This window comes from Streptomyces griseus subsp. griseus, from assembly GCF_000720255.1.
Taxonomy (GTDB): Bacteria; Actinomycetota; Actinomycetes; order Streptomycetales; family Streptomycetaceae; genus Streptomyces; species Streptomyces griseus_I.
Window position 1 is genome coordinate 1 of sequence record NZ_JOJE01000031.1, and the last position, 57,671, is coordinate 57,671.

41 protein-coding genes and 1 pseudogene (1 of these 42 running past the window's edge) are annotated in these 57,671 nt (G+C 72.3%); 18 read left to right on the plus strand and 24 right to left on the minus strand.

The window, feature by feature from the left end:
• The 12 genes and pseudogenes from aspA to IG99_RS31735 form a co-directional block, all read right to left on the minus strand.
• A pseudogene (gene aspA / locus IG99_RS48030) lies at window positions 1–165 on the minus strand (aspartate ammonia-lyase); the annotation flags it as partial.
• Window positions 166–211: 46 nt separating this feature from the next.
• Window positions 212–1,228, minus strand: coding sequence for an asparaginase (locus tag IG99_RS31685; RefSeq protein WP_037680047.1), 1,017 nt, complete (start codon window positions 1,226–1,228; stop codon window positions 212–214).
• A gap of 43 nt (window positions 1,229–1,271) precedes the next feature.
• Complete coding sequence (locus IG99_RS31690; protein WP_037680049.1) at window positions 1,272–2,711, minus strand: amino acid permease; 1,440 nt, start codon at window positions 2,709–2,711, stop codon at window positions 1,272–1,274.
• Complete coding sequence (locus tag IG99_RS31695) at window positions 2,708–3,439, minus strand: FadR/GntR family transcriptional regulator (RefSeq protein WP_078948023.1); 732 nt, start codon at window positions 3,437–3,439, stop codon at window positions 2,708–2,710. The genes IG99_RS31690 and IG99_RS31695 overlap by 4 nt, the downstream gene beginning before the upstream one ends.
• 109 nt (window positions 3,440–3,548) lie before the next feature.
• On the minus strand, window positions 3,549–4,385 hold the full coding sequence (locus IG99_RS31700) for an undecaprenyl-diphosphate phosphatase (RefSeq protein WP_037680051.1): 837 nt from the start codon (window positions 4,383–4,385) through the stop codon (window positions 3,549–3,551).
• A gap of 72 nt (window positions 4,386–4,457) precedes the next feature.
• Window positions 4,458–4,832, minus strand: a complete 375-nt coding sequence (gene crcB, locus IG99_RS31705; protein ID WP_037680054.1) for a fluoride efflux transporter CrcB — start codon at window positions 4,830–4,832, stop codon at window positions 4,458–4,460.
• On the minus strand, window positions 4,829–5,209 hold the full coding sequence (locus IG99_RS31710; RefSeq protein WP_037680056.1) for a DUF190 domain-containing protein: 381 nt from the start codon (window positions 5,207–5,209) through the stop codon (window positions 4,829–4,831). The genes crcB (IG99_RS31705) and IG99_RS31710 overlap by 4 nt, the downstream gene beginning before the upstream one ends.
• Complete coding sequence (gene crcB, locus IG99_RS31715) at window positions 5,206–5,664, minus strand: fluoride efflux transporter CrcB (RefSeq protein WP_037680058.1); 459 nt, start codon at window positions 5,662–5,664, stop codon at window positions 5,206–5,208. Before crcB (IG99_RS31715) ends, IG99_RS31710 begins: the two co-directional genes overlap by 4 nt.
• A 76-nt stretch (window positions 5,665–5,740) precedes the next feature.
• Complete coding sequence (locus IG99_RS31720) at window positions 5,741–6,712, minus strand: SMP-30/gluconolactonase/LRE family protein (RefSeq protein ID WP_037680059.1); 972 nt, start codon at window positions 6,710–6,712, stop codon at window positions 5,741–5,743.
• 9 nt (window positions 6,713–6,721) lie between these two features.
• Window positions 6,722–7,009, minus strand: a complete 288-nt coding sequence (locus IG99_RS31725) for a hypothetical protein (protein ID WP_037680061.1) — start codon at window positions 7,007–7,009, stop codon at window positions 6,722–6,724.
• Between the two features lie 212 nt (window positions 7,010–7,221).
• On the minus strand, window positions 7,222–8,781 hold the full coding sequence (locus IG99_RS31730; RefSeq protein ID WP_037680063.1) for a glycosyl hydrolase 53 family protein: 1,560 nt from the start codon (window positions 8,779–8,781) through the stop codon (window positions 7,222–7,224).
• Between the two features lie 105 nt (window positions 8,782–8,886).
• Window positions 8,887–10,908: a beta-galactosidase gene (locus tag IG99_RS31735; RefSeq protein WP_037680065.1), complete on the minus strand. Its 2,022-nt coding sequence runs from the start codon at window positions 10,906–10,908 to the stop codon at window positions 8,887–8,889.
• A 185-nt stretch (window positions 10,909–11,093) separates the two neighbouring features.
• On the opposite strand from IG99_RS31735, the gene IG99_RS31740 reads away from it, so the two are divergent.
• From IG99_RS31740 to IG99_RS31770, 7 genes are all read left to right on the plus strand, one after another.
• Complete coding sequence (locus tag IG99_RS31740; RefSeq protein ID WP_037680068.1) at window positions 11,094–12,422, plus strand: ABC transporter substrate-binding protein; 1,329 nt, start codon at window positions 11,094–11,096, stop codon at window positions 12,420–12,422.
• A complete protein-coding gene (locus IG99_RS31745) occupies window positions 12,419–13,342 on the plus strand; it encodes a carbohydrate ABC transporter permease (RefSeq protein ID WP_037680071.1) in 924 nt (307 codons plus the stop codon). The genes IG99_RS31740 and IG99_RS31745 overlap by 4 nt, the downstream gene beginning before the upstream one ends.
• A complete protein-coding gene (locus IG99_RS31750) occupies window positions 13,339–14,244 on the plus strand; it encodes a carbohydrate ABC transporter permease (RefSeq protein WP_037680073.1) in 906 nt (301 codons plus the stop codon). Before IG99_RS31745 ends, IG99_RS31750 begins: the two co-directional genes overlap by 4 nt.
• A complete protein-coding gene (locus IG99_RS31755) occupies window positions 14,241–15,272 on the plus strand; it encodes a LacI family DNA-binding transcriptional regulator (protein WP_037680076.1) in 1,032 nt (343 codons plus the stop codon). Before IG99_RS31750 ends, IG99_RS31755 begins: the two co-directional genes overlap by 4 nt.
• A gap of 277 nt (window positions 15,273–15,549) precedes the next feature.
• The gene (locus tag IG99_RS31760; protein ID WP_037680079.1) at window positions 15,550–15,900 is read left to right on the plus strand and encodes a VOC family protein; all 351 of its coding nucleotides are present in this window, start codon (window positions 15,550–15,552) and stop codon (window positions 15,898–15,900) included.
• A 62-nt stretch (window positions 15,901–15,962) separates the two neighbouring features.
• A complete protein-coding gene (locus tag IG99_RS31765; RefSeq protein WP_037680080.1) occupies window positions 15,963–16,355 on the plus strand; it encodes a MarR family winged helix-turn-helix transcriptional regulator in 393 nt (130 codons plus the stop codon).
• A 128-nt stretch (window positions 16,356–16,483) separates the two neighbouring features.
• Window positions 16,484–20,779 carry an nSTAND1 domain-containing NTPase gene (locus IG99_RS31770; RefSeq protein WP_037680082.1) on the plus strand — a complete coding sequence of 1,432 codons (4,296 nt, stop codon included), beginning with the start codon at window positions 16,484–16,486 and terminating at the stop codon, window positions 20,777–20,779.
• Window positions 20,780–20,844: 65 nt separating this feature from the next.
• Here IG99_RS31770 and IG99_RS31775 read toward each other — a convergent pair whose 3' ends face one another.
• Together IG99_RS31775 and IG99_RS31780 are read right to left on the minus strand one after the other, a co-directional pair.
• Window positions 20,845–21,246, minus strand: a complete 402-nt coding sequence (locus tag IG99_RS31775; protein ID WP_037680084.1) for an SseB family protein — start codon at window positions 21,244–21,246, stop codon at window positions 20,845–20,847.
• A 118-nt stretch (window positions 21,247–21,364) separates the two neighbouring features.
• A complete protein-coding gene (locus IG99_RS31780; RefSeq protein ID WP_037680085.1) occupies window positions 21,365–22,351 on the minus strand; it encodes an AsnC family transcriptional regulator in 987 nt (328 codons plus the stop codon).
• A gap of 98 nt (window positions 22,352–22,449) precedes the next feature.
• On the opposite strand from IG99_RS31780, the gene IG99_RS31785 reads away from it, so the two are divergent.
• Both IG99_RS31785 and IG99_RS31790 read left to right on the plus strand, forming a co-directional pair.
• Window positions 22,450–23,244, plus strand: a complete 795-nt coding sequence (locus IG99_RS31785; protein ID WP_037680086.1) for an inositol monophosphatase family protein — start codon at window positions 22,450–22,452, stop codon at window positions 23,242–23,244.
• 65 nt (window positions 23,245–23,309) lie between these two features.
• Entirely contained in the window at window positions 23,310–25,118 is a 1,809-nt protein-coding gene (locus tag IG99_RS31790; RefSeq protein ID WP_078948024.1) for an acyltransferase, read from the plus strand.
• Here IG99_RS31790 and IG99_RS31795 read toward each other — a convergent pair.
• Window positions 25,037–26,266: an MFS transporter gene (locus tag IG99_RS31795; RefSeq protein WP_037680087.1), complete on the minus strand. Its 1,230-nt coding sequence runs from the start codon at window positions 26,264–26,266 to the stop codon at window positions 25,037–25,039. The two genes, IG99_RS31790 and IG99_RS31795, sit on opposite strands and share 82 nt — an antisense overlap.
• A gap of 53 nt (window positions 26,267–26,319) precedes the next feature.
• On the opposite strand from IG99_RS31795, the gene IG99_RS31800 reads away from it, so the two are divergent.
• Window positions 26,320–27,069: an AraC family transcriptional regulator gene (locus IG99_RS31800; RefSeq protein ID WP_037680088.1), complete on the plus strand. Its 750-nt coding sequence runs from the start codon at window positions 26,320–26,322 to the stop codon at window positions 27,067–27,069.
• 108 nt (window positions 27,070–27,177) lie between these two features.
• Complete coding sequence (locus tag IG99_RS31805) at window positions 27,178–28,341, plus strand: FAD-dependent monooxygenase (protein WP_037680089.1); 1,164 nt, start codon at window positions 27,178–27,180, stop codon at window positions 28,339–28,341.
• A 34-nt stretch (window positions 28,342–28,375) separates the two neighbouring features.
• On the opposite strand, the gene IG99_RS31810 is transcribed toward IG99_RS31805, so the two are convergent.
• Window positions 28,376–34,285, minus strand: a complete 5,910-nt coding sequence (locus IG99_RS31810; protein ID WP_051866134.1) for a WD40 domain-containing protein — start codon at window positions 34,283–34,285, stop codon at window positions 28,376–28,378.
• 102 nt (window positions 34,286–34,387) lie between these two features.
• Here IG99_RS31810 and IG99_RS31815 point away from each other — a divergent pair, with 102 nt between their 5' ends.
• The gene (locus tag IG99_RS31815; RefSeq protein WP_063768359.1) at window positions 34,388–35,710 is read left to right on the plus strand and encodes an ArsB/NhaD family transporter; all 1,323 of its coding nucleotides are present in this window, start codon (window positions 34,388–34,390) and stop codon (window positions 35,708–35,710) included.
• A gap of 81 nt (window positions 35,711–35,791) precedes the next feature.
• Here the strand turns inward: IG99_RS31815 and IG99_RS31820 are convergent, their stop codons facing one another.
• The 3 genes from IG99_RS31820 to IG99_RS31830 are packed head-to-tail and all read right to left on the minus strand — an operon-like array spanning window position 35,792 to window position 38,292.
• A complete protein-coding gene (locus IG99_RS31820; protein WP_051866136.1) occupies window positions 35,792–36,664 on the minus strand; it encodes an inositol monophosphatase family protein in 873 nt (290 codons plus the stop codon).
• Window positions 36,630–37,298, minus strand: a complete 669-nt coding sequence (locus tag IG99_RS31825) for a hypothetical protein (protein WP_037680090.1) — start codon at window positions 37,296–37,298, stop codon at window positions 36,630–36,632. Before IG99_RS31825 ends, IG99_RS31820 begins: the two co-directional genes overlap by 35 nt.
• Before the next feature lie 28 nt (window positions 37,299–37,326).
• Window positions 37,327–38,292: a hypothetical protein gene (locus IG99_RS31830; protein WP_324606150.1), complete on the minus strand. Its 966-nt coding sequence runs from the start codon at window positions 38,290–38,292 to the stop codon at window positions 37,327–37,329.
• A 229-nt stretch (window positions 38,293–38,521) separates the two neighbouring features.
• Here IG99_RS31830 and IG99_RS31835 point away from each other — a divergent pair, with 229 nt between their 5' ends.
• Window positions 38,522–39,967 carry a glyceraldehyde-3-phosphate dehydrogenase gene (locus IG99_RS31835; RefSeq protein WP_037680092.1) on the plus strand — a complete coding sequence of 482 codons (1,446 nt, stop codon included), beginning with the start codon at window positions 38,522–38,524 and terminating at the stop codon, window positions 39,965–39,967.
• 25 nt (window positions 39,968–39,992) lie between these two features.
• On the opposite strand, the gene IG99_RS31840 is transcribed toward IG99_RS31835, so the two are convergent.
• From IG99_RS31840 to IG99_RS31850, 4 genes are all read right to left on the minus strand, one after another.
• Window positions 39,993–41,225: a trypsin-like peptidase domain-containing protein gene (locus IG99_RS31840; protein ID WP_037680094.1), complete on the minus strand. Its 1,233-nt coding sequence runs from the start codon at window positions 41,223–41,225 to the stop codon at window positions 39,993–39,995.
• The gene (locus tag IG99_RS49105) at window positions 41,222–41,377 is read right to left on the minus strand and encodes a hypothetical protein (protein WP_158973279.1); all 156 of its coding nucleotides are present in this window, start codon (window positions 41,375–41,377) and stop codon (window positions 41,222–41,224) included. The genes IG99_RS31840 and IG99_RS49105 overlap by 4 nt, the downstream gene beginning before the upstream one ends.
• Window positions 41,378–41,502: 125 nt before the next feature.
• Entirely contained in the window at window positions 41,503–44,913 is a 3,411-nt protein-coding gene (locus tag IG99_RS31845; protein WP_037680099.1) for a trypsin-like peptidase domain-containing protein, read from the minus strand.
• Window positions 44,910–45,236, minus strand: coding sequence for a trypco2 family protein (locus tag IG99_RS31850; RefSeq protein ID WP_037680102.1), 327 nt, complete (start codon window positions 45,234–45,236; stop codon window positions 44,910–44,912). The genes IG99_RS31845 and IG99_RS31850 overlap by 4 nt, the downstream gene beginning before the upstream one ends.
• A gap of 120 nt (window positions 45,237–45,356) precedes the next feature.
• On the opposite strand from IG99_RS31850, the gene IG99_RS31855 reads away from it, so the two are divergent.
• On the plus strand, window positions 45,357–50,045 hold the full coding sequence (locus tag IG99_RS31855; protein ID WP_037680104.1) for a BTAD domain-containing putative transcriptional regulator: 4,689 nt from the start codon (window positions 45,357–45,359) through the stop codon (window positions 50,043–50,045).
• 37 nt (window positions 50,046–50,082) lie between these two features.
• On the opposite strand, the gene IG99_RS31860 is transcribed toward IG99_RS31855, so the two are convergent.
• Complete coding sequence (locus IG99_RS31860; protein ID WP_037680235.1) at window positions 50,083–52,470, minus strand: phosphoketolase family protein; 2,388 nt, start codon at window positions 52,468–52,470, stop codon at window positions 50,083–50,085.
• Window positions 52,471–52,653: 183 nt separating this feature from the next.
• Between IG99_RS31860 and IG99_RS31865 the strand changes: the two genes are divergently transcribed.
• The 4 genes from IG99_RS31865 to IG99_RS31880 form a co-directional block, all read left to right on the plus strand.
• Window positions 52,654–53,118 (plus strand): Crp/Fnr family transcriptional regulator, encoded by a 465-nt coding sequence (locus IG99_RS31865; RefSeq protein ID WP_037680105.1) that lies wholly within the window; start codon window positions 52,654–52,656, stop codon window positions 53,116–53,118.
• A gap of 141 nt (window positions 53,119–53,259) precedes the next feature.
• Window positions 53,260–55,398 carry a SpoIIE family protein phosphatase gene (locus tag IG99_RS31870; protein ID WP_037680106.1) on the plus strand — a complete coding sequence of 713 codons (2,139 nt, stop codon included), beginning with the start codon at window positions 53,260–53,262 and terminating at the stop codon, window positions 55,396–55,398.
• Window positions 55,399–55,514: 116 nt separating this feature from the next.
• Complete coding sequence (locus tag IG99_RS31875; protein ID WP_234312029.1) at window positions 55,515–56,219, plus strand: hypothetical protein; 705 nt, start codon at window positions 55,515–55,517, stop codon at window positions 56,217–56,219.
• A 134-nt stretch (window positions 56,220–56,353) separates the two neighbouring features.
• Window positions 56,354–57,671, plus strand: the 5' portion of a protein-coding gene (locus tag IG99_RS31880; protein ID WP_051866140.1) for a diacylglycerol/lipid kinase family protein. The gene runs 74 nt beyond the window's last position; only the first 1,318 of its 1,392 coding nucleotides appear in the window; it begins with the start codon at window positions 56,354–56,356; its stop codon lies off the right edge, out of view.

Sequence of the window (57,671 nt, forward strand, 5' to 3'; positions counted from 1 at the left end):
GACCGCGGCAAGGGCGTTTATCAGATGCGGGTACGCGGAGATCGGCGTCCCGGTGATGGGGAAGTTCTCCGTGGCGCGCAGGGTGTGGACACCCCAGTACGCCTCGGCGGGCACATCCCGGTCGCCGAGCAGATCGTGTTCGCTACGGGTGGCGGCGGCGGTCATGGGTGAGCGGGTCCTCTTCTTTGAGGTGGTTGACCTGAGGTGGGGATCAAGCGTGGGCGGCGGCAGCGACGGGGTCGAGCGCGCGCACCGGCCGGACGCTGCCGACCGGTTCGCCGCCGCCGAGCAGCGGCTCGCCCGCGAACTCGCCGAGCAGGTCCGGGTCGACCCCGGCGCGGGCGAGGGCGGCGGCGGTGACCGGTATGCGGGCCCGGTTCGCGCCGTCGGCGATCTTCACGGCGACGGCGCGGCCGTCGGGCAGCGCGGCGACCTCGACGCCCTCGAAGCCGTCCTTGGCGAGGAGTCCGGGCACGGCCCGCATCAGCGCGGCGACGTCCCGGCCGGCGCCGGACGCCATTTCGGCGTGCTCGCGCATCGCGTCCGCGACCCGGGCCTCGGGGGTGCCGGCCGGGGCGGTGGTGATGCGGGCGGCGGCCCGGGCGAGGCCGTGCAGGGAGACGGAGAACAGGGGCGCGCCGCAGCCGTCGACGGTGACGCGGGCGATGCGCTGCCCGGTGAGGTCCTCGACGATCTCCGCGATGGCCCGCTGGAGCGGGTGGGCGGGGTCGAGGTAGTCCTCCAGGGACCAGTCGTTGAGCTTGCAGGTGTACAGCATCGCCGCGTGCTTGCCGGAGCAGTTCTGGGCGAGCCGCGAGGGCAGGCGGCCCTCGCGGACCCAGGCGTCCCGGACGACCGGGTCGAACGGCAGGTCGGTGACGTTGCGCAGGTCGTCCTCGCTGACGTCGGCGAGTTCGAGGATGCGCCGGGCGCCGGCGAGGTGGCGTTCCTCGCCGGAGTGGCTGGCGGCGGCGAGTGACAGCAGTTCCCCGTCGAGCGGGAGCCCGGCGCGCACCATGGCGACGGCCTGGAGTGGCTTGAGGGCGGAGCGTGGGTAACACGCGACCTCGACGTCGCCCAGCTGGAGCCGGACCTCGCCGTCGGCGTCGAGGACGACGACGGAACCGTAGTGGATGCCCTCGATCACCCCTCCGCGTACGAGATGGGCGACGGGAGCGTGCAGGGGTTCACGGACGGCGGGCGCGTCGGCGAGGGAACTGCTGTACATCACTGCCTGTTCACTGGTGGTGGGCGGCGACCGGCGCCTTGGGTCAGGCGTCGGCCTCGGTCGAGAGGCGCGCGACGCGGGCACGGATGGCGTACCAGCCCGCGACGAGCGCGGCGACGATCAGCGGCAGGCACAGCACGGTGGTGCGTCCGGCGCCGCCGTCGGCGTACATGAGGACCAGGACGGAGGCGAGGAACGCCAGCGTCACGATCTCGGTCCAGGGGGAGCCCGGCAGTCGGTAGCCGGGGCGGGTCAGTTCGCCCTGCTGGGTCTTCCGCCAGAAGAGCAGGTGACAGACCATGATCATGCCCCAGGTGGAAAGGATACCGATCGCCGCGAAGTTGAGCACGATCTCGAAGGCGTCGGCGGGCACGACGAAGTTGAGGCCGACGCCGAGCACGCAGATGCCGCTGGTCAGCAGGATGCCGCCGTACGGGACCTGACTGCGGCTCATGACCGCGGTGAACTTGGGGGCGGAGCCGGACATCGCCATGGAGCGCAGGATCCGGCCGGTGGAGTACAGGCCGGAGTTGAGCGAGGACATGGCCGCGGTGAGCACGACCAGGTTCATCACGCCGCCCGCGGCGGGGATGCCGATGTTGGACAGCACGGTGACGAAGGGGCTCTCGCCGGAGGTGTACTTGTTCCAGGGCAGCAGCATCGACAGCAGGACGACCGAGCCGACGTAGAACAGGCCCACGCGCCACATGATGGAGTTGATCGCCTTCGGCATGATCTTCTCGGGGTTCTCGGTCTCACCGGCGGCGACTCCGACGAGTTCGACGGAGGCGTAGGCGAAGACGACGCCCTGGATGATCAGCAGCATGGGCAGCAGGCCGCTGGGGAAGACGCCGCCGTTGTCGGTGATCAACGAGGGGCCGGGGGCGGCGCCATCGACGGGGTGCTGGGTGACCAGCAGGAAGATGCCGATGCACATGAAGACGACGAGTGCGCCGACCTTGACGATGGCAAACCAGAACTCCAGTTCGCCGAATATCTTCACCGAGATCAGATTCACGATGAGGACGACGGCGAGCGCGATCAGCGCGATCACCCATTGCGGGACGTCGGAGAACATGCCCCAGTAGTGGGTGTAGGTGGCGACGGCGGTGATGTCGGCGATGCCGGTGGTGGCCCAGTTGAGGAAGTACATCCAGCCGGCCGTGTAGGCGCCCTTCTCGCCGAGGAACTCACGGGCGTACGACACGAAGGCGCCGGAGGAGGGCCGGTACAGGACGAGTTCGCCGAGGGCGCGCACGACGAGGAAGGCGAAGACGCCGCAGACCGCGTAGGCGATGAACAGGGAGGGCCCGGCGTCGGCGAGCCGGCCGCCCGCGCCGAGGAAGAGGCCGGTGCCGATGGCTCCGCCGATGGCGATCATGTTGACGTGCCGGGACTTCAGGGACTTGCTGTAGCCCGCGTCGCCGGCGTCGACGTGAGGGGAGGATGGGCGCGTCTCGTCTTTGAGGAACTGCTCGCTCACGCCTCGGTTCCGCCTTCCGTGGGGATGTCCGTGCGCGGGGAGCGCACGATGTCGGTGAGGGTGGTCTCGACGCGGTCGAGGTGGTGGGACATGGCCTCCACCGCGTCGTGTGCGGAACCGTCCATCAGGGCCTCGACGATGGCCCGGTGCTCGCGGTTGGACTGCTCGCGCCGTCCGCCCAGCTCGTTGAGGAAGGCCGACTGACGCGCCAGTGCGTCGCGGATCTCCTCGATGACCCGGCGGAAGACCGGGTTCTGGGCGGCCTCGGCCACGGCGAGGTGGAAGAGGGTGTCCATCGCGACCCACGCGGTGGTGTCCGTCTCCCGCTCCATGCGGTCGAGGAGATGAGCCAGGTGGTCCAGGTTCTCCGGGGTACGGCGCCTGGCCGCGTACCCGGCGACCGGGATCTCGACGTGGCGGCGCACCTCCAGCAGGTCGCTGGCCGCGTAGTCGCCGAAGGTGGGGTCCTCGACGGCACGCGCGACGACGAAGGTGCCCTTGCCGGTCCTGGAGACCGTCAGGCCCATGGTCTGCAGGGCGCGCAGGGCCTCCCGCAGCACGGGCCGGGACACCTCGAGGGTGCGGCAGAGCTCCGCCTCGGAGGGGAGCTTGTCGCCGATCGCGTAGTCACCGCGCTCGATGGCGGCGCGCAGGTGCGTCAGCACCGCTTCCATGGCGCTGACGCGCCGCGGCACCGAACCAGCTGTCTGGCTGTCTGACAGGTTCACGGAAGTGATACTCCGGGTGACGTGAGGGCGGTGTCAAGGGCGTCGAATGGAGAAATTCAGCGGGCGGGACGCCTGAAACCAGACTTCCCGCCGCTGCCGGTCGGCCGTGTCAGCTGCTCAGCGCACCCGTGGCCAGGAGTCCGAAGAGCAGCACACCGACGACGATCCGGTAGACCACGAACGCGTTGAAGGAGTGCTTGGCGACGAACTTCAGCAGCCAGGCGATGGAGGCGTAGGCCACGACGAACGACACCACCGTGCCGACGGCCAGCGGCGCCGCGCCCACGCCCGTACCCAGGGCGTCCTTGAGCTCGTAGAGGCCGGCGCCGGTGAGGGCGGGGATGCCGAGGAAGAAGGACAGCCGGGTGGCGGCGATCCGGTCGAGGTCGAGGATAAGGGCCGTGGACATGGTGGCGCCGGAGCGGGAGAAGCCGGGGAAGAGCAGGGCGAGGATCTGCGAGCTGCCGACGAGCATGGCGTCCTTGAACGAGGTGTCGTCCTCACCCCGCTTGTGGCGGCCCATCTGGTCGGCCGCCCACATCACCGCGCTGCCGACGATCAGCGAGCCCGCGACCACCCAGAGCGAGGCGAGCGGCCCCTCGATGAGCGGCTTGGCGGCCAGGCCGACGGCGACGATGGGGATCGTCGCGTAGATGACCCACCAGGCGAACTTGTAGTCGTGGTGGTACCGCTCGTCCCGGTTGGCGAGGCCGCGGCCCCAGGCGGACACGATCCGCACGATGTCCTTGAAGAAGTACACGAGCACCGCGGCGATCGCGCCGACCTGGATGACGGCCGAGAACCCCACGACGGCGGGGTCGTCGACCTGGATTCCCATCAGCCCCTCGGTGATCTTCAGATGGCCGGTGGAGGACACGGGCAGGAACTCGGTCACCCCCTCGACGGCTCCGAGGACGACAGCCTGACCGACGGAGATGGCGCTCATGGGATCCAGTTCTGGGGACGGGTCGACACAGTGCTCGGCCAGTCCTACCAGGTACGGGTGTGCCGCGGCTGCCTACGACCACAGCGCCTGCGCGAGCCACACCCCGGCGAACGCCGCCGCGAGGCCCGCCGCGATGCTCGCCACGACGTTGGCGGCGGCGTACAGACCCGCGCCGGTCTCGGTCAGCCGCAGCGTCTCGTACGAGAACGTGGAGTACGTCGTCAGCGCCCCGCACAGGCCGGTGCCGAGGAGAAGCTGCAGGTGGGAACCGGCGACCCCGGCCGAGACGGCACCGGTCAGCAGTCCGAGGACCAGGGAGCCGGTGACGTTGACCACGAAGGTGCCCCAGGGGAAGACCGAGTCGTGCCGGGACTGCACCGCGCGGTCGGTGAGGTAGCGCAAGGGGGCGCCGACCATCCCGCCGGCGACGACCAGCAGCCAGTTCACAACGACTTCTTACCCTTCGTGTCCGGTTCGCCTTCTTTGCCCTCCCGGCCCGCGTACCGGATCACCTCGCAGTCGTCGAGGATCACCAGCCCCTCGGTGACCAGTTCGTCGAGCTGTGGCAGGAAGGCGCGCACGCGCTCCTCCGAGTCGACGATCACGATCGCCACCGGCAGGTCCTCGCTCAGGGACAGCAGCCGGGAGGTGTGGATGAGGGAGGACGCGCCGTAGCCCTCGATGCCCCGGAAGACACTGGCCCCGGCGAGGCCGGCGGCGTGCGCCCGGTGCACGATCTCGCTGTAGAGGGGCTTGTGGTGCCAGGTGTCGTTCTCGCCGACGAACACCGTCACGCGCAGGGCACTGCCGGTCAGCCTGGTCATCGCTGCCTCCGGATCAGGACACGACGTGTCGCCGTCGCCGCCAGCCACACCGCCGTAAGGGCCGCGAACAGGGTCACGGCGAGATAGGCGAGAGCCGTGCCCGCACGGCCCGCGTCCAGCAGTTTCTGGATGTCGACGGCGTACGTCGAGAAGGTGGTGAAGCCGCCCAGCACGCCCGTGCCGAAGAACGGGCGCAGCAGCCGGTGGGGGGCGGCCATCGCCTCGGTGACGACGACCAGGAACACACCGATCACGGCACAGCCGACGACGTTGACCCAGAAGATCGTCCAGGGGAAGCCGCCGGCCCCGGTGGGCCACCGGAGCGAGGCCGCGTACCGGGCCGACGCGCCGAGCGCGCCGCCGGCCGCGACCACCGCGACGACGGACCACCGGCTGTGCCGGGCGGACCGCCTGGCGGCGGGGGTGCGGACGCTCTCGGCCTCCGGGACTGTCATGTCGTACGTCTCCTGCCTCGGCCCCGTCACCGCGCTCGCGGGGTGATCACGGCCGGTCAACAGGGTAACGCCGCTCTCAGCGCGCGGCCGGGGCCTCGCACACCGCGACGCCCCGCTCCCACAGGCTGCCGAGGACCAGGTGACCGCCGGTCTCGCAGACGCTGGTGACCATGCGGAAGCCGGAACGGCGGCGGGTCAGGTGGTGGACGATCCGGCCGTCGTCGTCGATCGCCAGGACCCCGACGGTTCCGGTGGGGTGGAAGGGAGCGCGCACGGCGGCGCGGGCGGCGGCGCGGCGTACGACGGCCGGGGCGCGGTGGAGCAGGTCGAGCGGGGGGACGCGGGGTCCGGCCAGGGCGACCCAGATCGGTCCGTCCCGTCCGTCGCGCCACACGTTGTCCGGCATCCCCGGCAGGTCCTCCACGAAGGGCTCGCTGTGTCCGGCCCGGGGGCCGGTGAGCCAGTGGCGGGTGAGCCGGTACGCGGACGTCTCGGCGACGACCAGGAAGGAGCCGTCGGCGCTGGGGACGAGTCCGTTGGCGAAGTGCAGGTCCTCCTGGAGGACCTCGGGGGTGGTGCTGCCGGGAACGAGGCGCAGCAGACGGCCCGTGCCGGTGTCCTCGGCCAGGTCGCCGATCCACTGGTCGAGGGGGTAGCGGCGGCTGGAGACGGTGAAACAGACGCTGTCGTCGGGCAGGGCGATCACATTGCTGCAGAACCGCAGCCGCTCCCCCGCCGCGGTGTCCGTGAGGACGTGGACGGTGCCGTCGTCCAGGCCGATCCGCAGCAGTCCGCGCTCGGCGTCGCAGACCAGCAGGGTCTCGTCGTCGAGGAGTTCCAGGCCGAGCGGCCGGCCGCCGGTCTCGGCGAGCGTCTCTACGCGGGCCCCGGTGGGATCGCTGAGTCCGTCCAGGCGCAGGACGCGTCCGTCCTCCACGCCGGTCAGCACACGGCCGTGGGAGTCGGCGACGACGTCCTCCGGGCCCCGGGCGCCGATGTCGACGTACCTGCGGGGGACGAGGGTCTCGGGGCGGTGCGCTGTCCGCATCAAAGTCTCCTACCAGCCTTTCTCGAACATCCGGGCGATCTCAGCGATGCGTACCTCGTCCCGCCGGTAGTAGGCGCGGCGGCGGATGCGCCGGACGCGCAGGAGGCCGAGGTCCGCGAGCAGGGTGAGGTGGGTCCGGGCGACGTGGCGGCGTACGCCGAGCTTGGTGGCGATGGCGTCCTCGCCGACTCCGTCCTCGACGAGGTCGGCGTGTCGCTGGGGCGGGAAGTGCGTGACCGGGTCCTTGAGCCATTCCAGGATGTCCAGGCGTCGCTCACCGACAGGAGTCCTCAGCATGTCGTTCCCCTCTGTCCGAGCCTCCTCGTACCGGTCTTCCCAATGTTTCGCAGCGGACGCCACCGTGTCCGCAACTCCGCGCGCCTTGTCCGGGATCGAACGCCCTTACGGCACAAGGGCGTTCGGCCCACATCGTGCCGGTCGGTCCTCATTCCCGGAAACACGGGCGGGGCCCGGCCGCTGCCGCGCGGCCGGGCCCCTTCGTCGTGGGTTCAACGGTGGCTGAACCACGACATGGATCCGAGTGCCTTGTCGTCGTAGCCGAACAGGGCCTGGTTCTCCCAGCCGTTGCCGGAGGAGGCGTCGGTCGGGTCCCAGCCGTTGCCGTTGACCGCGGTCCAGGTCGCCTCCCAGTAGAAGACGCCGAGGCCCCGGCCGTTCGGGACGGCCTCCACGATGTTCGCCACCGTGTTCATCCACGCGGTCTGACCGGCCACGCTCGCGGGGTAGCCGGTGACGAGTTCACCGGTGGTGTCGATCTGGTTGGTGAGCGAGTCGTCGCTGTCCAGCCGGAACGGGTAGGCCGTCTCGGCGACGAAGACGGGCTTGCCGTAGCGGGCGGCCGCGTCGTCGAGCGTGCTCTGGAAGTCGGAGAGCGGACCGTGCCAGTAGCCGTAGTAGGACAGGCCGATCGCGTCGAACTTCACACCGTTGGAGACCGCGCTGTCGAACCACCACCGGGTGCCGGCCAGGTCACCGCCCTTGGCCAGGTGCAGGGCGACGGTCGTGGACGGGTTGACCGCCTTGACCGCGCTGTAGCCGGAGTTGAGCAGACCGGCGAGCTGTGACCAGTTGGAGGTGGATCCCTCGTTCCACAGCATGCCCCCGTTGATCTCATTGCCCACCTGGACCATGTCGGCGGTGGTGCCCTGAGCCTTCAACGCGCTCAACACGTCGTACGTGTGGTCGTACACGTCCGTCTTGAGCCGACTGTACGAGTGGCCCGCCCAGGCCGCCGGCTTGGTCTGCTTGCCCGGGTCGGCCCAGTTGTCCGAGTAGTGGAAGTCGACCAGCAGTTTCATGCCGGCCGCCTTGACCCGCTTGGCCAGCGCCAGCACGCGCGTCTTGTTGTTGTAGCCGTCGGCGGGGTTCACCCACACCTTCACGCGCGCGTAGTTCATGCCCGCGTTCTTGAGGATGGTGACGGCGTCGCCGGTGGCGCCGGAGCCGTTCTTGTAGACGCCGCCCTTGGCCTCGCTCTTGGGGAGGGAGGAGATGTCGGCACCCTTGATCGGCAGTCCACTCGTGCCGGACGTGAAGGTCAGGTCGTCAACATTGATCCAGTTGCCGGCGTTGGCGTCACTGTTGATGCTGATGGTGCATTGGTTGTTGCTCACATTGACCGGCACGACGATACGGATCCATCCGCTCGTCGACACCGGCAGGTCGGTGCGCTGCTCGGTGCCGCCGCAGTTCTTCAGCGCTATGTAGGCGGACTTCTGGCCCCCGCTGGAGCGGACCCAGGCGGTGAGCCTGTAGCGGCCGTCGGTCAGCCCCGACAGGTACTGGTACGTCTCCACCTTGTACGCGGTGGTCGCCCAGTGGGACAGGCGGTAGCTCCCGCTGTGGCCGCCGGCCTCCGTGAACGAGGCACCGGTGTCGCCGTACTCGGTCCAGCCGCCGGGCGTGGCCGCGCCGGTGCCGTCGTTTTCGAAGCCGCCGTTCGTGAGGGCGCTCGCGGCCTGGGCGGTCTGGGCCGGCAGCGCGGTCAGGGCCAGCCCCGCGGCGAGGGGGAACAGCAGGGCCCGGAGGGTGCGTCTGGGATGGAACATCGTCGTCCGTCGTCCCTTCGACGTGATCGGGATGGGGGGTCCCTCGTCAGTGGAGGGGCCCCTCCGCCCGCGGCTCGCGGCTCGCACAGGCGGAGGGGAGTCGGCTCAGCCGTCGAGTCGTACGACCCGGACGGCTCCAGCGGGGACCGCGAGGCGGCCGACGGCACGCTCCCCGGTGAGCAACTCGGTGCCGGGCGCGTCGAGCGGCACCTTGGCGTCGCCGGCGGTGTGGTTGATCGCGAACAGATAGCTGCCCGACTCGCCCGTACGGCGGACCACCTCCACGTCCCGGGGCAGGTCGGCGCGCGGGGCGAGGTCCGCGTCGTCGGCGGCCCAGCCGAGGAGCGCGTCGAGGCCCTCGGTGCCCAGACGGGTGGAGACGTACCAGGCGGTGCCCTCGCCGAGGCGGTGCCGGGTGACGGCCGGATGGCCGGCGGTGAGGCCGTCGGCGTACGTCCAGACGGTCTCCGCGCCGCGCGGCACCACGAACTCGGTCCACACGTCGCCGGCGAGTTCGGAGCCGTCGAGTCCCGTGATGCGCACCCGCTCGCCCTGGAGGAGGGGTGAGAACTCCTCCACCGTGAGACCGAGGACGTCGCGCAACGGCCCAGGGTAGGCGCCCTCGTGGACGGCGTCGTGCTCGTCGACGATGCCGGAGAAGTAGGAGACGACGAGGGTGCCGCCCCGCTCCACGTACTCCCGGAGGTTGCGGCCGGCCGCCTCCGTCATCAGGTAGAGGGCCGGGACGACGACAAGGGGATACCTCGACAAGTCGGCTTCGGGATGGGCGAAGTCGACAGTGAGGTGGCGGTCGTAGAGGGCCTCGTAGAAGGCGTCGGCACGCTCGCGCGGGTCATGGTCCTCGCTGGGGCGCCACTGGAGGTTCTGCGCCCACCAGGAGTGCCAGTCCCACAGGACGGCGACGTCGGCCACGGTGCGGGTGGAGCGGATCGGGCTCAGGGAGTCGAGCGAGGCGCCGAGCTCGACGACCTCGCGCCACACGCGCGTGTCGGTGCCGCCGTGCGGGAGCATCGCGGAGTGGAACTTCTCGGCGCCGCGCCGGGACTGCCGCCACTGGAAGAACAGGGCGCCGTCGGAGCCGCGGGCCACGTGGCCGAGGGAGTTGCGGGCCATCTGGCCGGGGGCCTTGGCCGGGTTGCGGGGCTGCCAGTTGACGCCCGAGGTGGAGTGTTCCAGGAGCAGCCAGGGGGCGCCGTCGGCGACGGAGCGGGTGAGGTCGGCGGCCATCGCGAGGTTGACATGGGTGCGGCGGCCGTCGGTGATCAGGTAGTGGTCGTTGGTCACGATGTCGACCTCGCGGCCCCAGGCCCAGTAGTCGACGGAGTCGCACTGGCTGAGGGCCGTCATGAAGTTGGTGGTGACCGGCACGCCGGGTGAGAGGCGGTGCAGGATGTCCCGCTCGGCCACGAAGTTCTCGCGCATGGTGGCGTCGGCGAACCGCTTGTAGTCGAGTGCCTGGCCGGGGTTGCCGACGGTGGGGGTGCGGCGCGGCGGGTTGATCTCGTCGAAGTCCGTGTAGCGCTGGCCCCAGAAGGCGGTACCCCAGGCCTCGTTGACGGCGTCGACCGTGCCGTGGGTGGTGCGCAGCCAGCGGCGGAAGTGGGCGGCGCAGGAGTCGCAGTAACAGGCTGAGACGGGGACGCCGTACTCGTTGTGCACGTGCCACATGGCCAGGGCCGGGTGGTCGCCGTAGCGCTCGGCGAGCTCGGTGGTGATGGTGGCGGCGGCGGCGCGGTAGTCGGCGTTGCTGTGGCAGATGGCGGCCCGGCTGCCGAACTCGTAGCGGGTGCCGTCCTCGGTCACGGGCAGCGCCTCGGGGTGCGCGCGGTAGAACCAGACGGGCGGGGTGACGGTGGGGGTGCCCAGGTCGACGCGGATGCCGTTGTCGTGGAGCAGGTCGATGATCCGGTCGAGCCAGCCGAAGTCGTACTCCCCCGGTGAGGGTTCCAGCAGGGCCCAGGAGAAGATGCCGACGCTCACCAGGGTGACACCGGCCTCCCGCATCAGCCGGACGTCCTCGTGCCAGACGCTTTCCGGCCACTGCTCGGGGTTGTAGTCCCCACCGAAGGCGAGCCTGGTGAGGCCCCTGGGTGTGGTCTCCGGCATGGATCTCTCCCGTTTTGGTCGATCATTTGGGAACGTGCACACACGGCTGGCGGCGGTGCGAGCCCAACATAACCGCACAGCAACAACCATTGACAAGTGTCCGGGATGTTTCTCTACTGTGAACGCTCACAGAAGCATGGCAGGCTCTCGCAGCAGGCGGGAGCCCAGGTCAGGGGAGAAATTCCATGCCGAACACGAAGCGCTCTCGGCTCTTCAAGGTCGCCGCGTCGGCCGTCGCCGTCACGCTCGGCGCCACCGCCCTCGCCGCGTGCGGCTCGGAGGACAAGGACAGTGCGGCCGAGTCCGGGCCGGCCTCACTCACGTACTGGACGTGGACGCCCGGCATGGACAAGGTCGTGGACCTGTGGAACAAGGGGCCGGGGAAGAAGGACCAGATCACCGTCACGGTGAAGAAGCAGGCGTCCGGCGACACGCTGGTCACCAAGATCCTCACCGCGCACAAGGCCGGCAAGGCGCCGGACCTGGTGCAGGCCGAGTACCAGGCGCTGCCGACCCTGGTCAGCAATGACGCGCTCGCGGACATAGCGAAGAACGTCGGGGACGCGAAGGACAAGTTCGCCGAGGGCGTCTGGCAGCAGACGACGCTGGGCACGGACGCGGTCTACGCGGTGCCGCAGGACATCGGCCCGATGATGTTCTACTACCGCGAGGACCTCTTCAAGAAGTACAAGCTGACGGTCCCGACGACCTGGGAGCAGTTCGCCGGGACCGCGAGACAGCTGAAGAAGGTGGCGCCCGACAAGGACCTCACCACCTTCTCCGCCAACGACTCCGGTCTCTTCGCGGGTCTCGCCCAGCAGGCCGGCGCCAAGTGGTGGACGACCTCCGGCGACAAGTGGAAGGTCGGCATCGACGACCCGGCGACCGAGAAGGTCGCGAAGTTCTGGGGCGACCTCGTCAAGGAGGGCGCCGTCGACAACCAGCCGATGTACACGCCGGCCTGGAACAAGGCGATCAACACGGGCAAGCAGATCGCCTGGGTCAGCGCGGTGTGGGCGCCGGGCACGCTGAACACCGCCGCCCCCGACACCAAGGGCAAGTGGGCCATGGCCCCACTCCCCCAGTGGTCGAACTCCGAGAATGTCACCGGCAGTTGGGGCGGCTCCTCCACCGCCGTCACCACGGACTCCCAGCACAAGGCGGCCGCCGCGAAGTTCGCCGCCTGGCTGAACACCGACGGCGACGCCCTCAACGCGCTCGCGAAGGAGGGCGGCATCTACCCGGCCTCCTCGTCCGCCCAGCTCAGCGGCGCCTTCACCACCCCGCCGGACTACTTCTCCAACCAGCCCGACTTCTACGGCCAGGCCGCGAAGATCGCCAAGACCACCGCGCCGTCCGCGTGGGGCCCGAACGTGAACGTCGCCTACACGTCCTTCAAGGACGCCTTCGGTGCGGCCGCCAAGGACAAGTCGGACTTCACCGCCGCCCTGAAGACCATGCAGGACGCCACGGTCACCGACATGAAGAAGCAGGGCTTCGAGGTCTCCGAGTGACCACCACGAGCCGGAGGTCGTACGGGGTCAAGGGGGCCCCGTATGCCTTCCTCCTCCCCGCTGCGACCCTGTTCGCTCTGTTCTTCGCGCTGCCCATCGGGTACGCGATCTGGCTCAGCTTCCGCAAGGTGAAGGTCTCCGGGCTCGGCCTGGGGTCGGGTGCCCGTAGGGAGGTCTGGGCCGGTGTGGAGAACTACACCGACGCCCTCACCGACAACGAACTGGTGGACGGCGCGCTGCGCGTGCTCGGTTACGGCTGCGTCGTCGTCCCGGTGATGCTGGGCCTGGCGCTGCTGTTCGCGCTGATGCTCGACTCCGACAAGGTGCGGCTCGCCCCGTTCACCCGGCTCGCGATCTTCCTGCCGTACGCCATCCCCGGTGTCGTGGCGGCGCTGCTGTGGGGCTTCCTGTACCTGCCGGACGTCAGCCCGTTCTACTTCGTGCTGGAGAGGCTGGGCCTGCCGCAGCCCGACCTGCTGGACGGCGGTCCGCTGTACCTCGCCCTGTCGAACATCGCGGTCTGGGGCGGCACCGGCTTCAACATGATCGTCATCTACACCTCCCTGCGGGCCATCCCGGCCGAGGTGTACGAGGCGGCGAAGCTGGACGGCGCCACCCCGTTGCAGATCGCGCTTCGGATCAAGATCCCGATGGTGGCGCCGTCCCTGGTGCTGACCTTCTTCTTCTCGATCATCGCCACGCTCCAGGTGTTCAACGAGCCGACCACCCTCAAGCCCCTCACCAACTCGGTGTCCACGACGTGGAGTCCGCTGATGAAGGTGTACCGGGACGCGTTCGGCACGGGTGACATCTACCAGGCGGCCGCCGAGGCCGTGATCATCGCCCTCGCCACGCTGGTGCTGTCGTTCGGCTTCCTGCGGGCGGCGAACCGGCGCAACAGGCAGGAGGCAGCACGATGAGTTCTCTCGCCGTCCAGAAGGTCCCCTCGGCGGCCGGCACGACCGGTACCGCGCAGGGCCGTCCGCCACTGCGCAACCGGATCGCCCTGGTCCCGACGATCACGCTGCTGCTGGGGGCGATCTACTGCCTGCTTCCCGTCGCCTGGGTCGTGATCGCGTCCACCAAGTCCGGCAGTGAGCTGTTCTCCACGTTCACGTTCCTGCCCGGCACCGGCTTCATGGACAACCTCACCGACCTCAGCGCCTACCGCGACGGCATCTACTGGCAGTGGATGGGCAACTCCGCCCTCTACGCCGGGCTCGGCGCGTTGCTGTCGACGTGTGTGTCGGCGTTCAGCGGTTACGCGCTGGCGATCTACCGCTTCCGCGGCCGGGAGGCGATCTTCAACGTGCTGCTGGCCGGCGTGCTGATGCCGCCGGTGATCCTCGCCGTACCGCAGTACCTGCTGCTGGCGAAGGCCGACCTCACGGACTCGTACCTGTCCGTGCTGCTGCCGCAGATCCTCTCGCCGTACGGCGTCTACCTGGCCCGAATCTACGCGGCCGCCGCCGTCCCCGCCGACATCGTCGAGGCCGGGCGGATGGACGGGGCGAGCGAATGGCGGATCTTCACCCGGATCGCGCTGCCCATGATGGTGCCCGGCCTGGTGACGGTGTTCCTGTTCCAGTTCGTGGCGGTGTGGAACAACTTCCTGCTGCCGTACATCATGCTCAGCGACGACGAGAGGTTCCCGATCACGCTCGGACTGTTCACCCTCCTCGAACAGGGTGCCAACACCCCGGCCCTGTACACCCTGGTGATCACAGGCGCGTTCCTCGCGGTGATCCCGCTGGTCGCCCTCTTCCTGGTCATCCAGCGGTTCTGGAGCCTGGATCTGCTGTCCGGGGCCGTAAAGTCATGACCATGAGCAATGCGGGCGCCCGGCGCAGACCGCCGACGATCCACGACGTGGCGCGCGAGGCAGGTGTCTCACGGGGCACCGTCTCGCGGGTGCTCAACGGCGGGCACTACGTCAGCCCCACCGCGCAGGAAGCGGTGAACGCCGCGATCAAGAAGACGGGTTACGTCGTCAACCGGCACGCCCGCTCGCTGATCACCGGGCGCTCGGACTCCATCGGCTTCCTGCTCACGGAGCCCCAGGAGCGGTTCTTCGAGGACCCCAACTTCAACGTCCTGTTGCGCGGCTGCACCCAGGCGCTGGCCGCGCACGACATCCCGCTGCTGCTGATGCTGGCGGGGACCGAGGACGAACGGCGGCGCATCACGCGGTACATCACCGCCGGGCACGTCGACGGCGTGCTCCTCGTCTCCAGTCACTCCGGGGACCCGGTCGCCGAGGAGCTGCGGGAGGCGGGGGTGCCGCTGGTGGCCTGCGGCAAGCCGATCGGGCTGGGCTCGAAGGTGAGTTACGTGGCCGCCGACGACCGCGACGGCGCGCGCGACATGGTCCGCCATCTGCTGTCCCTCGGACGGCGCCGGGTGGGCGTGGTCACCGGACCGCTGGACACCCCGGGCGGTGTGGAGCGGCTCGCCGGCTACAAGGAGGTCCTCTCCGAGGCGGGCGTCGAGAGCGACGAGCGGCTGATCGTCTCCGGCGACTACAGCAGGGCCAGCGGCGAGGCGGGCGCCGAGCGGCTGCTCGCGCAGGCCCCCGACGTGGACGCGGTGTTCGTCGCGTCCGACCTGATGGCGCAGGGCGTGCTGGCGGCACTGCGGCGGGCCGGGCGGCGGGTCCCCGAGGACGTCGCGGTCGGCGGCTTCGACGACTCCCCCGCCGCCACCGCCGCCAACCCGGCCCTCACCACCATCCGCCAGCCGTGGGACCGCATCAGCAACGAGATGGTCCGCGTCCTGCTCGCCCAGATAGGCGGGGACGACCCGGCCGCGGTGATCCTCCCCACGGAGTTGGTGCGACGTGAGTCGACGTGACGGGGACGGCTTCGTCGTGCTGCGACGATGGGCACGGCTGGGGCGGCTCTGCGGTGCTGCGGCGGTGAGGGCGGCTGCGTCGTGCCGGGGGGACCGAGGGGGCCACTCCATAGGTCCGCAGCCACGAGCATCGGCCGGCCGGAACGTCCGCCGCCATGGACCGGGAACCGGTCGGCGGTGGCCGGTCAGGATCGGAGAAGCGATGGGGCGGGTCTCCGGCCTAGCGTGGGAACAGCGACGGAAGCCGTCGCTCTCATGTCGACCCGAGGAGTACGTCATGGCCGCCGCGCTGAAGACGATCATCTATCCCGTGAAGGACCTCGAGCGGGCGAAGGCCCTGTTCAGTGCGCTGCTGGAGGTCGAGCCGTACGCGGACGAGTCGTACTACGTCGGCTTCAAGTCCGCGGGGCAGGACGTCGGACTGGACCCGAACGGGCACGCAAGGGGAATGACCGGCCCGGTGCCGTACTGGCACGTGGACGACATTCGGGCGCGGCTGGCGGCCCTGGAGGCGGCGGGTGCCGAGGTGCTTCAGGACGTCCAGGACGTGGGCGGCGGCAAGCTGATCGCCTTCGTGAAGGACGCGGACGGGAATCTGGTCGGGCTGACCCAGGATCCGGCCGCCTGAGGCTCCCTCCCGGACATAGTTGCATAGTCAACTATGTCCGGAATCGGTGTTACCGTGCGGGTATGGCATCGAAGACCGTCGACGCCGGGCTCGAGGAGCGGTGGCGGGACATCCTGTCGGTGCACGCGCGCACGATGTGCGAGATCGACCGCGCGCTGCACCCGTACGGCCTGGGCGCGAGCGACTTCGAGGCCCTCGACATCCTCGCCTCCGAGGCACCCGCACCGGGCGACCTGTGCCGCGTGCAGAACCTCGCCGGACGGGTCCATCTCAGCCAGAGCGCGCTCTCCCGCCTCATCGCCCGTCTGGAGAAGGACGGCCTGGTGGAACGCTCCGTGTGCGCCGAGGACCGGCGCGGCGTCTGGGTCTCCCTGACCGCCAAGGGCCGCGAGCTGCACGCGGAGGTACTGCCGTTGCAGCGGGGCGCGCTGGTGCGGATGCTGGGCGGGCAGTAGGCCGGAGGGGCGGCCTGGCGGGCCGTCCGGTTTGGTCCTGTGGCGTGCGCGGTGAGTTGTGTGGGCAAGCCCCTGCCGGGGATGCTGACTTGTCCAGTGCCACGCGACACGTCAGGGAGCGGGGGTCCATGGCCGCTGTACGGGGGAGCGACGTCCTGGAGGCGTCACAGGTTCGGATCTACTCGGCCGCCGGCGCGGTGATCGGCGCGGGGTTCCTCGTCGCCGCCGATGTGGTGTGCACCTGCGCCCATGTCGTCGCCCGGGCACTCGGCGTGCCGGACACCGCGGAGAGCGTGCCCGAGGGGCAGGTGGGCCTCGACTTTCCGCTGCTGGGCGGTCGCCCCGGGGCGCGGGCGGGCGTGGTGTCGTGGCGGCGCGACGGGGTGGACGTCGCGCTGCTGCGGCTCGACACGGCGGTCGAGGGAGCCCGGCCGGTGCCGCTGGTCGACGGGACCGAGGTATGGGGGCACACGTTCCGGGCACTGGGCTACCCGGCCGGCGCCGACCACGGCGTATGGGCGTCGGGCACCTTGCGCGCCGGACAGGGCTCGGGCTGGCTGCAGATCCAGACACAGGAGCCGGGGCCGCGCGTCGCGGAGGGGTACAGCGGGGCGCCCGTGTGGGACGACGCCCAGGACGGCGTGGTCGGCATGATGGTCGCCGCGCACCGGGGCGAGCCCACCGCGTATCTGGTGCCGTCGGCCCATCTGGTCGACGAACCGACCCTGCGGCCGCGCTGTCCGTTCAAGGGGCTCGCGGCGTTCACGGAGGACGACGCGGAGTTGTTCCACGGCCGCGACAGCGAGATCGCCCGCGTGGCGGAGGCCGTGCGCAGGCGGCCGGTGACGCTGGTGGCGGGGCCTTCCGGGTGCGGGAAGTCATCCCTCGTACGGGCAGGGGTGCTGCCCCGGTCACGGGCCGAGGGCATGAGCGTGTCCGAGCTGCGGCCCGTGCCGGGGGCGCGGGCGGTCGCCGTACTCGCCCGGGCGCTGACCGGGCTTCTGGAGACGGGGCTCGGCGAGGTCGAACGGCTCACCAGAGCCGAGGAGTTGGCGGTGCTCCTGGAGAACGGGGAGGACGACGTACCCGCCGAGTTACGGGGCAGGATTCTCGCACGCGGAGCAGGCGCCGGGCACGTTCTCTTCGTCGACCAGCTCGAGGAGTACGCGGGCGCCGATCCCGCCGCCGCCCGCGACCTGTTCGCGCTGCTCGCCGCCCTGGCGGGCAACGACGGTGCGGCCGTGCTGCGGGTCGTCGCCACCGCGCGGCCCGACTCGCTCGGTGTGCTGGTGACGCCCGGCACGTCCGACCTCGTCAGCGAAGCCGTGGAGTTCCTCGCGCCGCTGGCCGCGAAGGACTTGGAGCGGGCGGTGACGGCTCCCGTCGACGCCGTGCCGGGGCTGTGGTTCGAGCCGGGCCTTCCGGAGCGGATCGTCGTCGACGCGGGTGACGAGCCCGGGCGGATGCCACTGGTCCAGTTCGCCCTGACCGAGCTGTGGAGGCGCCGCACTCGCTCGATGCTCACCCACGCCGCCTACGACGAGCTGGGCGGCGTCGCGGGCGCTCTCGTCGGCTACGCGGAGGACGCCTTCGCCGCGCTGACCCAAGCCCAACAGGACTGCGCCCGACGGCTCTTCGTCCAGCTGGCCCGGCCCGACGACGGTGGCACCTCCTTCGCCCGCAGGCCCACCCGCGCCGCCGACCTCGCTCCGGAACTGCTCGCTCTGGCACGGGACTTGGCCCCCGGCAAGCTCGTCGTCCTCTCCCGCGCCCCGGGGGGCGCCGAGGGCGAGGAGATCGTCGATCTGGCACACGAGGCACTGACCGGACTCTGGCCGCGCCTGAGGCGGTGGCTCGTCGACTCCCGCGACTTCCGCTCCTGGCAGGAACAACTGCGAGCCGACCTGCACCGCTGGCAGATTCAGGATCGTGAGCCGGGGCGCCTGTTGAACGGCACCGACCTGGCCGACGCCGAGCGCAGGCTTGCCGAGCACCCCGAGGACGTCTCCGCCGAGGAACGCGACTACATCCGGCTGAGCCGCCGCCACTCCCGACGCGGCGCCCGCCTCAGACAGGGCGCTGTCGCGGGGCTGGCCGTTCTCACGGTGCTGGCCGTGGTGCTGGCGTTCTCCACCTGGCGGAGCCTCAAGGCCACCGAGCAGCAGTTGCGGACCCAGGCCGCGAACCTGCTCGCCCAGACCGCCGAGGACCGCCCGGGCAGCGACCCCGCCACCGCGCTCCAGCTCGCCCTGGCCGCGTGGAAGACCCGGCAGAACCCCAAGACCCAACAAGCACTGCTCAACCAGTACATCCGCGGGCAGTACCTGGAGGGCAGCCATCCGATGGTGTGGGACGGTCAGGTCACCGGTATGGACGCCACCCCGGACGGCCGCACCCTGATAGTGAAGTCGAAGCCCGGTCGTGGCACCGGGTTGAAGTTCACCGTGGTCACCGGCGCTCTCGAGCGTAAACCTCGGGCACGGCCGCTGAGCGGCGCCCCGACGGGAGGGCCGCTGGAGACGGCCCTCAGCCCGGACGGCCGCTTCTTCGCCGCGACCGGAGCCGACGGGGTGCGGCTGTGGCGGCTGGACGGTCCCCAGCAGCCCACCCTTCTGGAGATCGGTGACCACGACCTTCCCGAGCAGGCCAGTGGCAATCTGGACTTCAGCAGCGACGGGAAGCGGCTGCTGCTGATGATGGGCGACAACTCCACCAAGTGTTACGACGGCAGCCGGCCGTGCACCCCCGCGTTCGGCCAGGTGTGGCAGGTGCCCTCCGGCGCCCGCATTCACGTACCGAACGAGCTCGTTCCCAGGAAGGGGCTGAAAGAGGCCGCGTTCACCTCCGACGCGAACACCGTCGCGACGATCAGCCACCCCCCTGAGGCGGCCGGCCCGCGTATCGAGGTCAGAGACCTCAGTACCGGCCGGTTGAGCTACACCTCCACCACCGGGGACTCGGGTGGCGCGGAGCTACGAGTCGGCGGCGAGGTCCTTGTCACGTCGGGCACCACCACCTCGTACGAACAAGCCCTCGGTGTCGGAGCCGGGCGCAGGACCGAGCTCCCGACCGGCGGGGGGCCGGCGGACGCCACCTCTCGATTCGACGTCCAATTCCCGGAGAGCACCTGGGACTCAGGAGGCAAAGCCGGCGGGTACGCCGAGCCGATCCTGACGGACCTGCGCACCGGGCAGACCTACCGGACCCGCATCCCGACCTCGGGCGACGCCCCCGCCGCGTACGCCGGTGTCGCGGCGGTGCCGCGCGCGGACGGTGGGCTCACCGTCCTCGTCCCCGTCGGTTCGACGTTGATGGCGGTGCGCGCCGAACCGGCGGGGGGCAAAAGGTTCCGGGGCACGATGGGGAAATACAGCGTTTCGCCGGACGGTCGCTTCGTCGCCCTGGCCTCCGCCCGGCGCCTCGAGATCCTCGACGCCTCCCGCACCCGCCACCAGTCGGTGTCGCTCCCGCAGCCCGCCGAGACGGTGGACTGGATACCCACGTGGACGGCCGACTCAAAGCGGATCGTGGTGTGGGGCGAAACCGGCAATTTGTATAGGTCGTACTCGGCGCGGGACCTGGGCGAGAGTGTGCTGCTCGACGATGTCGTGCCGGGGGCGAAGGAACTCGACGGTGTCGTTGAGCTGCGAGGCGGCGAAGTGGACAGTGTCGCCGCACTTCAGGGCAGCGAGATCGTTCTGCTGACCGTGGACGGCCGACTCACCAGGGTCGACGCCGCCGACCCGGCCGTGCGCACCCGCCCCTTCCTGGTTCACCCCACACCGAACTGGGCCGGCACCGGCCGCATGGAAGCCAGTCTCGCGAAGAGCCAGCTCAGCGCCCGCCCGGGGCATCCGGGACAGGTCGCCGCGGTCACCAGGAAGGGGACCCAGAGCGGCGAGATCCTCCTGTGGGACGTCCGGGCTCCCCGACGGGTCACAGCACTGCAGGGGCAGGCCGTCAGCGTGCCGATCATCACCTCCCACACCGCCGGCGCACTCGCCTTCGACGAGGACGGCTCACATCTCGCCGTGCAGCACACCGACGGGCAGGTGCGCGTGTGGGACGTCGACCGCCGGAAAACACTTGCCGGTGGCGCGCCCCGCACGGGCAACGACGCGCTGATCGGGTTCGGTCCCGGCGACAGCGTCGTCACGTACCGCTACGGCAAGTATCGGGTCCAGTTCTACGACCGGAGGGACGACCGTGTCTCGTACACCCTGCCGGTCTCGGGCGATGACTGGATCACAGGCTTCGTGCGCGGACACCACCTGACCGTCGACACCGGCCGCCTGCGCCAGATCTTCGATCTGCGCCCCGACATCCAGTTCCACACCCTGTGCGCCGCCGCGGGGCGCGACTACACCAAAGCCGAGCGTGAGCTGCTCCCGGAAGGGACCCCGTCGAAGCAGCCCTGTGCTTGACGGGTCCGCTCCCGGCTCGCGGAAGCGGTCCGGACGATCCGGGCCGCCTGCGCCCGGCCACGACGCTACGGCCGCGCCAGCAGCGTCCGTACACCCTCAGACGTGAGCGTGAGGCTGTGGTTGTTGGCCGCGTCGATGGTGAGCGAGAGGTCGCCGGACGGCCACTGCGAGGCGAGGGCGCCGAGGGGTACCAGGCGGTAGCGGGAGACGAACGGCAGCAGCTCGGCCATCTCGACCTCGGAGGTGAACACGGGCACCATCACCTCCCCGCCGGGCTGTTCCAGCACGGGCAGCGCGACCGCGCCGGGGTCGGTGGCGTCCTCCTCGCGGGCGTCGTCGGGCACCGGCACGAGCACCTCGCTGTGGGCGAGCGTGTCCAGCGCCAGCGTGTCCTCGGTGTTTCGGGCCAGTGCGTCCAGCGCCTGCTGGGCGGGGGTGGCGGTGTGGTCGTTGGCGGGTGTCTCCATGGCAGGTCCCCAGGTAGCGAACGGTGCGGTCCCGTCGGCGTGATCTGTCCGGACGGGGTCTGGCCTCGCGTACCCGACCCGTGCGGAAGCCAATCCTCCTGAGGACGGGGAATCGTGATCAGACACGATCGGAGACGGCGGACCGTGCCGGGAAAGGTGACCGGCCGGGGCGTTTGACCGCCTGGCCGATGATGACGGTCTCCACACCGTCCACGCCCAGGCCACCGAGGTCCCGGGTGATGAACCGGTACAGGTGATCGAGGTCCCGCACCCAGACGGCCACCTGGAGATCGGCCGTGCCGGTGGTCGAGAAGGCGCCGTGGACCGCCGGGTGGGAGGCCAGGGCGCGGCCGACCGGGTCCAGGCGGTCGGGCGCGACGCGCATCAGGACGTTCGCGTCGATGGAGAGCCCCAGCCGCCTCGGATCGACCACGACCTGGGTGCGCAGACGGCCCGCGGCCGCGAGCCGGGCGATGCGGCGCCGCACGGTGGAGTCCGGGTGGCCGGTGCGCGCCGCGACCGCCGCCGCCGGAGCCCTGGCGTCGTCCTCCAGGGCGGCGAGGATGTCGCGGTCCACCTCGTCCGAGGCACCTTGGGTGTCACCCCGAGGAGGGGTCAGCGCCGCGCGTTCCGCGTCGCTCAGGACGCCGTGCCGCCAGTCGGACGCCTCGGCGAAGACGTGCAGGATCGTGTCCGCCGTCACCGAGGTGACGGCACGGGTGGCGGGCAGCTCCCGGAAGACCAGGTGGTCTCGGGTGCCGGGTCGGGTCAACGAGACGGCGAGGATCTCGTCGCCGGACGCCGAGAGGTCGATGAAGGGGATGTCCGGGCGCGCCGCCAGAGCGGCCGTGAGGGCGTCCAGCTTGCTGCCGAGCACCCGGATCCGCAGGAGCATCGCACCGACCGGGTCGGGCCGTGCCGGCAGGGCGATCACCCGGCACACTCCTTCCGCCGCCAGGGCCTGCCAACGCCGGTGCACCGTGCGCGCGCTCATGCCGAGCACCTCGCCGGCCCGCTCGGCGGTCAGCCTTCCGTCGCACTGCAACGCGCCGATCAGCCGTTGGTCGCGGTCGTCGAGTACCTGATCCGCCATTCGATCCGCCATGAACGGCAGTATCGCTCACTTCAGGGGCCCGGAGCGTCGCCGCATGGGCATCCCCGCCGAGGATCAGGACGTACACCAGCGCACCCGGGGAGACCGAGATGACGTACCAGGACCTGCTCACCGCCATGACCGACACCGCGCACGAGGTCGGCGAACTGCTGCTGGCCGCGCCCCGGCCGGCCCCCGCGGTCACCTTCGACGAACTCGCCGCTGCGTTCGCCGCGGTGGAGGCCCCTGGCGACGCCGTCGTGAGGCGGCGGCTGGGGGCGCTGCGGCCTGGTGCCGCCTGGGCGGAGGAGTTGGACAGCCTGGCCGCGTTGCCGTCGGACGGCGAGGTGTGGATCGTGGACATCGTGGACGGGGCGGTGCAGTTCCTCCAGGGGCTGCCGCAGTTCTGCGTCAGCCTGGCGCTGGTCAGCGACGGCGAGCCCGTCGCGGCCGTCCTGCACGCCCCGCTGCTCAAGGAGACGTACACGGCCGCCCGGGGGCAGGGGGCCGCGCGCAACGGCCTGCCGGTCAGCCCGTCGGTGAAGACGGACCTGGCCGCGGCCGTCCTCGCCACCAGCCAGCCGCCGTTCGTCGCCCGGCAGCCGCAGGCCGCCGAGCAGGCCGGGCGGTCGCTGTCCGCCGTACTGCCGCACGTGGCCGCCGTACGCAATCTCGGGCCCACCTCCTGGCAGATCGCCGACACGGCGGCCGGACGCCTCGACGGCTTCTGGCAGTTCGGCCGGGACGACACCAACCTCCTGCCCGGCGTCCTGGTCGCCCGCGAGGCGGGCGCCGTGGTCATCACCGCCGACGGTGGGCCCTGGAGGGCCGGCAGTGACAGCTTCCTCGTCGCCGGGGAGCCTCTGCGCAAGTCCCTGCTGGGCGTGCTGACGGAGCGCGGCTGAGGCCGCACACGGGTCGTGGCGCCGCTCTCTTCCCACACGGGCTCCCGGCTCCCTAGCGTGCGTCCATGGATCAAGAAGAGCGGGATCATGAAGAGTGGGACCACCAAGAGCGGGATCATCGACAGCGGGGTCACGAACAGCGGCCGTCCGCAGCCCACTTCGACCACTGTCCCTGGCTGTTCGCCGCCGAGGCGAGCGAGGAACAGCGAGCCGGGCAGCGGGAGCGGCAGCGGGCCATCGGCGGGGACAGCGAGGTGGGTGAGCGGTGTTACGTCGCCGGGTCCGCGGCGGTGTTCCCGGACCGCCTGCGGCTCGGGAACGACTCGTATATCGCCGCCCACGCCTACGTCACCGGGGAGTTGACCACCGGCTCCGACTGCACGCTCAACCCGTTCACCACGGTGCGCGGCACCGTCGTGCTGGGCGACGGCGTCCGGATCGGCGCGCACACCTCGCTGCTGGGCTTCAACCACTCCATGTCCCCCGACCGGCCGGTTTTCCGGCAGCCGCTCACCAGCCGGGGCATCAAGGTCGGCGACGACGTGTGGATAGGCTCGCACGTGATCGTCGTGGACGGCGTGACCATCGGCGACCACTGCGTCATCGGCGCGGGAGCGGTCGTGACGAAGGACCTGCCGGCGTGGACGGTGGCAGCGGGAAACCCGGCGCGGGCACTGCGGGACCGCCGGGAGGGTGGCGGGGGTCGTGCGCGCCGGGGCGACGAGGTGCCGTCGCGCTCCACGGGCCACGGCGCGGACCTCCCGCTGTCCCGGTTCGCGCACCGTGCCCGGGCGCAGGCCGCCGAACTCCTCGCCCGGTGCTGGGACGGGGAGCGTTATGCCGACCGCCCCGGGGCCGCTCCGACGGTCCGGGCGCACTGTGACGCCGTGGAGATCGCCGACCTGCTGCTGGGCCGGGCACCGGAGCCGTTGACCGCCGAGGAGCACGTCGGGCGGCTCGGCGCGGCGCAGGACCCGGTCACCGGCCTCGTGCCGGAACTCGGGGAAGGGCCGCCCACCGTGGACGACGACGGCTTCGTCGGCGAGGGTGCGGCCCTGTACCACGTGCTCTGCGTCGGCTACGCCCTCGACCTGCTGGGCACCTCCTTTCCCCATCCGGTATGCGGCGCAACGGACATGACGGCACATCAGCTGGTCGAGCGGTTGGACGGACTGCCGTGGCGCGACGGTGCGTGGGGCGCGGGGGCCTGGATCGACTCCTGGGCGACGGCCGCCCACTGGAACCTGCGGCGGGTGGGGGCGGGTGGGGTGCGGCCGGGTGCCCTGGAGGCGTTGTTCGGCTGGCTGCTGACCCGGGCCGACCCGACGACCGGGATGTGGGGCGGAACCGGCGTCCTCTCCCCCGAGACGGGCCGGCTCCAGGTCGTCAACGGCTACTACCGGCTCACCCGCGGTTCGTTCGCCCAGTTCGGCCTGCCGGTGCCGCATCCGGAGCGGGTGGTGGACACCGTCCTGGCCCACGCCCGCGACACACGCCATTTCGGGGCGGGGCAGGAGAACGCCTGCAACGTGCTGGACGTCGCCCACCCGCTGTGGCTGTGCACCCGGCAGCTCGGAACGGGCGGCGGCGACGGCTACCGTACGGCCGAGATCCGCGCCTGGGCCGAACGGCAACTGTCCGCCGTACTGGCCCGTTGGCAGGACGGCCGGGGCTTCGGCTTCGGTCCCGGCGGCCCGGGTCCCGGCCCCGAGCCGGGGCTTCAGGGCACGGAGATGTGGCTGGCCATCGTCTGGTACCTGGCGGACCTGCTGGGCCGCTCCGACGAACTCGGCTACCGGCCGCGGGGCGTGCACCGGCCGGAACCGGCGGCCGGGTCCCCGCTCGTCCCCGTCAGATCCCCCTTCCCGGGGTGACGAGTGTCTTGCGGTGCGGGCGGTTCACTCAGTGTCCTGAACAGCAGCCAGCTCAGTACGGGCATGAGGATCAGCGGAATCAGCGCCGTGCGGACGGACGTCGCGTCGGCGAGGGTGCCGATGAGGGGGCTGGTCAGGCCGCCGACGCTGACGGTGAGGCCGAGGGTGATGCCGGAGGCGGTGCCGACCCGGGAGGGCAGGTAGTCCTGGCCCAGGGTGACCTGGAGGGAGAACGGCACGTAGAGACCGGCGGAGGCCAGCGCGACGAAGAAGTAGAGCCCCGGGCCCGGGACGGTCACGATCCCGGCGACCGCGACGGCGGTCGCCGGGTACGACCAGCGGGAGACGGTCACCCGGCCCCAGCGGTCGGCCAGTCTGCCGCCGAGCACGGAACCCACCGCACCGCCGAGATAGAGCACCAGCAGTGCCACGGTGCCCGCAGCCCTGTCGCCGCCCATGCGCTGCTCGGCGAGGAGGGAGACGAACGTGCTCAGTCCGACGAAGACGACGGACCGGCAGACCACCGCGAGCGAGAGCCGCACGAACGAGGATCGGTCGTCACGGCCGGCCGGCGGCGCCTCGTCCCCCCGGGCGCCGTCGGGGCCCTCGCGCGCTCGCAGTACGGGCAGGCAGAGCGCGCTGCCGACGAGGGCAGGCACCACCAGCAACGGCGACAGCCGCAGACCTCCGGTGCTGACGACCGCGAAGACCAGCAGCGGGGCCAGGGCGAACCCCACGTTGCCGCCCAGGGAGAACCAGCTCATCGCGCTGTGGCTGCCGCGGGCGGCGAGCCGTGCCATACGGGCGGATTCGGGGTGGTAGGCGGCCACGCCCAGCCCCGACACCGCCACGAACGTCAGGGTGAGCGCGTAGGAGCCGCTCACCCCGCTGAGCGCGATGCCCACGCCGCCGAGCAGGGTGCTCAACGGCAGGAGCCAGGGCATCGCCCAGCGGTCGGTCAGGAAGCCGAACACGGGCTGGGCGACGGAGGACAGCAGGGACGCGGCGAGGACGACGCCGGACGCTGCGGCGTAGCCGTAGGCGCGCTCGGCGACGAAGAACGGCACGAGCGCGGCGACCGCGCCCTGGTAGACGTCGACGCAGGCGTGGCCTACCGAGAGAAGGATGATCGACTTGTTTCTCGACACGTCACCATCGTCGGCAGCGCGCCGGTGTCGTACTTCCAATAAACTGCCAACCAATGACGCAGATCCGCCACCAGCCGGTCGCGCCGACCCGGACCCAGAAGATGGCGACGGGCGCGGAGATCGACGCCCACCGGCACGACGACCACCAGATCGTGTACGCCGGGCGGGGTGTGCTGACCGTGACGACCAGCAGGGGTTCCTGGGTCGCCCCGGCCACGCGGGCCATCTGGGTCCCGGCCGGTACGGTCCACGCCCACCAGGCCCATGGGGAGCTGGAGTTGCACCTGGTGGGTCTGCCCGCGGACGACAACCCGCTCGGGCTCGGGCAGCCGACCGTCCTGGCCGTCGCCCCTCTGCTGCGCGAACTCCTCCTCGCCTACACGCGGGCGCCGCTCGACGAGAGCCCGGAGCGCGCCCGGTTGCGCGCCGTCCTCCTCGACCAACTGCGGGCCTCGCCCCAGCAGCCGCTGCACCTGCCCACCCCCACCTCCCCACGTCTGCGTGACCTCTGCGACCTCCTGCGCGCCGACCCGGCCGACGACCGCACGCTGGCCGCACTGGCCCGGCAGGTCGGTGCCGGTGAACGGACGGTGTCCCGGCTCTTCCGGGCCGACCTCGGCATGACCTTCCCGCAGTGGCGCACCCAACTGCGGCTGCACCACGCCCTGGTCCTGCTCGCCGAGGACACCCCGGTCACCACCGTGGCCCACCGCTGCGGCTGGAGCTCCGCCAGCGCGTTCATCGACGTCTTCCGCCGGACGTTCGGAGAGACGCCGGGCACGTACCAGGGGCGACGGTCCTGATCCGGGAGCCGGCCATCGCCTCGTCCCGCGGAACCCCGGCCGTCCCCCGGGCGTTGGATTCATGACACGGCCACCGGAGTCGTCCGACACGCGAGGGGAGTTGGAGGCGTGGCGCGCATTCTCGTCATCGGAGGTGGCACGGCCGGCACGGCGGCCGGACTGGCCCTGCGGAAGGCCGGGTTCGAGGTCACCGTGCACGAGGCGCATCCCACCGCCGCCGAGGACATCGGCGCGTTCCTCACGCTGGCGAGCAACGGCATGCGGGCCCTGGCGCAGATCGACGCGTCCGCCGCGGTCACCGCGACCGGGTTCGAGCTGACCGCGCTGAGCGTCCTCGACGGTACCGGCGCCGAGTTGGCGAACCGGCCCCTCGCCGGGGCCGACGACCCCCTGCTGCGGTACCGGTGCCTGCGCCGGGGCGAGTTGAACGCCGCCCTGCAGGCGGAGGCCGTACGCAGGGGCGTCGACGTCCGGCACGGCGCCCGGCTCGTCTCCGTCGAGGCGGGCCCGGACGCCGTCACCGCCCACTTCACCGACGGCGGCACCGCGACCGGCGACCTCCTCGTCGGCGCCGACGGCCTGAACTCCGCCGTGCGCCACTCGTTCGCCCCTGACACGCGGCCCGCGTACGCCGGGGAGCGGGTCTTCTACGGATACACCACCGAGGCACCGGTGACGGAGGGGACCGGGCGCATCACCCTGATCCGGGGCAGCGCGGCCGCCTTCGGGTACGCGGTGAGTCCCACCGGGGAGACGTACTGGTTCGCCCGTGTCACCGGCGAGCCGCTGCCGCCCGGGGACCTCGCGGACGACACACCGGACCGGTGGCGCGAGCTGCTCCTCCCTCTGCTGCGCCGGGACGCCACCCCGGCCGCCGGCATCGTCGCGGCCACCACCGACAGCATCATGGTCACCCACGCCACCGAGATGCCGCCGGGTGCCTCCTGGCGCACCGCACGCACTCTGATCATCGGCGACGCCGCGCACGCGGCCTCACCGGCGACGGGACAGGGCGCTTCGATGGCCCTGGAGGACGCGGTCGTCCTCGCGAAGGCCCTGCGCGACGCCCCGAACATCGACAAGGCGCTGACCGCCTACGAGTCGCTCCGCCGCTCCCGGGTCGAGCACAACATCGCCGTCAGCGGACAGATCTCACGCCGCGCCGACTCCCCCGCGGGCCCGGCGGTGGCCACTCCCCCGCCCACGGAGGACGAACTGCTCCGGCACCTGGCGTGGGACACGGACGTCTGGACTCTCGCCCGGGACGCGTGAGACGGCCGCACTCCGACGCCCGCCCCGCCCCGTCTCACTCCAGCGGATCCTCCAGTGGCACGTGCCGCACCCCCGGCAGGTTCCCGTCGAGTTCGCCGGGTTCGAAGCGGCACATGCCGATCGCGTGCCAGAACTCGCCGGTGATGTCACCCTCGCACTTGTAGCCCCCGGACGGTGACAGCGCGGCCCAGCCGCCCGGCATGCCGACCAGGGTGGCGCGCAGGGCGGCCGGGGTGTGGCCCGGATCGTCGGCGGGGACGTCGGTGGGGACGTTCCACAGCCGTACCGTGCCGTCCTCGCCGCCGCTGGCGAGGAGGGAGCCGTCGGGGCTGAAGGCGACCGCGAGGACCCGGCCGGTGTGGCCGGTCAGGGCGGCGGTCTCGCGGCCGGTGCGGGCGTCCCACAGACGGACCGTACGGTCGTCGCCCGCCGTCGCCAGCAAGGGCCGCAGGGGATGCGCGGCGGCCGTCCAGAGCCTGCCGGTGTGGCCGGTCAGGCGGTGCGCCACCGCGCCGTCCTTCCAGATCACCGCCTGTCCGTCCCAGGAGGCGCTGGCCAGCCAGGAGCCGTCGGCCGCGAAGGCCACGGCGTACACGCGGTCGGTGTGGCCGTCGAGGACGGCGGTGATCCGCTGGTCGGCGGTGTCCCAGATCCGCACCCTGCGGTCGTCGCAGCCGGTCGCGAGGACCGCGCCGTCGCCCCGGAAGGCGATCGAACGGACCCGGCCGAAGTGCTCGTCGATGGTGACGACGTGCGCTCCGGTGGCCCGGTACCACAGCCGTACGGTGTCGTCGTCGTTGGCGGTGGCCAGCAGTTCGCCGTCGGCGCTGAAGGCCTCGGCCCAGACGTGTTCCGTCTCGACGTCCATCTCCCGCTGGTACTCGCCGGTGGCGGCGTTCCACAGGTACAGGTCGCCGTCGCTGCTCGCGGTGGCCAGCTGCGTGCCGCCCGCCGGGCTGAACACGGCGGAGACCAGGCGGTCGCTCTGGCCGGTCAGTTCGCGCAGTCTGCGCCCGGAGGCGGAGTGCCACAGCCGGACGACGCCGTCGTTGCCGCCGGCCGCGAGCAGCGAACCGTCGGCGCTGAAGGAGAGGGTGCCGATGCGGCGGCCGTGGCCGCGCAGGATGCGCCTGCCCTGGCCGGTCGCCGGGTCCCAGAGCCGTACGACTCCGTCGTTGCCGCCGGTCACCAGCAGTGAGCCGGTGTCCGGTGCGGGCGTGTCGCCGTGCCGGCGGAACTTGCAGACCCAGACCGAGCCGCGGTGCTCCGAGGGCTGTCGGCTGAGCGGCACGGCCACGGGCGGGCCGCCGGGGACCGGGTCGGCCGCCGGGTCGACGCGCCACAGCCGGACCACGCCGGCGCTGTCCCCGGCGGCGAGCAGGGTCCCCTCGGGGTCGAACAGCACCTGGTACACGGCGCCGCGGCAGCCGCCGAGCAGCCCGGCCGAGCCGCCTGCGGCGAGGTCCCACAGCCGCACCTCGCCCTCGGTGTCGCCGCTCACCAGGAAACGGCCGCCGGGGTGGAAGTCCAACGTGTAGACGCGGCCGGCGTGGCCGGTGAGCTCGTGCCGGACCCGCCGCTCGGCGACGTCCCACACCCGGACCGTGCCGGACCGCCCGTCGCCCATGTCGCCGGTGGCGAGCAGGGTGCCGTCCGGGCTGAACCGGGCCCGGAACACCGCGCCCCGGTGCCCAGGCAGTTCGCCGAGGAGCCGCCCGGTGGCGAGTTCCCACAGCCGTACGGCGGCGGAGGCGTCGCCGGTGACCAGAGTGGCGCCGTCCGGACCGAACGCCACCGTGTAGACGGGCGCGGAGTGGCCGTGCAGCCGGTGCAGCGGGGTGCCCGAGGCGGCGTCCCAGAGGGTGACCACACCGTCGGCGTCACCGGTCGCCAGCAGGGTTCCGCCCGCGTCGAGGACGACGGGCCAGACTCCGGACGGGTGGATCGGCAGGCGGTACCGGCACTGTCCGGAGACCGGGTCCCACAGTCGTACGGTCCCGTCCGCGCTGCCGGTGGCCAGCACCCGATCGCGGAACTTGACCGCGTAGACGCGGCCGGTGTGGCCCTCCAGTGTGCGCAGCGGGACACCGGTCACGGCGTCGCAGACCAGCACGCCGCCGTCCTCGCTGCCGACGGCGAGGAGTTCGCCGTCCGGGCTGTAGGAGATCGGCTCGGGCAGCCGGCTGGTGCGCATGTCGAAGCCGTACGGCACACCGACGGCGGAGGGCCGGAAACCGGAGTCGACGGCCATGCCCGGGGCGATCGCGGCCGCGGCCAGTTCGGGGGTGGCGGGCAGCGTGGATCCGGTGGTCGCGCGGACGAGCGCCGCCCGCCGCCACCGGCCGCCCTCGACGCGTGCGCCGGTGAGGTCGGTGCCGATCAGCCGGGCCCGCCGCAGGTCGGCGCCGCGCAGGTCGGCCCCCGTGAGGTCGGCGCCATCGAGCCGCGCGCCGGTCAGCCGGGCCTGCCGCAGCACGGCACCGGAGAGGTTGGCGCCGACCAGCCGGGCGTCGGTGAGGTCGGCGCGGGTGAGGTCGACGCCGGAGAAGTCGCGGTACGACAGGTCCTCGCCCGCCAGGGCGGCGCCCCGCAGGTCGGTGTGGGCGGGTACGCGCAGCCGGGAGAGGATCTTCACGGCGTTGGCCCGGGCGATCTCCTCGCCGCCGGAGTCCCCCGTGCTCAGTACCCGTTCGGCCCATTGCTGGCAGGCGCGGTGGTCGGCGAGGTCGCACAGGAACTCCACCGCCAGCCGGCTGAGTTGGCGTCGGCCCAGGAGCGCGGTGTCGCCGGCGGCCAGCCGCACCGCGCACTCCCGGGCGATCAGCCACTCCACCACCGAGCCGTGGATGAACCGGAACAGTCCGTCCTCCGTACGGACGAGCAGGGTGCCGGAGCCGACGGCGTGCGCGGTCTGCGGCACCGACAGCCGGCTGTCCGCGAGCCCGGTCAACGTCTCGGCCACGTCGGTGAGTTCGTCCAGTCGCAGGGAGTCCTGTCCGCTCTCCCACAGCCGCAGGGCGAGCGCGGTGACCGCGGTCCACAGCTGGTCCAGGCCGAGTCCCGGGGCACGTCCGGCGGCGCCGCGCTCCTCCTCGAAGCGCAGCCAGGCGGTGAGCACCTCCTGGTAGAGCCCGGCCGGGCTGAGCGCGCGGCCCGCCCCGGCGACCGCGCGCAGCTGTTCGTCGTCGAGGTCGGCGACGAAGCCGAGCAGCCGGGGGTTGCGGCACAGGGCGTGCAGATCGGGGATGGCGTCGAGCAGGTGCACCCGGCGTTCGGCGGCGCGTTCGTCGCCGTCGTAGCGGTTGACCAGGTAGGAGCGGATCTGCTGGGGCGTGAACTCCTGGACCGCCAGCACCCGGCGGTGCGGGAGCAGCCCGACGCGTTCGCCGAGCGCGGTCAGCACCTGGCCCTGGGACCGGAAGTGCTGGGTGCGACAGCTGACGACGATCTTGGCGCTGTCCACGGCGGAGTCCAGCAGCACCTGGAGGCGTTCGGCGGCGCGGTCGTAGGTGACCTGGTTGACGAGTTCGTCGAACCCGTCGAAGAGGAGCACGATCCGGCCCTGCTGGAGCATGTAACGGAAGGCGCGCAGGTCGATGTTGTCGACGCCGTGGGCGGCCAGGTGGGCGGCGACCAGGCCCTCGAAGGAGTAGGCCCGGTCCAGCGCGTGCAGCTCCACCAGCAGCGGCACCACGTGCGGGAGTTCGGTGGGGATGCGGCGGGCCAGCTCGCGCAGGGCGAAGGTCTTGCCGTGCCCGAAGTCGCCGAGCAGCAGCAGGAAGCGTCCCTGGTCGGAGTCGAGCAGCCGGAGCATGCCGTCGACCAGTCCGTCCTGCTCCTCGGCACCGAGGCGTTCCACCTCCCGGTACCGCTGGGGCAGGTACATGCCCGGTGGGTAGCGGGGGTCGGTGCGCAGCCGTTCGCTCTGCGCGGCGACGTATCCCCGCAGGTCGAGCAGGCCCTGGAACTCGGTGAAGCTGCGGACCCGGATGCCCCTGCGGCGGCCCAGGTCGCGCACGTCACGGGCGGGTGGCGGGCCGTCGTGGACGAGTTCGGCCTCGGTCTCGGAGTCCGCGGCGTGCACGAGGGCCGCGAAGCGTTCGACGTCCTGCGCGGCCGGGGTGCCGGTGTGCACGGCCACCCGCTGCTGCCGGACGAAGTCCGCCTGTGTCCAGGTGACCAGCAGTTGCGGGACCGGGCCGGCCACCGGGCGGATCTGGGCGCCCTCGTGGCGGGTGCGCAGGACCTCCGTGACCCGGGCGAGCAGGGCCTCGGCCGGGGTCTGCACGGCACGCGGCTCGGGTTCCGCCGTGCGACGGTCGTCCGGGTGGGCCCGGTCCGGGGAACCAGTCGTGGTGCGGGCCGCCGGATCCTGTGGGTCCGGCCGGAAGGCGAGGTCGGCGCGCCGCCACCCGACGGGGCGTCGCCGGGGTTCGCCGGGGCCGTCCCAGTCGGCGAGGCCCTCGCGGGCGATGCGCAGCAGACGGTGCCGGCCGGGTCCGGCGGCGCCGAGCACCTGCACCTCGCCGGACGAGGTGGTCAGTACGGGGTGGCCGCCCGGGCCCGCCGGTCCGTGCAGCAGCAGGTGCAGCCGGGGCGCGGTCAGCCGGGTGAGCACGTCGGTGTCGCGCAGCGGCCCGGCGGCGTCGGGGACCCCGCCGCGTGCCGGGCCGCTCGCGCGGGCGGCGCCGGGCGGGTGGCGCAGGGCTCCGAGCCGCAGCCATCCCTCCTCCTCGTAGGGGCGCAGTGCCTGGGCGAACCAGGCGGCCTGTTCGGGTCCGACCATGCCGTACTGGTCGTCGAGGCGGTGACTGTAGGCCATGGAGGAGTTCAACCCGGCGACCACGGTGTGGAGTTCGGGCATGGGGAAAAGGGTCCAGGGCTGGTCGCTGTCGAAGACGACGTCGAGGCCCTGGTAGAGCTCCTGGAAGAGCCGGGCGTAGTGCCGCCACTTGGGCCAGTACGGCGGCCGGGGCGGCAGCTCGTCGGCCTCGCAGGTGCTGAAGTAGGCCCGGCAGGCGGCCTGGTTGACGTCCCGGCCGCCGGGGACGAGGGCGACCCGGTGCGGTTCGAGGCCGAGCAGGGCCCGCAGGCCGGTGAGGAAGGCCAGCGCCCGTTCGAACTCGCGGGGGCTGCCGGAGGCGGTCAGGTCGCCGGTGACGACCAGCAGGTCGGGCGCGGGGGCGCCGGCGTCGGCGAGTTCGACCAGGTCGCCCCAGATCGCCGCCTGTAGTTCGGCGGGGTCCTGGCCGCGTCCGAAGACGGGCCCGGCCAGGTGCAGCACGGTGACCGCGTCCCGCACGCCGGCGTCCGGGGAGACCCTCGGGTACACCGGCGCCGCCGCGGGTCTGCGGCGTCCGGCCCAGCCGGGGCGGCCGAGGGGTCTGCCGGGCGGGGGTGGTGCGGTGGGCGCCGCGGGGGACCCCGCGGCGAGCGCGGCGCCGGCCGGTCGCGGGGGGCCGTCGCCGCCGGGGTAACCGGGGCGCAGGCTGGGCCGGGCGCGGCCGTCGAGGGCCTGGCGCACCCGGGTGAGCAGCAGTTCGCGGGCGGCCGACGGGTCGGTGACCGGGACGAGGTCGACGTAGGTGATGGTGGCGAGCAGGCCCTCCACCGGGATGTCCTCGACGCGTACGGTGAGCAGTCGGCGCTCGGGGGCGTCGGGGTCGGAGCGCAACGCGGCCTGCCACTCCATGCGGCCGTAGCGGGAGCGCTCGTAGTTGCGGGAGAGAACGGCGATCACCGCGGCGGACTCGCTGACCCCGCGGTCCATGAAGTCCACGAAGTTGGTACCCGGCACGAAGTCCCATGCCTGGAGGACCGTGCGGTAGCCGGCCTCCTCCAGGGTCCAGGCGATCCAGGACGCCCAGCGTTCGTCGGCGGGTGAGTAGCTGACGAAGAAGTCCAATGGCCCGGTGTCCCCCGGGGTGATCTGACGAGCCACCATCTGTCCATGATGCACCGGAAAGGCGGCGACACGGACGGTTTCTCCAGCCACTCTCCGCGGACCCCGGTCACAGCGGGGCACGGATGTGCGACGCTTCCACCCGTGCGTCTCCTACTGCGTCTGCATGTGCTGGACCGGGTGGCGATCGGGCTGCTGGCGACCGGACTGGTGTGCGTGGCCTCGGGGTTGCTGCCCACCGGATCGGCGGCCGACGCCATGACCCGGATCGCCCCGCTCCTCGCGTTCCTGGGCACGGTGATCGTGCTGGCCGAACTCACCAGCAGGGCCGAGGTGTTCGACGTGGTGGCGGCGCGTGTCGCGCGGGCCGGGCGGGGCAGTTACGCGGCCCTGTTCCTGCTGTGCGTGGCCTTCGCCTCCGTCACCACCATCGCCCTGAACCTCGACACCACCGCCGTACTGCTGACGCCTGTGATGCTGGCGCTTGCCTCCCGGGTCGGCATCGCGGCCGTGCCGTTGGCGATGACCACGGTGTGGCTGGCCAACACGGCGAGCCTGCTGCTGCCGGTCTCGAACCTGACGAACCTGCTGGCCGCGGACCGCGTCGCGCTGTCCCCGCTGGGGCTGGCGGGCCGGATGTGGCTGCCGCAGCTCGCGGCCGTCGTGGTGACGATGGCCTGCCTGTGGGGGTTCTTCTGGCGACGCGGACGTCGTGGTGCGGTGGAGATGCCCGAGACGACCGGTGGGAATGCGCCCGAGCCCGTGGCCGGGACGGGTGTGGCCGGGCGGGTCGGGGTTCCGTCCGGTGGGCCGGGGGCGGCTCGGGCCGACGACCTGCGTGACCGGGGCGCCGACCGCTATGTGCGGCCCGAGGTGCACCGGCCCGCCGACCCCGTGCTGTTCCGGGCCTGCGGTCTCGCCTGCGCCGGCTTCCTGCTCGCGATCCTGGTCGCCGACGTCGAGCTGTGGATCGCCTCCGCGACGGCCGCGGCCGTCGCCGTGGCGGCGTTCGCGGTGCGCCGCAGGTCAGTGCTGCGGTTTTCGCTGGTGCCCTGGCGGCTGCTGGTGATGGTGCCCGGGATGTTCCTGGTGGTGGAGACGGTCAACGCCAACGGTCTGCACGACCTGCTCGCCTCCGCCGTCGGCGACGACGGCGGCCTGGGGGGCCTGTTCCGCGCGGCGGCGGTCGGCGGAGGGCTGTCGAACGTTCTGAACAACCTCCCCGTCTACCTCGCCGGAGAGGCGGCCGTCCCGCTCGGCAACCACGATCAGCTCCTCGCGCTCCTCATCGGCACCAACGTGGGCCCGGTGGTGACGCCGTGGGCCTCCCTGGCGACGCTGCTGTGGTACGAGCGGTGCCTCGCGTACGGCGTACGGGTGCCGGTGGCCCGTCTGATGGGGACGGGCGCGGTGCTGGCCGTCGCCGCGGTGACGGCGTCGGTGGCCGCGCTGACGCTGACCGGGTAGGGAAACCGCGGGAGGGCCCCAAGGGGTTTTTTCACTATGAGCGCCCGATGAGGTCGCGTGGCGGGCCTGGTGAAAGGGCCCCTAAGCAGGCCGGTTGGGGCCGCACTCCGCCACCCAGTCCAGGAGGTGCGGCAGCGCCCGCGGACGCGCCGCCACGAAGGAGCGCTCGGTGTCGGGCCCCGAGAAGCCGCTGCCGAACTCCCGGCGGTCCAGATGCCGTACGGCCACTCCCGCCTCGCGGGCCAACAGCACACCGGCCGGCAGGTCGATCGCCTCCGCCCGGTATCCCACGAACCCGTCGATGTCGCCGCGGGCCAGCATGGCCCAGCTCACCAGTGGCGCGAACAGCTGGAGCAGCCGCCGGGAGCGGGCCTCCAGGGTGTGCCGGAGCGCGCGTACCCCCGGGTCGTCGCGGGGCACGGCGTACCCCTGGGTCCAGGCCAGCAGCGGTCCCGCCGGCGACAGCGGACGGGCGTGGTCGCTCCCGGCGAGGCGTCCGTGCGGCCCGTACGCGCCGCCACCCCTCAGGGCCGACCAGGTTCGGCCGTTCACCGGCTCGTGGACGACGCCCACGGCCGGCGCCTCGTCGACGCACAGGGCGATGCCCACCGCGCAGACGGGCAGCCCGATCGCCACGTTGTTGCTGCCGTCGAGCGGATCCACCAGCCAGGTACGGCCGTTGTCGTCGCCGCTCAGCTCGCCCGACTCCTCGGCGAGGATCCGGTCGTGCGGGAAGCGCTCCCGGATCCGGTCCATCACGAGCCGTTCGGCCAGCACGTCCAAGTCGGTGACGACGTCGCCCCGTTCGCCCTTGGGCCGGACGGCGCAGCCTTGCGGCAGGCGGGACCGCAGGAACGCTCCGGCCGCCTCGGCGGCGGCCACCGCCGTACTGCACTCGGGGGCGAAGACGGCCGATGAGTCAGGCAGATGGCCCGGGTTCTGGTTCGGGTGCATGGATCCTCCTGACTACGGCCCGAGCGATGCGGGCGGTCTGGGCCTCGTCGCACATCCTGCGGACCACACGGTGGCCCTGGGCCCGTAACGGGCCCAGGGAGAGGTCCACCCGGCCGGGCAGCGTCAGCCCCAGCACCAGGGTGGCGGCCGGACGGCCGTCCGGCACCACGGTGGTGTGGAACTCGCCCGCCGGAAGGGTGTAGGTCTGGCCTCGTGCGCTGGTCTGTTCGGTGCCGGGCAGGCAACGCACCAGCCGTTCGGTGGGCCGCAGTTCGTCCACCCCGGAGGGGTCGCTGTGCACCTCGAAGACACGGTGGGTGGGTCGCTCGGTCTCGTCGCCGATCCGCATCCGCCGGTTGCCGATCCGCCCGTAGAGCACCGTACTTGTCAGGTCCCAGCTGTGGCAGTGGACCTGATGGCGCGTCAGTGCCGTGTCCGCGGGGCCGAACGCGTGCACACAGACTCCGCGGGGGCCCTCACGCAGGACGGGCAGACAGACGAAACCCAGGGGGTGGCGCACCGCGCGCAGGGCGTGGTGGCCCGAGACGACCTGTTCCAGTTCCGATGCGGCGTGTCGCACCAGCTCGGCGGCGGCCCCCCGCCGGGCGGCCCGTTCCAGGGCCGGGTAGTCCATCCTCGTCCCCCTCGCACAACCGGGGCGCTCATCTGCGGTAGGGGTCCTCCGCGCGCAGCGCCTTGTCGATGATGTCGCCGACGTCCCGGTCGGTGAAGCTCGTCGGCAGCGCCAGGCCGAGCCGCTCGAAGAGGCGTCGGGCCTCGTCGACGGTCGGCTCGTCGCTCAGCGGGGTGGACTCCCGCAGGTCGAGCTTGACCGCCTGTTCGCGGCTCTGGTGCAACTCGGTGACGTAGTAGTCGTAGAGCGGCCGTCCGCGCTCCACGTAGAGGCTGACGCGGCGCGGATCGTCCTGGGTGATGATCAGACCGGCGTCGGACAGGTCGAAGCGCAGGGTCGGCGCCACCGCGGAGAGGTGCACGTCGACCTCCAGGGTGTCCAGGCGCTGCCGGTGCCAGACGGCGGCGAGGACGGTGGCGTACGCCTCCTTGCGGGTGCGCTCGGTGGTCCACTCGCCGAAGTCCGCGCCGTCGGGACGGTGGCCGAAGGTGCGCCGGAACCTCGCGTAGGCGGCGCACACCCGGTCGTCGGCGGGGTTCACGATGTCGATCTTCATGCTGAGGGACCGGCGCCCCCGCTGCGCCTCGATCACGCACTCCGGCAGGGTGACTGCGCGCAGATAGGTGCCGGTGCCGCCCTTGTACACCCAGCGCGCGGTGCTCCGGCGGGCCGTCTCGTGCGCCAGACCGACCTCGGCCCCGGCCAGGGTGCGCACCATGGCGAGGTCCTCGATCGCCCGGTTGGTCCCCTCGGTCGCGCTGCGGATGTCGGCCAGCCGGCGCCGGCGCTCGGTCAGCGACCCGAAGACCAGCGTGGCCAGGACCAGCAGGGTGGCGCCGGAGACGACGTTGTCATTGAAGTTGGGGCCGAGGACCTCCAGCACTCCGATCACCAGGGCGGCACCGATGGCGACGACACCGTCCGCGTTCCTGACCGACCACGCGATCGAGTCCTCCAGCCGACGCCCGGACGACTGCGGTGTGTTACGCGTCACGTCCACCCTCCCCCGACGGCGACCTCCATGGTAGGAGGAACGACGCCCGGCGGCCACGGTGCGTCGACCGCCACCAACCATGGGCGCGCAATGGACCGTTCGACCGATGTACGGCTACCGCGACCGGCTCCCCGCACGGCCGTACCGCCCGGCCCGCAAGACACCGCTTGAATGATCGAAATCGCGTGTGGTTATCATCTGAGCACCGCCTAGCTCGAAAGATAATCCTGTGACTGTCAACGAGGACTCGTTCACCAACTGGAAGACTCGCGAGGAGATCGCGGAGTCGATGATCCCGATGATCGGGAAGCTGCACCGCGAGCGGGACGTGACCGTCCTGCTGCACAGCCGCTCCCTGGTGAACAAGTCGGTGGTCAGCATCCTCAAGACCCACCGATTCGCCCGGCAGATCGCCGGCGAGGAGCTCTCGGTCACCGAGACGCTGCCCTTCCTCCAGGCCCTCACCACGCTCGACCTCGGCCCCTCCCAGATCGACATCGGGATGCTCGCCGCGACCTACAAGGCCGACGACCGCGGCCTGCCGGTGGCGGAGTTCACCGCCGACGCCGTCGCCGGCGCCACGGGGGAGAACAAGATCGAGCGCCGCGAGGGACGTGACGTCGTCCTCTACGGCTTCGGCCGCATCGGCCGCCTCGTGGCCCGGCTGCTCATCGAGAAGGCCGGCTCCGGCAACGGCCTGCGGCTGCGTGCCATCGTCGTGCGCGGTGGAGGTGAGCAGGACATCGTCAAGCGCGCCTCGCTGCTGCGCCGCGACTCGATCCACGGCCAGTTCCAGGGCACGATCACCGTCGACGAGACGAACAGCACGATCAACGCCAACGGCAACGAGATCAAGGTGATCTACGCGGGTGACCCCTCCGAGGTCGACTACACCGCGTACGGCATCAAGGACGCCATCCTCATCGACAACACGGGCAAGTGGCGTGACCGCGCGGGCCTGTCGGAGCACCTGCGCCCCGGTGTCGCCAAGGTCGTGCTGACCGCACCGGGCAAGGGCGACGTCCCGAACATCGTGCACGGCGTCAACCACGACACGATCAAGCCGGACGAGCAGATCCTGTCCTGCGCCTCCTGCACCACCAACGCGATCGTCCCGCCGCTCAAGGCCATGGCGGACGAGTACGGCGTCCTGCGCGGCCACGTGGAGACCGTCCACTCGTTCACCAACGACCAGAACTTGCTGGACAACTACCACAAGGCCGACCGCCGGGGCCGCTCGGCACCGCTCAACATGGTCATCACCGAGACCGGTGCCGCCTCCGCCGTGGCCAAGGCGCTGCCCGACCTCAAGGCGCCGATCACCGGCAGCTCGATCCGCGTCCCGGTCCCGGACGTGTCCATCGCGATCCTCAGCCTGCGGCTGGGCCGCGAGACCACCCGCGAGGAGGTCCTCGACCACCTCCGGGACGTCTCGCTGACCTCGCCGCTCAAGCGCCAGATCGACTTCACCACGGCCCCCGACGCCGTCTCCAGCGACTTCATCGGCTCGCGCCACGCCTCGATCATCGACGCGGGCGCCACCAAGGTCGACGGCGACAACGCGATCCTCTACCTCTGGTACGACAACGAGTTCGGCTACTCCTGCCAGGTCATCCGCGTCGTCCAGCACGTCTCCGGGGTGGAGTACCCGACCTACCCGGCGCCGGCGGTCTGAGCCGGCCGAGGCGCTGAGCGTGGGGTCACGTGGACCCCACGCTTAGTGCCAGCACGGTGTCCGGCGGCAGATCCCGCAACACCAGCGACTCCCTGCGCGCCGTCCACCACCAGCCACCCGCCACGACGCCGGTCTGGGCTTCGCCGTCGGCCTCGGCGGACAGGAGCAGCAGCCGGACCGGGCTCGTGGCGCCCACCAGGGTCCGCCGGGCGACCGCCTCCAGCAGGGCGCGCAGCATCACGGGACGGCTGTCGGCCTGGTCGACGACGAGCAGTACGGGCACGGAGGCGTCCGTGACAGCGGCCACCTCGGGTGCTCCGGCGTCCGCGGCGACGAACCCGGTGACCCATCCGCGTCCACCCATCAGGTCCACCAAGGCTCTGGCCAGGCGCATCAGGGTGCCGTCGTCCGCACCGACGACCAACCGCACCGAGAACGGGGCCTCCTTCTCGCACCACCGCGCCAACTGGTCCGTCTCCCGGGGTCCGGGTCCCGGGGACTGCGACGTGTCCGCCGCCTCGACGGGGGGTCGTGTCAGAGCGGACCGGAGTTCGACCGCCTCCAGCGCTGCGGGGCCGACCAGCACGCGGAACTCCGGGTCGCGCAGCAGTCGCTCGGCGGTCACTACGCTCAGCCAGGCCGGCCCGGACTCGCGTACCGCCTCGGCGACGACACCGAGCACCAGTCCCTGGCCGAGTACGGCGGCACCAGGCACCCCCGGCCACGGCGAGCGGCCGCCGGCGGGGGCGGGCGGCACCGCTTCGGAGAGCGTCACGTGGTAGCGCCCGGCCTTCGCCGCCGATCCGGCGTTGACCGTGCCGTGGAGGACGGCCGGGTCCTGGCCCGGGCCCGGGAACGCGGTGAGACGGACGGGCACGGCGGGGCGCCTCGTCGCCAGGCGGCCCCAGCGCAGCGGCGGCAAGGGGCACACCGCCCCGGGTGCCGCCCCCGCGTGCGCGGCCCCGTCGTCGTCGAGGACGCGCAGCAGCGCCGCGTCCAGCCGTACGGCCTCGGGGACGAGGGTGTCGTACCGGCTCCACACGACCGAGCAACGCCGGTGCCGGGATTCTCCGGGCAGGCGGCACACGACGGTGTCGCCGTCGCCGTCGACCAGACGGGCCGCCGTGAGCAGCAGGCCTCCGTCGAGCAGATGGCCGGTGCCGTCGCCCGAAGGGCCGGACACCCGCACCGCGCGCGGGTCGGGGCAGGGCGGCGCGGGAAGTCCGTCCGGGGTGGCGGGTCGGACGTGGGCGGTCACTGGTCGGGCAGGATCTCCATCTCGTCGCCCACCTCGGTCATCATGAAGACATCGTCACTGAGGTCGGGTTTCTGCGGCTGCGGGGTGGGCGCCGCGGCGACGGCGGGCTGCGGGGAGACCGGCGCCTCCTCCTGCTCGGGCTGCTCTGGCACGGTGTGCTCCCCTCGGCGGGTGTGGCGCCCGGCGCCACGTGTTCTCCGTCCGAGCGTACTGGTTGTTCGGCACCTCGTCGGCCCCTTCGCCGACGGACCGTCATTCCACGCGGGAGTCGGAGTCGCTAGGCCGTGCCGCCGGCGGGCTCATCCAGGGCCGTCAGTGCCGCCTCGCAGCGGCGAGCCAGGTCCGTCGCGCCGGAGCGTTGGGCCTCGGTGACCGCCTGCTGGAGCAAGTCCCCAGCGACCGCCGGGGCTTGGACCGTGACATCGAGGGCGTGGTGCATGAGGATGCGGGCCGCGGTCGCGCCTGACGGGTTCCATCCATCCCGGCGCGCGGTGTTCAGCGCGCGCACCGCCTCGTCGGTCAGCCGTCTGCTCCGGTCGGTGTGCCCCGACTGCCGCAGCAGCGCGGCGTGGTCGGTGAGGACGACGGCAAGCCGGCCGAGGGAGGCAGGCTCCCCGTCGGCGGCGAGGGACCGCCGCAGGGACACGGCCTCCTCCAGCGCGTCGAGGGCCCTGCCGGTCTCTCCCTGGTCGGTCAGCCGGGCCGCCAGACCGACCAGGACGACGGCCAGGTCCGCCGTGCGGGGCCGTGACTGGCCGTTGCCGGCCAGTCTGCGGTGGATGGATACCGCTTCCTCGGCACAGACCAGGGCCTGGTCCGGCCTGTTGAGCGCGGTGTTCAGCCGTCCCTGGTCGTGCAGGGCTCTGCCCAACGCGGCGAGGTGGGCGTCCGGGGACTCCTCCACCAGGCGCCGCAGGGTGGCGACGGCCTCGAGCAGCGGGTCGGCGGCCTTGGCCGGGGCCCCGGCCGCCTGGAGGTACAGCGCGTGGTTGAGGAGTGAGCCCGCCAGTTCCTCGGGCGGCCGCCCGGGATCGCCGTCCGCGAGCAGCCTCCGGATCGCGACGCTGCGGGCGCCCAGGCGCAGCGCCTCCGCGGAGCGACCAGCACGATGGCACCAACAGGCGTGGTGGTGAAGGATCGTGGCCAGGTGTTCGGGTCCGACCGTGACATCCTCCGCGCCTTCAGCCTCCTCCCGGCCGTCCGCACTGGGCTCGTCCGCGCGCGCTCGTTCTGGTCCCGCCCCGGTGACCGGTTCGACGTACCCGATCAGCGCGAGCAGCCGGTCCCCCACCCGCGCCGCCTCCTCGTGGCGTCCCACCTCGTCCAGCCGTGCTCCGTAGCCGAGCAGTACGTCGATCAGCTCGGCGTTCCCGCCCGGCTGGTCGTGGCCCGGCCCACCGCGCAGTCGCACCGCTTCCTCAGCGGCCGCGACCGCCTCCGTGTGGAGCCCCACGGCGGAGAGGCGGTAGGCGAGTGCGCGCAGGGCGTCAGGCAGTCGGGCCGGTGGCGCGGCCGGTGCGGCTCGGAGACGGACGACGGTCTGGCGTGCCATCCGCAGGGCCCGGTCGGCCAGGACCTCGGTGTAGCGGGGGACGGCGGCCAGCAGCTCGACGGGCAACTCCTCGTCCAGGGCGCCCGAGTCGACCGCGTCGAGGACGGCATCGAGGGCCGTGGCCAGCGTCTCGTCGGGTTCCTGCGTCATCAGGTCGAGGGCGGCGAAGGCCATGGGTCTCGGACGGTTCGTGACCAGCTCGACGGTGCGTTCCCGCAGTTCGGGGAAGTGGTCGCGGGCCCGGCAGAGCACGCGCAGGGCGTGGCCGGCCCGGTCCCTGGCCATGTCTTCCGTGACCTCGTCCAGGAGTTCCGGGAACTCCCGGAGAGTCGCCCCCACCAAGTGGGCTCCGAGTACGTCGGGGACCAGGCCCGTCCAGTATCCGTCCGGTCCGCCGTAGAGCTCGTGGAGCCAAACAGCCGCGCCGAGAAGGGTGTTGGCGGTCTCCCCCGCCAGGCACCCGAGTGCGGACAGGAGTGCGCGGGCCTCCCGGTGCGTGGCCGCGCGGTGCAGGGTGGCGGCGGCCACCAGTTGGCGGAGGGTGGCGGGGTGCAGATGCTCGATGCGGTGGGCCGGGGCGGTCTGCGTCCAGTAGCGCTCCTCGTGGAGCAGCAACACGTCCTCCTCCGCGCGATCCGCCGGGCCGACCGGGTCCGCCCGGCCCTCGGTGTGACCCCGGTGCTCCAGCAGGGCGGTGAGGGCCGCCATGTGCAGGGCGAGGGCGCCGGAGTAGCGGGGGGCGCCGAGACGGGGTACAGGCGGCGGAGCATCGGTGTCGGAGCGGCGGAGCCCCTCGTCCCGTATCCCCGGCAACGCTTCCAGGGCCGGTGCCAGCGCGGCCGCGGCCCGTCGGAAGGCCTCGGCGCGGGAGGCCGTGTCGGGGGCGAGCGGTGGGAGGTGCCGTACCGCGTCGGCCGGCAGCTCGCGCAGTGCCCTCGTGGTCGCGCAGGCGCGGTTCCACCACTCCCCCGCGCCACGGGCGAGCAGCAGCAGCCGGACGCGGGAACCACTGCCCGTGCCCGCGTGGAGCAGGTTCAGGCACCGGGTGAGTTGGTCCGGGCGGGTCTCGGCGTAGTCCATGACCAGCAGCAGCGGCTGCGAAAGGCCGGCGAGCCGGTCGAGGCGGTCGGGCGGGGAGTGCTCGTCCAGGAAGCCGGCCGCCCATTCGCGGTCGGTCATCCTCTCCACGAGCTCCCTCGCGAGCCGGGTCTTGCCCTGGCCGCCGGGCGCGGTCAGCAGTCTGAGCGAGAACTCCCCCGGGTCGTCGCACCACTGGACGAGGTCGGCGACCAGGTCCTCCCGTCCGTGGCAGCCGACCGGCGTCACGTCGGCCCGCAGCAGTCCCGCGGGGGTGCGGGGCGGTGTCGGCGGGGGCAGCAGCACGGGGGCGAGCTCCACACTGCGCGGGCGGACCGCGCCGAGGAGCCGTGCCGCCGCCGGGTCGGCGAGGATCGACTCGACGGGAACGGCGGTCAGTGCTCCCCCGGTCGGGTCCCCCGGGTCGACCGCCACCAGGGCGACCAGCAGCCCCTCGCTGAGCACGCCCGCGCCGGACATGCCGCTCCAGCGGGAGCCGTTGCCGTGCCGTGCCGCTGAGGGCGTTGCGGGCGGCGCGGTGGATTCCAGTGTTGCGCCTCGCGGGGCGGGCGGCACCGGAGTGCGCACCCTGATCTCGTAGCGGCCGGCCTTGAAGCGACTGCCCGGCGCGATCTCGCCGAGGATCTGGGCGCTGTCACGGAAGACCGGCCGGTCCCCGACGAGCAGTTCCATGCCGGCGGGGAAACCCACGGCCTCGACCTCGCGGCTGCCCGTGGCACCCGCGAGCCGCCCCCAACCCAACGCGGGCAGCGTCCGCGGCGGTCGGAAGCCGGGCTCGGTGACGCGCAGCAGCGCCGCGTCGACGCCGGTGCCCCGGGGTTCGTCGTGGCGGTGCCACAGGACCGTGCCGGTCCAGGGTTCGGCCCGGCCGGGGATCCGGACGAGTGCCTGGCCACCCGCCGGGCCGACGACGTGGGCGGCGGTCAGCACGAGGCCGCCGTCGAGGAGGAAGCCCGTCCCGACGACGTACCGGCCGGGTCCGTCGGGCCGGTAGACCTCGACCGCGCGTCCGGCGGCCGAGGCGCGCGGCACGGTCACTGCGCGGGAATGCCGGCCGTCGTACCGGAGACCTCCAGCGGACCCCCTGCCGGGTCCTGCGGTGTCAGGGTGAGCCGTACCGAGTGGGTGGTCCGGTGCTCACGGCTGCCCCGGCCTCCGGCCGACAGGACGTAGAACTTGGCGCCTCCGTTGATCTCGGTGCCCGTCACGAGCTCCACCTGGAACTCGAGTTCGACCGGGCCGACCTCGAAGCGCAGGCTCCCCGGCGGCGCCAGCCGCCGGGCGGCCTCCAGTTGTGCCCGTAGTGATTCGATCGCCTCGGCGAGCTCGACCGCCGCCCGTCCCCCACCCTGCTCGGACATGCCCCTCCTCCGTGTTCCTGCCCCAGCCCTACCCACCCCGTGACGGGCCCTACCACTGCCACAATGCCCCTGTTTGCAACTTCCGGGGCGTCCCGGCGGTGTGCGGAGACCGGAGGACCCATGGTGAGCGGCGGGCAGCGGTTGGACGAGGGCGTCATCGAGGTCGCCGCGCGTGTGCCGGGCCGGCCCGGGCTGACCATCGGATCCGGCCTGCTGCTGCCCGGTGGCCATGTGCTGACCGCCGCGCACCTCTTCCCGGAACCGGGCACCTGGGAGGTCTTCGTACGGTCGGCGGCGGCAGGAGACCGCGACTGGCTGAAAGGCAGCGTGGTGTTCCACCGCTTCGTGCCTCCGGGGGAGACAACCCCCGGCGAACAGGTGGTGGATCTCGCGGTGGTGCACTGCGATGACCCTCGCCTGGGCGGGCTTCCCGGTCTGCCGGTGACGAGTTGGGGACGGCTGGTCACCGGGCCCTGCGGGGCGCCGATCACGGCGACGGGTTTCCCCAGCGGTTCCGCCGTGCTCGACCTCGACGGAGTTCCCTGGTTCCGCGACACGGCCCAGATCGATGGCGTCATCGGCGACCCGGAGCCCAGGACGAGGTGGCGGGAGGTCCGGGTGCGCGGCCCGGTACCGGCCCCGCTGACCGGCTCCCCCGACCCGACCGCCTCACGGTGGCGCGGCATGTCGGGCTCCGGCGTGCTGTGCAACGGCCTTCTGGTGGGCGTGGTCGTACGCGCGGTGCCGGAACCCGAGGCCGGCCGCCTCTTCGTCCAGGACCTCTCCCCGCTGTGGGAGGACCCCGGGATGCGCAAGCTGCTACGACTGCCGTACGGCGGGCCACGAGCAGCGGAACTCCAGCCGGTGCTGCATCCGCACGGCGGGCACGCCATGAACTCGCCCGTGTCGCTGCTCCGGCCCGAGGCCGCCGTCGTCACTTTCCACGGCCGTGACGAGGAACTGGCCGAGATCGCCCGCTGGCGGGACGGTAGGGACCCCACCGCGATCCGGCTGGTCACCGGTCCCGGCGGCCAGGGCAAGACGCGACTGGCGCTGGCCGCGGTCGAGAAGGCGTCGGCGGCCGGCTGGGCCGCCGGATTCCTCGCCGACGGCGCGGACCTGGACGAGCTGCGGTCGCTGCTGTCCGTCCGCGCGGTCCCGTTGCTGCTCGTCCTGGACTACGCGGAGGCCCGGACGAGTCAGTTACGGTCCCTGTGCGACCTGGCGGCCGCGGAGGGCGTCGCCGGTCCGGGCCGACCACCGATCCGGATCCTGCTGCTCGCCCGCAAGGCCGGCGAGTGGTGGTCCACGGCCGCCGGCCACGCCCGCGCCCGCGGTCTGCTGAGCGAGGACCCCGACGCCGCGCCGTTCCCGCTGCCCGTCCTCGAACCGTCCGCCGCGGCCCGCACCGAGGCCGCGCGGATTGCCGCGTCGGACCTCGGTGAACGGCTGCGCGAGCTGCGTCCCGGCACCGACCCGCTCGGCGCCCCCGTCCCGGACGTCACGGACGAGCGCTTCGCCGGAGCGCTGAACCTTCAGATGACGGTCCTCGTAGCGGTGTTGCAGCACCTGGACCCGGTGCCGACGGCCGGCGGCGAACCCGACGAGGTGGTCCTGCTCCTGCACGAGCACCGGCACTGGAGGTCGACCGCGGACGCCTTCGGTCTCACGGATCTGCCGTGGGACGAGCTGAGCCTGCTGGTGACGGCCGCGACCCTGTGCGGCGCCCGGGACGAGACGGAGGCTCTGGCCACCCTCGGCCGACTGCCTCGGACCCGTACGAACACCTCCCGCCACGACGTCGCCGTGCGCTGGCTCGCCGGCCTCTATCCCTCCGACGGACGGTACTGGGGAGCTCTGCAACCCGACCGGCTCGGCGAGTTCCTGGTGGGCAGCGTCCTCAGGACGGAACAGCGGCTCCTGGAGTGGCTGTTGCCCACCGCCGGAGACCGGCAGGTCGAATCGGCCTTCCACGTCCTCTCCCGAGCCGTACCGCACCAGCGCGCCGTGGCGGATCGGCTGCGTGACGTCGTGACGCGCAACCCCGGCCCGCTCGCCGTGCCCGCCGTGCGCACGGCCACCCAGGTGGTGGAACCCGAGCCGCTGCGCGAGGCGCTGGACGCCGTCCTGGACGGGATGGTGCGACAGCGCGGGGCCGCCGGGCCGCTCGCCCGCGAGCTGTACGAGGCCGCCCCGTGGCCGACCCTGGTGCTCGACCGGTGGGCCGTACGGCTCGCCGGGCTGCTCGCGGACGTGGCCCGCGACGCGGCACGGGGAGGAGCCACCGAAGCCACCGCCGAACTGGCGGGCAGGCTGCACCGTCACGCCATCCGGCTGGGGGAGGTCGGCCGCCCCGAGGAGGCACTGGACGTCATCGGGGAGGCGATCACATGGAGGCGGGCTCTGGCGGTGGCCGGCGGTCCCGGCGCGGAGGCGGATCTCGCCCTGTCGATCAATACCCGCACCGCCCTGCTCTCCGACGCCGGCCACGCCACCGAGGCGCTCGACTCCGCCCAGGAGGTGATCGACCGCTACCAGCGGCTGGCCGAGCACGACCCTGAGCGGTATCTCCCCGATCTCGCCATGGCGGAGACGAACCTCGCCAATCAACTCGGCGACGTAGGGCGCCGGCTGGAGGCGGTCGAGCCGGCCCGCTCCGCTTTTCGGCGCTACCGGGCCCTGGCCGCGGACAACCCGGTCCACGAGGCCGATGTCGCCCTCGCCGGCCACAACCTGGCGATCGCGCTGGCCGCGGTCGGCCGCCGGGCCGAGGCCGTCGAAGCGGCGACGGACGCGGTCACCCGGTACCGGGAACTCGCCCGCCGGGCGCCCGACCAGTACCTCCCCGACCTGGCGGACGCGCTCAGCAGCCTGGCCGACCAGCTCCAGGAGGCCGGCCGTCACACCGAGGCCGAACGCTCGGTGAGCGAGGCCCTGGACATCTACCGGGGGATCGCCTTCCGCTTCCCCTCCCGGCACCTGCCCAACCTCCCCACCACGCTGGCCGACGCCGTCGAGGTCTTCCGCGCATGCGGGCACGCCGCGCGTGCCCTGTCCGCGGCCGAGGAGTCGGTCACCGTGCTGCGCCGACTGGCGGAGCGTCAGCCCCTCGTCCATCGGGCCTCATTGGCCTCGGCACTGATCAACCTGGGCAACCAGCACTCCTGGGACGAGCGGCCGGAGCCTGCTGTGGCGGCGCTGGAGGAAGCGGTCGGCCTCCTCCGTCAGTGCTGCGAGACACTCGCCGACACCCATCGCCCGGCGCTGGCGGACGCGTTGTGCGACCTCGGCAACTATCTGGGCGATGCCGGCAGAGCGGACGAGGGGGTACGGGCCGTCGAGGAGTCGGTGGCGATCATGCGTGAGCTGGCCGCGGCCGAACCGGCCGCCCGGACGCTCCCGTTGGCGACGGCCGTCGATGTCCTGGGCAACTTGTTCACCGACCTGGGCGACGACCTGCGGGCCCTGGAACAGTACGAGGAGGCCTACGAGCTGCTGGCGCCGTTCGTGGCCACCGAGCCCGCCGTCTTTCTGGAGGATCTGGCCCGCGTCGGCGCCAACTGGTCGGCCGTACTGAAGGTCCTGGACCGCTGGAGCGAGCTGCTGGACCTGTCCGACCGCACCCTCGAACTGCTCCGCACCGCATCGGTCGACATGGATCCGCCACGGGCGGCACTGGCGGAGGTGTTCCGCGCCCGTGGCACCGCCCTCAAGGCGCTGGACCGCCGCCCTGAGGCGGTCGATCCGTTCCGGGAGGCGGTGCTCGTGTCGCGGTCGCTGGTCGAGGACGACCCGGAGCACCTGCCGGTCCTCCTCCACGACCTGACGCATCTGGCGTCCGCCCTGTCCAACGTCGGCCGCCGACGCGAGGCCGCCGAGGTGACCGCCGAGTCCGTCGCCCTGCACGACTACCCGGCCGCCATGCAACTGCCGTCCGAGAGCCGGGCGGAGGCGCTGGTCGAGCACACTCGGACGCTGCTGGACGCAGGCTCGCACCGGGGACCTGAAGTCGCCGAGGAGACCGTCCTGGTGTGCAGGGATCTGGCGGAGCACGACCCCGACACCGAGCCTCTGCTCTGCGCGGCCCTGCACCTGTACGCCGCTGTGCTCTCCCGCGAGGGCCTGCGGGAGACCGCGGTGGCGGCGTGCGAGGAGGCCCTGCGCCGGCACCGGCAACGCGCCGCCGACGTCCAGGACGATCCTGACGCGGCGGCCGAGGCGGCGCTCGACGTGGCGTCCTCGGCGGTGTCACTGGCGTGGGCCCTGATCGACGTCCGCCCCGAACGGCGGGCGGTCACGCTCACGCGGGAGGCGGTACGGCTTCTCGAACCCCTGTCCGGCGACGAGATTCCCCTCCGGGACACCGAGTTGAGCGCGGCGTCCCACGTGCTGGCCGCCGCGTTGACCGGGCTCGGGGAGGCCGAGCGGGCACTGGGCCCGGCCCTGCGTGCGGTGGACCTGTGCCGGGCCCTGCTGGCAACGGCTCCCGAGGTGTACGCCTCAGACCTCGCGGAGGCGCTGAAGCAGTACGCGCTCGCCCTGCGTGCCACCGGTCGTCAGGTGGAGGCGGCTGCCGCCACCGGCGAGGCGCTCACCCTGCTCCGCGACCGCTTCAGCGCCGAACCCGCCGCTCACGCCTTCGACCTGGCCTCCCTGCTGTTCGCCCATGGCCGGGTGCTGGCCGCTTCCTCGGCACCGGACGCCGTGGAAGCGCTCGGCGAGGCCGTGGCGATCGCCGAGCGGTACGGCTGGCAGGTGCCTGCCGGGGAGGCGGCGACCGTACGCGCGACGATCGCCTCCGACGAGTGAGGCGGGCGGCTGCCCCGGCCGGCTCCTGTGGTGCCGTTCAGCCGTCCCAGGTCCAGTCGGCGACCTCGGGGAGGTCGGTGCCGTGGACGCGGATCCAGTCGTGGTGGCGCAGTCGGGCGTCCTCCATCCGCTGGCGTACGGCGGCGGCACGTACCGCGAGGCCGGGGACGCGGTCGATGACGTCCATGACCAGGCGGTAGCGGTCGAGGTCGTTGACGACGACCATGTCGAACGGGGTGGTCGTGGTGCCGATCTCCCGGTACCCGCGCACATGCAGGTTGGTGTGCCCCGCGCGCTGGTAGGCCAGGCGGTGGATCAGCCAGGGGTAGCCGTGGTAGGCGAAGATCACCGGCTTGTCGGTGGTGAACAGGCCGTCGTACTCGAAGTCGTTCATCCCGTGCGGGTGTTCGCCGGCGGGCATCAGGCGGGCGATGTCGACGACGTTGACGACCCGTACCGCCAGCTCGGGCAGGTGCCGGCGCAGCAGCTGGGCCGCGGCCAGGACCTCCTGCGTGGGGACGTCGCCGGCGCAGGCGAGGACCACGTCCGGTTCGCGGGTGCCGTCCTCGGTGCCGGCCCAGTCCCAGACGCCGGCGCCGCGCGCGCAGTGGACCTTGGCCTGTTCCATGGACAGCCAGTCGTAGCAGGGCTGTTTGCCGGCGACGATCACGTTGACGTAGTCGCGGCTGCGCAGGGCGTGGTCGGCCACCGACAGCAGGGTGTTGGCGTCCGGCGGGAGGTAGACCCGTACGGCTTCGGGGCTCTTGTTCAGGATGTGGTCGACGAAGCCGGGGTCCTGGTGGGAGAAGCCGTTGTGGTCCTGCCGCCACACGTGTGAGGTCAGCAGGTAGTTGAGGGAGGAGATGGGGGCCCGCCAGGGCAGCCGCCGGGTCACGCGCAGCCACTTGATGTGCTGGTTGACCATGGAGTCGACGATGTGCGCGAACGCCTCGTAGGAGGAGAACAGTCCGTGCCGGCCGGTGAGCAGGTAGCCCTCCAGCCAGCCCTGGCAGGTGTGTTCGGAGAGGATCTCCATCACGCGGCCGTGCCGGTCGAGGTTCTCGTCGACGTCGAGCGTCTGCGCCTGCCAGGCCTTGCCGCCGGCCGCGTAGACGGCTTGGAGCCGGTTGGACGCTGTCTCATCGGGGCCGACGAGACGGAAGTCGCGGCGTTCGCCGGTGGCCCGCATGACGTGTTCGAGCATCTCGCCGAGGACGCGGGTCGGTTCGTGCGCGGTGGCGCCGGGCTTGTCGACGGGAACGGCGTACTGCTCCAGGGGCGGCAGGGGCAGCTCGCGCAGCAGGAGTCCGCCGTTGGCGTGCGGGGTGGCTCCCAGACGGCGGGTGCCGGCGGGAACGCAGGCCAGTACCTCCTCCTCGGGGCGGCCGTGGGCGTCGAAGAGCTCGTCGGGGCGGTACGAGCGCAGCCATTGCTCCAGTTGCCGCAGGTGCTCGGGGTTGTCCCGGACGGCGGACAGCGGCACCTGGTGGGCGCGCCAGGTGCCCTCTACGGGCAGTCCGTCGACCTCGGCCGGGCCGGTCCAGCCCTTCGGGGTGCGCAGCACGATCACCGGCCAGCGGGGCCGTTCGGTCGCGCCCTCCTCGCGGGCGGCGCGTTGCAGGGCGGTGATCCGGTCCACGGCGGTGTCCAGTGCGGCGGCCATTTCCCGGTGCACGGTCGCCGGGTCGTCGCCGCTGACGTGGATCGGGTCGTGGCCGTAGCCCGTCAGGAGGGCGTTCAGTTCGGATTCGGGGAGGCGGGCCAGGACCGTCGGGTTGGCGATCTTGTAGCCGTTGAGGTGGAGGATCGGCAGGACGGCGCCGTCGTGGACGGGGTCGAGGAACTTGTTGGAGTGCCAGGACGCGGCGAGCGGTCCGGTCTCCGCCTCGCCGTCGCCGATCACACACGCCACCAGCAGTCCGGGGTTGTCCAGCGCGGCCCCGTAGGCGTGCGAGAGCGCGTAGCCCAGCTCTCCGCCCTCGTGGATGGATCCGGGCGTCTCGGGTGCCACGTGGCTGGGCACGCCGCCGGGGAACGAGAACTGTTTGAAGAGGCGGGCCATGCCGTCGGCGTCCCGTGTGACGTCCGGGTACGTCTCGGCGTACGAACCCTCCAGCCAGGAGTTGGCGAGCACGGCGGGCCCTCCGTGCCCCGGGCCCCAGACGCACAGGACGTCCCGGTCGCGGGTCCTGATGACGCGGTTGAGGTGGGTGTACACCAGGTTCAGGCCGGGTGAGGTGCCCCAGTGGCCGAGCAGTCGCGGTTTGACGTGCTCGGGGCGCAGGGGTTCGGTGAGCAGGGGGTTGGCCATCAGGTAGATCTGGCCGACGGACAGGTAGTTCGCGGCGCGCCAATGGGCGTCGAGCGCCCGTAGCTCCTCCTCGGGGAGCCGGGTGGACGACGCCTGCTGCGTGTCGACGGACATGGCAGGTCCCTTCTCGGTGTCGGTCACAGGTGCGGCCGGTGCGTGTTCCGTCCGTGTTCCACCCTTCCTCCGCGGCCGGGTACCCGACAGGGCCGTTCGGGGCACATCCGTGCGGCGGCCGGTGGCCGCGGGACGGGCGGGGGCGGACGCTGGGAGTGGACGGCCCCACCTCTGGAGACAGTGATGAACGTTTCCGCCACCCCGAGCGTGTTGCGGGCCCTGCCCGCCCGGCACCGGACACGCTTGATGCGCTTCGCCCATGAGGTCGACATTCCACAGGGCACCCGCCTGTTCGAGGAGGGCTCACGCGCCGACCGCTTCTGGATCGTGCGCAGCGGCACCGTCACGCTCGACATGCACGTGCCCGGACGTCGCTCACCGGTCATCGAGAGCCTCGGCCACGACGACCTCGTCGGCTGGTCATGGCTGTTCGAGCCGCACGTCTGGAATCTGGGCGCGGAGGCGGTGACCCAGGTGCGCGCCCATGAGTTCGACGCCGTCGCCGTGCGCGTGGAGTACGCGGACGACCCGGAGTTCGGGCGGGCAGTGGACCACTGGGTGGGCCGGGTGCTGGCTCACCGGCTGCACGCGACCCGGGTCCGCCTGCTCGACCTGTACGCGCCGTACGGCAGCGGCGACAGGCCTTGAGGAGCGGGTTCATCCATGCACCCGTTCTCCGGTCGCCGCCGATTCAGGGTTTCTACCACCGACGTATGTTGCCCTTAGAGACGACGTGGATCATCCCCGCGCCGGGGAGCCATCGCCGCAGATCGGACATAGTGTCGCCGTATGGGTGACGCAGAGCGGCTCGACGATGTGTTCGGTCGCCTCGTGCAGGAGGTCGGTGCCTCGGTGGGCCTCCTGTACCTCCTGCCGCCCGAGGAGCGGGCCCTGCGGCTCTCTCTGGTCTCCGGGGTGTCCGCGCGGCTCGCCGCCCCATGGGCGCGGGTCGCCCTGGACGCGCCGGTCCCGGTGGCGGACGCCGTGCGGGAGCGACGCCTGGTGTGGCTGGGCAGCCGGGAGGAAGTGGCGCGCCGCTACCCCCCGCTTCAGCTGGTGCTGCCGTACGACTTCATGCTGGCCGGCGTGCCGATCACCGACGACGGAACCGTGCGGGGCGGGGTCGTACTGCTGTGGCCTCTCTGGCATCCACCGCAGCTCAGCGCGGACGAGCGCGACCTGATGGATGCCGGCTGCCGCCACCTGGGCCGACTGCTCCGGCAGGCCGACGCCGGCGGCCACCCGGTGATGGCCGACGAACCACGGGCGCTGTCCCCGCCCCGCCTCCCTGTCGAGGAGCGGGTCGACGCGGCCGCCGCGGTGGAGTTCACGGAGCGCCTGCCGATGGGCTGCTGCGCGCTCGACCTGGACGGCCGGATCACCTTCGCCAACACCGCCGCGGCAGACCTGCTCGGCACGGGTGCCGCCTCGCTGCTGGGAGCCCGGCCGTGGGAGGTTCTGCTGTGGCTGCGCGACCCCGCGTTCGAGGACCGCTACCGCGCGGCGGTGATCGGCCGCAGGCCGACGGCCTTCACCGCCCTGCGCCCGCCGGACACACGGCTGAGTTTCCAGCTCTACCCCGACGCCTCCGGCATCAGCGTCCACATCACGCCCGCCCCGGCAGACCAGCCCCTGACCGCCGTCCCGGAGATGCTGCCGACTCCCGGGGATCCGGCCGGGGCCACCGCGCACTACCACTTGACGCACCTGGCGGCCGCCCTCGCCGAGGCCGTCGGCGCCCGGGACGTGGTCGAACTGGTCGCCGACCAGATCGTGCCCGCGTTCGGCGCCCAGGCCCTCGCCCTGATGACCGCGGAGGAGGGCCGACTGCACATCGTCGGCCACCGCAACTACCCTGCCGACCTCCTGGCGCGCTTCGACGCGGAGCCCCTGACCTCCGACACACCGGCCGCCCGCGTCGCCACCACGGGCCACCCCAGCTTCTTCGGCACCTTCGCGGACCTCGAGCGCGCCTATCCGCCGGCCGTCCACCAGGACGACATGGGCGCGTGGGCCTTCCTGCCCCTGATCGCCTCCGGTCACATCGTCGGCTCGATGGTCCTCGCCTACGACCGGCCCCGCGCCTTCCCCACGGCCGAACGCGCCATCCTGACCTCGCTGGCCGGGCTGATCGCGCAGGCACTGGACCGCGCCCGCCTCTACGACGCCAAGGACGAGCTGGCCCGTACCCTCCAGGCCGGTCTGCTGCCGCACGCCCTGCCCCGCATCCCCGGCCTGGACGTCGCCGCCCGCTATCTCCCGGCCGGCCGCGGCATGGGCATCGGCGGCGACTTCTACGACCTGTTCGGCGGCCCCGCGTCCACGGCCGTCGCGGCGATCGGCGACGTCCAGGGCCACAACGTCACCGCGGCCGCCCTCATGGGCCAGGTCCGCACCGCCGTCCACGCCCACGCCACCGCCGGCGCCTCTCCGGGCAACGTGCTCGCCCGCACCAACCGGCTGCTGACCGACCTCGAGCCCGGCCTGTTCACCAGCTGCCTCTGCGTCCACCTCGACCTCGTCCGGCACCGTGCGTCCCTGGCCACCGCGGGCCACCCGCCGCCACTGCTGCGCCACCCCGACGGCCGTACGGAAGTCCTGGACCTGTCCCCCGGTCTGCTGCTCGGCATCGATCCCGCCGCCGACTACACCACCTCCGGGATCGAGCTGCCCCCGGGCTCCGTGCTCGCCCTCTACACCGACGGCCTCGTCGAGACGCCGGGCGTCGACATCGACGAGGCCACCGCGGACCTGGCCGCCCTCCTCGCCTGGGTCCCGGAGGATGCCGCGGACGGTGTGTTCCGCAACGCCGGCAGTGCCTCGAACAGCGCCATGGAGAGCCTCGCCGACCTCCTCGTCCAGCCCGCCGGGCACATCGCGTCCCGTCCCGACGACATCGCCCTGCTCCTCCTCAACCCCCTGGACTGAGGGCCGGTTGTCTCAGCCCGGCGCCGTGGTGGAGGATTTTCGCCGGGCGGGGGCGGGCCGGTGGCCGGGGCTCCACGCGGGTGTTCGAGTGCGAGGGGGCTGCCATTCTTTCGGTTGTGGTCAATGTGCTGGTCGGGCTGGCGACCAGTTTCATCGGTGGGGCGTGTGTGTGGCTCTGGGAGCGCGGCAAGCGGTCCCGTCTGCTGCGCCGCAAGGCCGACTTCTTCGGTGTCGTACCGGGCGAGACCTGCCTGGTCGTCATCGGCAACAAGCACAACCGGCGAGACGTCGCCACGCACAAGGACATCCGCGCCATCATCGAGGTGGCCACGCTCGCCAGTCAGCTCGGCAGCGACGTCGTCACCGAGTCCAGCAACGACTTCCGCGGCAGCAACGACAACCGGACCGAGTTCTGCATCGGCGGACCGCTCGGCGACGCCAACGTCCGCACCGGCGGCCACCTGGCGACCCACCTGCCCGGCTTCACGATCCTGCCGTGGGGCCCGGGCCCCGAATCCGTCGCGTTCATCGTCGGCGGCGAACGCTACCTGTGGGACAAGGGCAACGTGGAACACGCCCTCGTCGCCAAGTTCACACCCCCGCAGGCCAGTCGGCCGGTCTTCCTGGTCTGCGGCCAGAGCTCCCTGGCGAACCAGGCCGCGATCCACTACCTCAAGCGCGATCACCGCGACGTGGCCGCCTCGCTGTCCTCCACCGACCGCTTCTGCCTCATCATCAAGCTCGCCGGCATCGGTACGTACGGCTTCCAGAACGCCACCCTCGAACGCGACGTCACGGACACGGCGTTCACCCGACCCTGACCTCGACCACCACGTTCGGCCGCCATGGGGAAGGTGGTGCGTGTGGCCCGCGCCATGAGATCTTGTCGGGCGTCCCTCTGTGCGCAGGGTGAGGGACGGCGTTCGGCGTCGGCCCTCACACGCGGAAGAGGCTCATGGAAGCGGCATCGGCGGAGCGACTGCACCATCGGCAGGCCTGGGCGGCCAGGGCGGCGCTGGCCGCGACGGCGACGGCGGCGCTGCTGCCCCTCCTCTTCGGCGGGGTACGGGGCGTGGCGCTCCTCGCGGTCGGCGTCGTGGGGCTCGCCGTCACGGCCGCCGCCCTCTGGTGGGCGCTGTCCCGCCGCGGTCCGGCCAGGGTGGCCGCTGCGCTGCTGGCGGTCGCCGCGCCCGTCGCCGTCGTCGCGCTGTTCGTCGCGGCGAACCTGCTGTGGGTGGTCGTACTCTCCGCGCTGTTGTGGTGCTTCGCCGTGTGGGCGGGCCGGTTCGCGCTGCGCAGCACCGGTCTGCGCCCGGTCCGTATGAAGGAGTACCGGACGCCTCCGCCGCGGCACCCCTTCCTCATCCTCAACCCGCGTTCCGGCGGCGGGAAGGTCGAGCGGTTCTCCCTCCGTGAGAAGGCCGAGGGCCTGGGCGCACGGGTCGTGCTGCTCGATCCCGAACAGCAGCAGGACGTCATGGAGTTGGCGAGGTCAGCGGTGGCGCAGGGAGCGGACCTGTTGGGGGTGGCGGGCGGCGACGGCACGCAGGCCCTGGTCGCCGCGGTCGCCGCGGAGCACGACGTGCCGTTCCTGGTGATCTCGGCCGGCACCCGCAACCACTTCGCCATGGACCTCGGGCTCGACCGCGACGATCCCTCCACCTGCCTGGACGCGCTCAGCGACGGGGTTGAACTCCGCGTCGACCTCGGCTTCGCCGACGACCGTCCCTTCGTCAACAACGCCTCCTTCGGGGTCTACGGGGCGGTCGTGCAGAGCCCCGGCTACCGCGACGACAAGGTGGGTACCGCGTTGGGCCTGTTGCCGGATCTGCTGTCCCGGCAGCGCGGCCCGCGCCTGACCGTCCGGGCCGACGACACCGCGCTCACCGACCCGCAGGCGGTGCTGGTCAGCAACAACCCCTACCGCACCGGCGACCCCTTCGGGTTCGGCCGCCGGGAGCGGCTGAACTCCGGGCGGCTCGGGGTGCTGGCCGTCCGTGTGGACAGTGCCGTCGAGGCGGCCGAACTGCTGCTGGACCCGAACCCGGCGGGGCTGGCGGTGCTCACCGCCCACGAAGTGGTCGTCGAGGCCGACGAGCCGCACGTGGAGGTCGGCCTCGACGGTGAGGCCCTCCTGCTGCCCAGCCCGGTCCGCTGCCGGGTGGAACGCCGTGCGCTGCGCGTCCGGGTCCCGCGCGTGCGCCCCGGCGTGCCGGAGCCGCCACCCCGCCTCGACTGGCGCCGCCTGCGCAAGCTCGCGGCAGCCGTGGGGC

Coding starts and splice junctions, on each gene's coding strand:
- IG99_RS31810 (WP_051866134.1), bottom strand. CDS start 34,285: ATGGTGGCTCGTCAGATCACCCCGGGGGACACCGGGCCATTGGACTTC.
- IG99_RS31765 (WP_037680080.1), top strand. CDS start 15,963: ATGGCATCGAAGACCGTCGACGCCGGGCTCGAGGAGCGGTGGCGGGAC.
- IG99_RS31740 (WP_037680068.1), top strand. CDS start 11,094: ATGCCGAACACGAAGCGCTCTCGGCTCTTCAAGGTCGCCGCGTCGGCC.
- IG99_RS31725 (WP_037680061.1), bottom strand. CDS start 7,009: ATGCTGAGGACTCCTGTCGGTGAGCGACGCCTGGACATCCTGGAATGG.
- IG99_RS31720 (WP_037680059.1), bottom strand. CDS start 6,712: ATGCGGACAGCGCACCGCCCCGAGACCCTCGTCCCCCGCAGGTACGTC.
- IG99_RS31770 (WP_037680082.1), top strand. CDS start 16,484: ATGGCCGCTGTACGGGGGAGCGACGTCCTGGAGGCGTCACAGGTTCGG.
- IG99_RS31800 (WP_037680088.1), top strand. CDS start 26,320: ATGACGCAGATCCGCCACCAGCCGGTCGCGCCGACCCGGACCCAGAAG.
- IG99_RS31755 (WP_037680076.1), top strand. CDS start 14,241: ATGACCATGAGCAATGCGGGCGCCCGGCGCAGACCGCCGACGATCCAC.
- IG99_RS31790 (WP_078948024.1), top strand. CDS start 23,310: ATGGATCAAGAAGAGCGGGATCATGAAGAGTGGGACCACCAAGAGCGG.
- IG99_RS31870 (WP_037680106.1), top strand. CDS start 53,260: ATGGGTGACGCAGAGCGGCTCGACGATGTGTTCGGTCGCCTCGTGCAG.
- IG99_RS31710 (WP_037680056.1), bottom strand. CDS start 5,209: ATGACCAGGCTGACCGGCAGTGCCCTGCGCGTGACGGTGTTCGTCGGC.
- IG99_RS31850 (WP_037680102.1), bottom strand. CDS start 45,236: ATGTCCGAGCAGGGTGGGGGACGGGCGGCGGTCGAGCTCGCCGAGGCG.
- crcB (WP_037680058.1), bottom strand. CDS start 5,664: ATGACAGTCCCGGAGGCCGAGAGCGTCCGCACCCCCGCCGCCAGGCGG.
- IG99_RS31735 (WP_037680065.1), bottom strand. CDS start 10,908: ATGCCGGAGACCACACCCAGGGGCCTCACCAGGCTCGCCTTCGGTGGG.
- IG99_RS31820 (WP_051866136.1), bottom strand. CDS start 36,664: ATGCACCCGAACCAGAACCCGGGCCATCTGCCTGACTCATCGGCCGTC.
- IG99_RS31775 (WP_037680084.1), bottom strand. CDS start 21,246: ATGGAGACACCCGCCAACGACCACACCGCCACCCCCGCCCAGCAGGCG.
- IG99_RS31750 (WP_037680073.1), top strand. CDS start 13,339: ATGAGTTCTCTCGCCGTCCAGAAGGTCCCCTCGGCGGCCGGCACGACC.
- IG99_RS31865 (WP_037680105.1), top strand. CDS start 52,654: ATGAACGTTTCCGCCACCCCGAGCGTGTTGCGGGCCCTGCCCGCCCGG.
- IG99_RS31700 (WP_037680051.1), bottom strand. CDS start 4,385: ATGAGCGCCATCTCCGTCGGTCAGGCTGTCGTCCTCGGAGCCGTCGAG.
- IG99_RS31860 (WP_037680235.1), bottom strand. CDS start 52,470: ATGTCCGTCGACACGCAGCAGGCGTCGTCCACCCGGCTCCCCGAGGAG.
- IG99_RS31685 (WP_037680047.1), bottom strand. CDS start 1,228: ATGTACAGCAGTTCCCTCGCCGACGCGCCCGCCGTCCGTGAACCCCTG.
- IG99_RS31760 (WP_037680079.1), top strand. CDS start 15,550: ATGGCCGCCGCGCTGAAGACGATCATCTATCCCGTGAAGGACCTCGAG.
- IG99_RS31785 (WP_037680086.1), top strand. CDS start 22,450: ATGACGTACCAGGACCTGCTCACCGCCATGACCGACACCGCGCACGAG.
- IG99_RS31855 (WP_037680104.1), top strand. CDS start 45,357: ATGGTGAGCGGCGGGCAGCGGTTGGACGAGGGCGTCATCGAGGTCGCC.
- IG99_RS31780 (WP_037680085.1), bottom strand. CDS start 22,351: ATGGCGGATCGAATGGCGGATCAGGTACTCGACGACCGCGACCAACGG.
- IG99_RS31825 (WP_037680090.1), bottom strand. CDS start 37,298: ATGGACTACCCGGCCCTGGAACGGGCCGCCCGGCGGGGGGCCGCCGCC.
- IG99_RS31730 (WP_037680063.1), bottom strand. CDS start 8,781: ATGTTCCATCCCAGACGCACCCTCCGGGCCCTGCTGTTCCCCCTCGCC.